Here is a 44,333-nt window from a genome sequence, read left to right as displayed (position 1 = left end):
CCCAGCACCACCCAGCACGGCCACCACGCCCCAGCACCGCCACCACGCCCCAGCACCACCCGGCCGGCCACCAGGCCCGGCTACCCTCGCGCAGGTGAGGACGATCCGGGTGCCGGCCGCCGTCTGCGGCCTGCTCGCACTGCTGCTGGGCCTGCCGTTCGCCGGCGGCACCACCCCCGGCGCGGTCGACGGAGCCGCCGCCCGGGCCGTCGGGCACCTGAGCCCCGGCGTGCTGCGGGCGCTCGTCCTGCCCACCGAGCCGTACGTCGTGCTCGCCCTGGGCCTGCTCGCCGTCTTCCTCTGCCTGCGCGCCGGGCGGCGGCTGGAGGCCGCGCTCTGCCTGGCCGTGCCCGTCCTGGCCATCCTGCTGACCAGCTTCCTGCTCAAACCGCTGTACGACCGGTGGAAGAACGGCACCCTCGTCTACCCGAGCGGCCACACCGTCAGCCTGGTCGCGGTGCTGACCGTGCTCGTGCTGGTCACCCGCCGGGTGGTCGTCGTGGTGCTGGCCGCGGTGGCCCTGGTCGCCGCCGCGGCCGGGCTCGTCGGCATGGGCTACCACTACCTCACCGACGTCGCCGGCGGGACGCTGTTCGCCGTCGCGGTCGTGCTGTTCAGCTGGCCGGTGCGGCGTCGCGAGCCAGCGCCGTCAACCGGCTGACCGCGCGCAGGTACTTCTTGCGGTAGCCGCCGTTCACCATCTCCTCGGTGAACAGCGACGGCAACGGCTCACCCGACACCACCAGCGGGACGGCCCGGTCGTAGAGCCGGTCGGCGAAGGCGACCAGCCGCAGCGCCACGTTCTGGTCCGGCGCCGGGTGGGTGCCGCGCAGGTGCACGCGGGTGACGCCGTCCAGCAGCCGCCCGTAGCGCGACGGGTGCAGCGATGCCAGGTGCTCGCACAACGCGTCGAAATCGTCCACAGTGGACCCTTCGTGCGCGGCGGCCGACGCGTCGAGCTCCGCGGCGGAAACCGGCGGCGGGGCGTCCGGCAGGCCGCGGTGGCGGTAGTCCGGGCCGTCGACGCGGACCACACCGAAGCGGGCCGACAGCGTCTGGATCTCGCGCAGGAAGTCCTCGGCGGCGAACCGGCCCTCCCCCAGCTTCTCGGGCAGCGTGTTCGACGTCGCCGCGACGAACACCCCCGCGTCCATCAGCTCCTGCAGCAGCCGGGTGACCAGCGTGGTGTCGCCCGGGTCGTCCAGCTCGAACTCGTCGATGGCCAGGATCCGGTGCTCCGAGAGCCGCCGCACGGCCTCGGCGAAGCCCAGCGCGCCGACCAGGTGGGTCAGCTCGACGAACGTGCCGTACGCCTTGGGCGACGGCGCCGCGTGCCACGTCGAGGCGAGCAGGTGGGTCTTGCCGACGCCGAACCCGCCGTCGAGGTAGAGCCCCATCGGCCCGGCGGGCTCCGACGCCCCGCCGAAGAGCTTGAACCGCTTCTTCTCCCGCCGCGTCCCCACCTTCTCCGCGAACGCCGAGCACGCCTCCACCGCCGCCGCCTGGCTGGGCTCGTCGGGATTCGGGAGGTACGTCCCGAACCGGACGGCGCCGAACCGCGGCGGCGGCACCAGCGCGCCGATCAGCTCGTCGGCGGACAAATCGGGACGGCGGCCGGTCAGGTGCGCGGGCATGGTCCCAGAGCCTATCCGCGCGCCCGGTGCCGGTGAGCGGGCATATCCCCCGGTAGAGACGTGATTCACGGCCATGCTGGGATGATCGGGTGCAGCTTGTGTGGCCCGAACGGACGGGCGAACTGACCGGTTCGGACCTCGAACGGATCTACGCCTACCCCCCAAACCCGGACCGGCCCTGGGTACAGGTCAACTTCGTCGCTTCCGCGGACGGTGCCGTCGAGATCGACACGACGTCCGCCGGGCTGTCGCACGCCGCCGACCGACGGGTCTTCCTGCTCGGCCGCGACCTCGCCGACGTGATCCTGGTCGGCGCCGGGACCGCCCGCGCCGAGGACTACCGCGGCGTCGTCGCGGGCCCGGAACGCCTGGAGCGCAGGCGCCGGCTCGGGTTCACCGGTGTCCCGCCGATCGCCGTCGTGACGCGCACCGCCGACCTCGACCCGGCTTCCCGGCTGTTCACCGAGACCGTCGTCCCACCGATCGTGGTCACCACCGACAGCGCCGACACGCGCGCCCTGGAAGCCGCCGGGGCCGAGGTTTTGCGCGCGGGCGGCGACGACGTCGACCTGCCCCGCGCCCTCGGCCTCCTCGCCGCCCGCGGCCTGCGCCGGATCGACTGCGAAGGCGGGCCCGGGCTGTTCGCCCGGCTCGTCGCCGCCGACCTCGTCGACCAGCTGTGCCTGACCGTCGCGCCACTCCTGGTGGCCGGGACCGCGGGCCGGATCGCCGCGGGTGCCGCGGCCGCCGTGCCGCGCCGGCTCGCCCTGGCCTCGATCCTGGTCGAGGACGGCTTCACGCTCCTGCGCTACCGCCGGGACGCCGGGTGAGCGACGACGCCGAGCTGCTCGCCCGGGCCGCGGACGGCGACGAAACGGCGTTCGGCGCGCTGGTGCGGCAGCACACGCCGCGGATGTACCGGGTCGCGCTGCGGATCACCGGCAGCGCGGCCGAGGCCGAGGACGTCGTACAGGAGGCGTGGCTCGCCGCCTGGCGGTCGCTGCCCGGGTTCCGGCAGGAGTCGGCCGTGTCGACCTGGCTCTACCGCGTCGTCACCAACGGCGCGCTCGCCGTGCTGCGCCGCCGCCGACCGACGGTCTCGCTCGACGACCCGGACCCGCGGTCCACTGTGGACAGCGCGCTGTTCGCCGCGGCGGTGCCCGGCCCGGAAGGCCGGGTCGTGCGGGCCGAAGAGGTCGACGCGGTGCTGCGGGCGGTCGGCCGGCTGGAGGTGTCCCAGCGGGTGCCGCTCGTGCTGCGCGAACTGGAGGGGCTGAGCTACGAAGAGGTCGCCGACGTGCTCGACGTGAACGTCGGTGCCTTGCGTTCCCGGCTGCACCGGGCCAGGGTGGCGCTGCTCGCCGAGTTGAGGGAGCGGTGATGGCCGAGCCAGAGGATCCCGAGTCCGATCCCCGCTGGGACGCCGTGCGTGCCGCGGCCCGGCGCCGGGTGCCGACCCCGCCCGGCCTGGTCGAACGCGTGCTGCGGGCGGTCGCGCGCGGCCGCCGGACGGCCGTCGACGTGCCCGGCGAGGCGGGCCGGCTGCGCGTCACCGAAGGCGTCGTCACCCGGCTGGCCCGGACGATCGCCGCGGAGCGCGCCCCGGACGGCGTGCGGGTCTCGGCCGTCGCGGTCGAGGACGACGTCGTGGAGGTGCTGGTGTCGGTCCGGTTCGGCGTCGTCGCCGACGAAGCCGCCGAAGGGCTGCGGCGGGACGTCACCGCCGAGCTGGCCCGGCAGCTCGGGACCGCCACGACGGTGAACGTGCACGTCGTGGACGTCCATCCAGGGCGGAATTAGCCCGATCGGGCGACATTGCGTGAGGGTGGTGCCCGCCCGGGCATCGTAAGGGCGAGAACCCGCCGCGAGAGGAGCCCGCACGCATGCACCCGGAACGGACCGAGAGCCCCGGCACGGTCACCCCGCTCAACGAAGAGGGCGCCGCCGGCCGCACCACCATCTCGTCGCTGGTGGTGCAGAAGGTCGCCGGCCTCGCCGCCCGCGAGATCGCCGGCGTGCACACCCTCGGCGGCGGCGGGGTGTCGCGCGCGATCGGCGCGCTGCGCGAGCGGATCCCGGGTTCCGGCACGGTCACCACCACCGGCGTGTCGGTGGAGGTCGGCGAGAAGCAGACGGCGGTCGACCTGGACGTCGTCGTGGAGTACGGCGCGCGCATCACCGACGTCGCCCGCGCGGTGCGGCGCAACGTGATCACCGCGGTCGAGCAGATCACCGGCCTCGAGGTGATCGAGGTGAACATCGCGGTCAACGACATCTTCCTGCCGGGCGAGGAAGAAGCCGAACCGACGCGCGTGGAATGACCGGGCCCGACCGGGCGGCCTTCCGGGCGTTCGTCCGCACGCACCACCCCGACGCCGGCGGCGACCCGGCGGTGTTCGCGGCCGGGCTGGCCCGGTTCCGGGAGCCGGCTTCCCGTTACGACGCACCGGTGACGTTCGTGGCCCGCCGGCGCGGGGTGGCGGGCCTGCGCCGGGCGGCCACCCGGGCCGGCCGGCGCCGGGTGACGACGTCCCGCCCGCGCCACCCCCGCGTGGCGGCCCTGCTCGCCCGCTTCCGCCGCCGTCCGCCCCGCGTGCGGTGACCGTCCCGTCCCAGTCCAAGGAGGACACGTGAACGCAACGCAGACCGGGCTACTGGCCGGGCTGATCCTCGGCCTGGCCGCGACCCAGGGGTTCACCGCGTTCCTGGTGACCCTGGCCGTCGGCATCATCGGCCTGGTCGCCGGCCGGGTCCTCGACGGCGAACTCGACCTCGGCGAGCTCTTCGGCAAGGGCCGCGACAAGTGAGCCCCGCCCTGGACGTGCCGCGGGAGCTCGCCGAGCCCGGCGAGCGCGGCACCCTCACCATCGGGCACACGGTGGTCCGCAAGGTCGCCCAGCACGCCGCGGACGGCGTCCCCGGCACCGCGCGGGACGGCAAGAAGGGCGCGAAGGCGAAGGTCGGCGGCCACGACAACGACGTCGACCTCGCGCTCGACCTCGCCCTGCGCTACCCGGCGGCGGTCCGCGCGGTCGTCGGCGACGTGCGCGAGAAGGTGACCGAAGAGGTCGAGCTGCTCACCGGCTACCGCGTCCGGACGCTGGCGGTGACGGTGTCCGCGCTGCTGCCGGACGCGCCGCCGAGGGTGCGGTAGCCGTGCGCCCGTTCGTCCGCATCCTCGCCACCCTGCTCGGCCTGGCCTTCGCGGCGGCCGGGGCGCTGCTCGCCCTGGAGGTCGGCTGGCACTGGTGGCACCCGGGTTCGGCGCCGCTGCTGGTGCCGTGGCCGCGGTGGCAGGCCGGGCTCGCGTCGCTGGGCTGGGACGCCTACGCGGTGCGCGTCGGCGCCGGGGTGGTCGCCGCGGCGGGCCTGGTGCTCATCGCCTGCGCGCTGGCCGCCGGCAACCGCGCGGTCCGGCTGACCGACCCGGCCGACGGCGTGAGCGTCTCGACGTCGCCGCGCTCGCTGGCCCGGCTGGTCGGCCTCACGGTGCGCGCCCAAGACAACGTCGCCGGCGCGTCGGTCACCGCGAGCGCCCGCCGGATCCGCGTCCGCGCCAAGAGCACCCTCGAGAGCGAAGGCGAGCTGCGGCCGCGGCTGCTGGCCACGGTGTCGGCCCTGCTCGACGAGGTCCCGCTGGTGCGGCGGCCGAAGGTCTCGGTCGTCGTCGACTCGCCGAAGGACCGCCGATGAGCCGCTCGACCGCCGAGAAGGCGCTCGCCCGCTCGTACACCGGCGAACGCACGCTGACGTTCCTGGTCGGGCTGCTCGCCCTGCTCGGCGGGGCTCTGGCCCTGGTGGTCGGCTTCGGCTGGCTCGGCGAGTACCGCGGCCGCCGCCCCCTGCTGGACCCGATCGCGACGGGCTGGCTCGCCGGCCACGCGACCCCGGCCCGCATCGCGGCGATCGTGCTGGGGGTGCTGCTGTGCGTCCTCGGGCTCCGGTGGGCAGCGCGCTCCCTGCGCCCGGAACCACGCCCGGACCTGGACCTCGACCGCACCGAGGGCGCGGAACTGGTGGTCACGGCCTCGGCGATCGCCGCCGCGATCCAGGCCGACGCGGAGCAGCTCGACGGCGTCAGCCGGGCCCGGGTCCGCGCGGTCGGCTCGCGCACTTCTCCGGCGTTGCGCATCACGCTGTGGCTGCACGAAGGCACGGACCTGAAGGGTGTCTGGGCGGACCTCGACACGGGGGTGCTGACCAGGGCCCGGGATTCACTCGGCCTGGCGTCGCTGCCCGCCGCGGTCCGCCTGGAGCTCGACACGAGCCCGGCGAAACGCGTGCGCTGAACCGCGGTTTTCCGCAGAATGCGGGGCATGCCCCTACCGCTGCAGCCGCCGCTGAAGCCGATGCTCGCCAAGCCCGCCAAGGCCATTCCGGACTCCGGGGGCCTGCTGTTCGAACCGAAGTGGGACGGCTTCCGCTGCATCGTCTTCCGCGACGGCGACGAGCTCTACCTGCAGTCGCGCGCGGAAAAGCCGCTCAACCGGTACTTCCCCGAGGCCGTTGCGCGGCTGCTGGAGATCCTGCCGCCGCGGGTGGTGCTCGACGGCGAACTCGTCGTCGCCAAGAACGGGCGGCTGGACTTCGATGCCCTCACCGAACGGATCCACCCCGCCGAAAGCCGGATCACGCTGCTGGCCGGCGAACAGCCCGCCGAGTTCGTCGCCTTCGACGTCCTCGCGCTCGGTGACGACCTGCTGCTCGACGAGCCGACGTCCGTGCGCCGGGAACGCCTCACCGAGCTGGCGGGCGACCGGTTCCCGCTCACCCCGGCGACCACCGACCCGGAAACCGCGCGGCACTGGTTCGAGCTGTTCGAGGGCGCCGGCCTGGACGGCGTCATCGGCAAGCCGCTGGACGAGCCGTACACGCCCGGCAAGCGGGCGATGCTCAAGTACAAGCACCTGCGCACCGCCGACTGCGTGCTTGCCGGGCTGCGGTGGCACGTCGACGGCGGCCCGGGCGACCTCGTCGGGTCGTTCCTGCTCGGCCTGCACGACGACAACGGCGTGCTGCACCACGTCGGCACCGTCGGGTCGTTCCCCAAGGACCGCCGCCGCGAGCTGGCCGAGGAGCTGGCGCCGCTGATCACCGACGGCGAGGACCACCCCTGGGGCGGCCGCGCCACCGGCGAGGCCCAGCGCATCCCCGGCGGGATCACCCGCTGGCGCGCCACCGAACACGAATGGGTGCCGCTGCGGCCCGAGCGCGTCGTCGAGGTCGCCTACGAGAACACCGAAGGCGGGATGCCGTCGCGGTTCCGGCACAACGCGCGGTTCGTGCGGTGGCGGCCCGACCGCGAACCCGCGTCGTGCGACTACGGCCAGCTCGACGAGCCGGCCCGCTACGACCTCGACGCCGTCTTCCGCGGCCAGGTCGTGCGGACCCGCTAACCCGCGTCCCACACCGGCCGTGCGAAGCTCGGCCTGCCTTCTGCTCGACGAGACGTGAGGATCCCGCCCGTGCGCCGCCGCCGTACCCGTCTCCTGGCCGCGCTGCTCGCCCTGGCCGCCGCCGCGGGCTGCGCCGCGGGGCCGTCGGTCCGCCCGGCGCTGGTCGAGAACGACGGGAAGACGACCGGCAGCACGCCCACCCGGACCCCCGGGGTGCCGCTGCCGCCGCTGGGCGAGCCGCAGTCGCCGTCGCTGAAGTGGGCCGACTGCGACGACGACACCCGCCAGCGCATCGGCACCCCCGCCGTGCCGGACAGCCTGCACTTCACCTGCGCCCGCGTCACCGCGCCGCTCGACGCGCCCGGCGAGCCGCGGCGGTCGGTGGTGCGGCTGCTGGCGCTGAAGGCCGGCAGCGGCCCGGTGCCGCTGGTGGTGGTCAACGACGTCGACGGCGAACCGGGCAGCGTCTACGCCGCGCGGCTGGCCGCGACCCTGCCACCGGCGTTCCTGGAGAAGTTCTCGCTGATCGGCCTGGACCGGCGCGGCACCGGGCTCTCCGGCGCCGCGCAGTGCGTCCCGCCCGACATCCGGCACGACCTCATCGACGCCGACCCGGCCCAGGGCGGCCTGGGCGACGTGCTGGACGCCGCGCGCAAGGCCGGCCAGCAGTGCGCCATCGAGCTGGACGACTCCCAGACCGCGCTGGACAGCTGGCGCGCCGCGGGCGACCTCGACGAGCTGCGCAAGCAGCTGGGCTTGGAGCGGCTCGCCGCCCTCGGCCACGGCGACGGCTCGAAGGTGCTGGCCGAGTACGCCGTCCGCTTCCCCGCGCAGGTCGGCCGGATGGTCCTCGACGGCGTGCCCGACCCGGGCGCCGACACCGCCGCCGTCCTCGACGCCGTCGCCGCCGGGGCCCAGTCCACTTTGGACGCATTCGCCGCGGACTGCGCGGCGCGGCACTGCGCGCTGGGCGACCCGAAGGCGGCGCTGGCCGCGCTCACCGACCAGCTGCGGCGCACCCCGGCGTCGACGGCCGACGACGTCGCGTTCGGCCCGGGCGTCGCGATGTTCGCCGTCTACTCGGGACTCACGCAGCGCGCGCGGTGGCCGGAGCTGGCCGACGCGCTCACCGCGGCCCGCACCGGGAACGTCGAGCCGCTCGCCGCGTTCGTCTCGCCGGTGCTGCACGACACGCGCGCACAGCCATCGCGGATCGACGCCACGATCGCGACCCGCTGCAACGACAGCCAGACCCGCCTGTCGGCCGACCAGCTCGAGCAGGTCGCCGCCGGGATGCGCGCGAAGTACCCGCAGTTCGGCACGGTCGTCGCCCAGCAGCTGGCCTGGTGCGGTCCGTGGCCGGTGCGGACCGAGCCGCTGCCGGCGCCGGGCGTGCCGGGCGTCCCGCCGATCCTGGTCGCGGCGACCGCGACGGACCCGGTGACACCCCAGGTCGGCAGCACCCGCGCGGCCGACCAGATGCCGTCCGCGGTGACGATCACCTGGCAGGGCGCGGGCCACGGCGCCCTGGGCGCCTCCCCCTGCGTCACCGACGCGGCCCGCGCCTTCCTGATCGACGGCAAGATCCCCGCCGACGGCACCCTCTGCCCCGCCTGACCCGTGCGGGAACCCGGAACTCGCGTGATCAGACCCGTATCCGGCGTGATCAGAGCCGGAACTCGCGTGATTGAGGCCGGAACTCGCGAGTTCCGGCCTCAATCACGCGAATGACGGGCTCGATCACGTGAGTTCCGGGTTCAGTCACGCGGGATACGGGTGTTGAGGCGGGCCGCTTGGCGGGTGAGGTGGTCGACCTCGGCGAGGCTGGACGCCTTGGCCGCGGCCTCCGCGTAGAGCCGAGCCGCGGCCGGCAGGTCGCCGTCGCGCTCGTGGAGGTAGGCCGACACCGCTGTGTGGCGGGGCAGGGCCGGGTCGAGCTCGGCGAGGGCCGCGAGCCCGGCGCGCGGCCCGTCCGCCTCGCCGACGGCCACCGCGCGGTTGAGCCGCACCACCGGGCTGCCGGTGAGGCGGACCAGCTCGTCGTACCACTCGACAATCTGCACCCAGTCGGTCTCCGCGGCGTCCTGGGCGTCGGCGTGCAGGGCCGCGATGGCGGCCTGGGCCTGGAACTCGCCCAGCCGGTCGCGGGCCAGCGCCGCCTGCAGGATCTCCACGCCGGTGGCGATCAGGGCGGTGTCCCACCGGGACCGGTCCTGATCGGCCAGCGGGACCAGGCTGCCGTCCGGCGCCGTCCGGGCGGCGCGCCGGGCGTGGTGCAGCAGCATCAGCGCGAGCAGCCCCGCCACCTCGGGGTGGTCGATCGACGCCGACAGCTGCCGGGTCAGCCGGATGGCCTCGGCGGCCAGGTCGACGTCCCCCGAGTACCCCTCGTTGAAGACCAGGTAGAGCACGCGCAGCACGGTGGCGACATCGCCGGGCTGGTCGAACCGCACCCCCGACACGGTCCGCTTGGCCCGGCTGATGCGCTGCGCCATGGTCGCCTCGGGCACCAGGTACGCCTGCGCGATCTGCCGGGTGGTCAGCCCGCCGACGGCCCGCAGCGTGAGCGCGACCGCCGACGACGGCGTCAGCGACGGGTGCGCGCACAGGAAGTACAGCTGCAGCGTGTCGTCCACGGCCGCCGCGGGCCCGGGCGCCACCTCGGCGTCGACGACGTCCTCCCGGTGGCGGCGCGCGGCGTCGGCGCGGGTCGCGTCGAGGAACTTGCGCCACGCCACGGTGACCAGCCAGCCCTTGGGGTCCCGGGGCGGGTCGGCCGGCCAGCTGCGGAACGCCTCGACCAGCGCCTCCTGGACGGCGTCTTCGGCCGCCGCGAAGTCGGCTCCGCGGCGGACGAGGATCGCCAGGACGCCCGGGGTGAGGCTCCGGAGCAGGGTTTCGTCCACGGTTCAGCCGATCCCCTCGGGCCCGCGGACGCAGCCGGGATCGAACCGCACCTGCGCCCGCTGCCCGTGGCCGTCCGGTGTCCGCGGCATCGCCGTGCCGGACCCGACGCCGGCCGTCAGCTCCCCCGCCACCCCGACGATGCCCCCGTGCTCCAGCCGCGGCCGGACCACCTCGTCCCCGGTCATTCCGTGATGGTGGGCGGCGCGGTCAGGAACGGCCGCAGTTCGAGCCACTCGTGGATCGGCTCCCCGTTCGGGCCGGGTGCGGCCGACAGCTCCGCGGCCAGTTCGAGGGCGCGTTCGTAGCTGTCGACGTCGATCACCGTCCAGCCGGCGATGAGGTCCTTGGTCTCCGGGAACGGGCCGTCGGTGACCGGCGGCCGTCCCTCGCCGTCGTAGCGGACGAACGTCCCCTCCGGGGCGAGGGCCTGGTGCTCGACGAACTCGCCGGTCGCCTGCAGCTTGGCCCCGAAGTCCTGCATGTACTGCACGTGCGCGGTGATCTCTTCCGGCGTCCACCGGTCGATGGGCGCGTCGCAGTTCGCCGGGGCCGGCGCGCCGCGGTAGTGCTTGAGCAGCAGGTACTTGGCCATCGTGGTACTCCCTAGGTGGGTGGGCGACCCATTCTGGCCGCTCGCACCTCGGGGACGGAGCCGGTTCCGGCGTTTCGACATCGCCGCCGGAACTTTTTTCCGGACCTACTGGCGGTAGGACTCCACCTCGGACACCGGGCGGGCCTCGGCCTCGTCCGGGTTCTCGTGGAACTCGGTCTTGGCGCGCCGCTGGCGCAGCAGGTCCCAGCACTGGTCGAGCTGCTGCTCGACCGCGGTGAGGCGGTCCTTGTCGCCGCCGCTCAGCCCCACGCCGACCGAGCGCGACCGGAGCTCGTGCTCCTCCGCGATCAGCTCGTCGATCCGGCCCAGGATCTCGCCGTCGGCCATCAGGTCCTCCTCTTCGCAGGTGCGGTCGGTGCAGACGCTACCCCGGCCCCGGGAATTCCCGCCGGGCCCGGTTCGTTGACCAGGGCATGAGCACCGTTGAGCTGACCGCCGAGAACTTCGACCAGACGGTAACCGACAACGAGTTCGTCCTGATCGACTTCTGGGCGAGCTGGTGCGGGCCGTGCCGCCAGTTCGCGCCGGTCTACGAGAAGTCGTCCGAGAAGCACGAAGACATCGTCTTCGCGAGCGTCGACACCGAAGCGCAGCAGCAGCTCGCGGCCGCCTTCGACGTCCGCTCGATCCCGACGCTGGCCATCATCCGGGACAAGACCCTGATCTACGCCCAGCCGGGCGCGCTGCCCGAAGCCGCGCTCGAAGACCTCATCAAGCAGGCCCGCGACGTCGACATGGACGAGGTCAAGCGCAAGGCCGCCGAAGCCGAGGCCGAACAGGCCTGACCACCACCACACGCCGAAGGCCGCCCCGGGAGTTTCCGGAGCGGCCTTCGGCGTGTCGTCAGGAGCGCGTCGCGAGCCCGCGCAGGAAGAACGCCAGGTTCGCCGGGCGCTCGGCCAGCCGCCGCATGAAGTAGCCGTACCACTCGTCGCCGTAGGGCACGTAGACGCGCATCCGGGCGCCGGACGCGGCGATCCGCTGCTGCTCCTCCGGCCGGATGCCGTAGAGCATCTGGAACTCGTGGTCGTCGTCCTTGCGGCCGTTCTCCTCGGCCAGCGTGGCCGCGATCGCGATCATCCGCGGGTCGTGCGAGGCCACCATCGGGTAGCCCTGGCCGGCCATCAGGACGCGCAGGCAGCGGACGTAGGACTTGTCCACCTCGGCCTTGTCCGCGAAGGCAACCGACTCGGGCTCGGCGTAGGCGCCCTTGCACAGCCGCACCCGGGACCCGGGCCCGGACAGCTCCCGGCAGTCCTGCTCGGTGCGCCGCAGGTAGGCCTGCAGCACCGCGCCGACCCACGGGTACTCGCCGCGCAGCTCGCGCAGGATGCCGAGCGTCGAGTCCGTGGTCGTGTGGTCCTCCATGTCGAGGGTCACGGTGGCACCGACCGCCTCGGCCGCCGCGCAGATCTTCCGCGCGTTCTCCAAGGCGACGTCCTCGCCGTCCGCCGGCAGGAACTGCCCGACCGCCGACAGCTTCACCGAGACGTCCGTGCCCTCGGCCAGGCCCTCCGCGGCCAGCGCCGACAGCACGGCTTCGTAGGCCGCGACGGTCGCCGCCGCCTGCGCGGCGTCGGTGGTGTCCTCGCCCAGGTGGTCGAGGGTGATCCGGCGGCCGTCCGCGGCCAGTTCCCTGGCCACCCGGACGGCGTCGGCGGTCTCGGACCCGGCGACGAACCGGCGCACCACGGATCGCGTGGCGGGCACGGCTTCGACGAGCCGCCGGATGCCCTTCGACCGGGCGGCGGCGAGCAGCGGGGCACGCAACATGGTCGGTCCTCCAGTCTTGAGAGAGCTCAGCCCTGGTGCGGGTAACGCACGCTGGTCGGCGGCACGAACGTCTCCTTGACCGAGCGGGGGCTCGTCCAGCGGAGCAGGTTGAAGATCGAGCCGGCCTTGTCGTTGGTGCCCGAGGCCCGCGCGCCGCCGAACGGCTGCTGGCCGACGACCGCGCCGGTCGGCTTGTCGTTGACGTAGAAGTTGCCCGCGGAGAACTTCAGCGCGTCGGCCGCCTTCGCCACGGCGGTGCGGTCGTTGGCGATCACCGCGCCGGTCAGCGCGTACGCGGCGGAGGAGTCGATCAGCTTCAGGACGTCGTCGAAGCCACCGTCCTCGTAGACGTGCACCGACAGGATCGGGCCGAAGTACTCGGTCGAGAAGATCTCGTGCTTCGGGTTGTCCGAGACGAGGATCGTCGGCTGCACGAAGTAGCCGACGCTGTCGTCGGCGGTGCCGCCGGTGAGGACCTCGACCGAGGCGTCGTTCTTCACGCGGTCGAACAGGTCGGCGTGCTTGGTGAACGCGCGCCGGTCGATGACCGCGCCGCCGAAGTGCGACAGGTCGGTGACGTCGCCGTAGGAGAGGGCCTCGGTCTCGGCGACCAGGCCGTCCTTCAGCTCGTTCCAGACGCTGCGCGGGATGTACGCGCGCGAAGCGGCGGAGCACTTCTGGCCCTGGTACTCGAAGGCGCCGCGGACCAGGGCGGTGCGCAGGACGTCGACGTCGGCGGAGGCGTGCGCGAGCACGAAGTCCTTGCCGCCGGTCTCGCCGACCAGGCGCGGGTAGCCGCGGTAGCCCGCGATGTTCGCGCCGACCGTGCCCCAGAGGTGCTGGAAGGTCGCGGTCGAGCCGGTGAAGTGGATGCCGGCCAGGTCGCGGTGGGTCAGGGCGACCTCGGAGACGGCCTTGCCGTCGCCGGGCAGCAGGTTGATCACGCCCGGCGGCAGGCCGGCCTCTTCGAGCAGCCGCATGGTCAGGTGCGCGGAGAACGACTGCGTCGGCGACGGCTTCCACAGCACGGTGTTGCCCATCAGCGCGGGCGCGGTCGGCAGGTTGCCGGCGATCGCGGTGAAGTTGAACGGCGTGATCGCGTAGACGAAGCCTTCGAGCGGGCGGTGCTCCATCCGGTTCCACACGCCCGGCGAGCTGATCGGCTGCTCGGCGAGGATGCGGCGGCCGAACTCGACGTTGAAGCGCCAGAAGTCGGCGAGCTCGCAGGCGGAGTCGATCTCGGCCTGGGTCGCGGTCTTGGACTGCCCGAGCATGGTGGCGGCGTTGAGCGTGGCGCGCCACTTGCCGGTGAGCAGGTCGGCGGCGCGCAGCAGGATCGCGGCGCGGTCGTCGTAGGACAGCGCGCGCCACTCCGGCGCGGCCTTCGCGGCGGCCGCGATGGCGTCCGTCGCGTCCTGCTGGGTGGCGCTGTGGATGGTGCCGAGGACGTGCTTGTGGTTGTGCGGCTGGACGACGTCGATCTTCTCGCCGCCGCCGGGGCGCTGCTCGCCGCCGATGGTGACGGTCAGGTCGACCGGTTCCGCCTGGCCCAGCCGCTGGAGCGCGCCCTCGAGTTCCGCGCGCTCGGCGCTGCCCGGTGCGTAGGTCAGCACCGGCTCGTTCGTCGGGGCGGGGGTCTGGGTCACGGCGTCCACGGCGGCTCCTCGGCTTTCGGTCCGGATGCCCCGAACGGTAACTCCGGACACGTGCCGAAGACTTGTCCGAACGGCTAATATCGCCCGTGTGGTCTTGTTCGATCGGATAGCTTGAGAATGACCTCGCTACGCCATGTCCTGGCGACGCTGGGCGAGCCGCTCGTCGAGGTCGTCGTGGCCCCGCACGGCCTCGGCGTCGACGTCACCGACGTCGTGATCCTCGACCCCGAGGACCCGCTGGAGGCGTCCCCCGGCGACCTGGTGCTGGTGATCGGCGCCCGCGGCCGGGCGGCGGCGCCGGCGATCCGGGCGGCCGGGCGCGGCGGCGCGGCCGCGGTGGCGGTCAAGGGCGCGACCGGCGCCGACGTCGCCGCCGACGCGGGCGTCGCCCTGCTGACGGTCGGCGCCGAGGCCCGCTGGGAGCAGGTGGAGGCGCTGGCCCGCGGGGTCGTCGAGGCGGGGCGCGCGGGCGGGGAAGCGGCCAGCGGCGAGGTGCTCGGCGACCTGTTCGCCCTGGCGCAGACGATCGCGACGCTCACCGGCGGCCTGGTCAGCATCGAGGACACGGCGAACCGCGTACTCGCGTACTCGCGGGCCGGCGACGAGGTCGACGAGCTGCGGCGGCTGTCGATCCTCGGCCGCGAAGGCCCGGAGCGCTACCTCGCGATGCTCCGCGAATGGGGCGTCTACCAGCGGCTCCGCGCCGGTGAAGGGATCGTGCGGATCGACGAGCGGCCCGAGCTGGGCATCCGCCGTCGCATCGCGGCGGGCATCCACGCGGGCAACCAGCCGCTCGGCACGATCTGGGTCCAGGAGGGCGCCCAGCCGCTCACCGAACGCGCCGAGACGGCCCTGCTCGGCGCGAGCCGCACCCTGGCCCCCCAGCTGATCCGGGCGCGCACGCTGCCGAGCCCGGAGCTGCGGCTGCGCGAGGACCTCCTGGCCAGCCTGCTGGAAGGGCGCCTGGACGCGGAATCCGTCGCCGACGACATCGGCGCCGACCCGGCGCGCCCGGCGCAGGTGCTCGCCTTCGCCCTGGCCCGGTCGGACAACCGGCAGCTACGGCGCGCCGAGCTCGTCCACCTGATCGCCGTGCACACCGCGGCCTACCGCCGCAGCGCGCTGGTGAGCGTGATCGGCGGCCGCGTCTACGCGCTGCTGCCGGACCTGCCCGAACACTCCGACGCGGCCGTGCTGGCGCTGGCGCGCGAGATCGCCGGCACGGCCCGGCGGCACCTGGACGTCCCGGTCCGCGCGGCCCTCGGCGGCGTCGTCCCCCGGCTGTCGGACGCGGCCGCCTCCCGCGGCGACGCCGACCGCGTCCTGGCCGCGATGACGCGCGGGCGCTGGGCCGCCGACGTCGCTTCGCTGGCCGACGTCCGCGCCGAGGTGCTGCTCTCGGAGGTGCTGGCCTACCTGGGTGACCAGCCGCGGATCCGCGACCCGCGGCTGACGGCGCTGGCCGAGCACGACGCCGGGCACGGCGGGATCCTGGTGCCGGCGGTCCTGGCCTGGCTGAACGCGTTCGGCGACGTCCGCGCGGCGGCCCGGGTGCTGAACATCCACCCGAACACGGTCCGCTACCGCGTCCGGCGCGCGGCCGAGATGTCCGGCGTGGACTTCGACGACCCCGCGCAGCGCGTGTTGACGGAGCTGCAACTGCGGCTGTGATCCTGCTAGCTTCGCGCCCGTGGATCTCTTCTCGCACACGTGGGCGGCGTTGCGCCTCGCGGTCGCCGCAGTTCCCGACGCGGCGTTCGCGAAGCCGTCGGGCTGCCGGGGCTGGCTGGTCCGGGACCTGGTGTGCCACCTGGTGATCGACGCGCAGGACGTGCTGATCACCCTGGCGACGCCGGCTCCTTCGGCGGTCACGCACGACGCGGTCACGTACTGGGCGGTGGCTTCCGAGCCACCTTCGGGCGACGACCCGCTCTCGGCCCTGATCGTCCGCCTCGCGGCGGCGTACGAGGACCCGGCGCTTTTGAAGTTCCACCTCGACGACGTCGGCGCGGCGGCGGGCCGCGCGGCCGACCTGGCCGACCCGGGCATGCGGGTGTCGACGCAGGGGATGGTCCTGACGGCGGGTGACTACCTCTCGGCGTACGTGCTGGAGTGGACGCTGCACCACCTGGACCTGGTCACCCACCTGCCGTCGGCCGCCGGGCCGCCCGCCGAGGGCCTGGCCCGGACGCGGGTGATGCTCGAGAAGATCGCCGGGACGGCGTTCCCTGCGTCCTTCTCGGACACCGACGTCCTGCTGGTGGCGACGGGCCGGCGCGCGCCGACGGAGGCGGAGACGGCGGAGCTGGGCGATCTGGTCGCGCGGCTGCCGTTCGTGCTCGGGTGAGGCAGGGCGCCCTGCCCCACCCGAGCTCACATCACGCCTTCACCAGGCTGCACCGGCGCTGTTCCACGTCGATCTGCTCGATGCGGACCGGCAGCCGCGTCCCGGCCGGCGGCACCTCGTCGCTCACCAGAAAGCCGTGGACGCCGTCCGCGACTTCGACGAACGCGCCGAACGGCAGCACCCGGGCCACGACGCCGTCGAGGACGCCGCCCTCGGCGTGGGCCGCTACGAACTCCTGCCACGGGGTCATGCGAATCACCTCCTTCCCGCGCACGTCCCGATCAGGGCGATACGTGCGAGGAGGCGGCGGCCCACGGGGCCGCCCGGAGGTCACGGCACAGCCGGGTACCCCGTCTGCTCACGGCTCGAGGCCGACCCGGCAGTCACGGGAAAAGCCTACCGCCCGGGCGCGGAAACACGCGAACGGTAATTCTCCGACGCGTTGTCCGGGCATCGGGAAATCAGCTCACACGAACGAGCGAAGATCGGTCAGTTCGGCGAGCGCGGCGAAAGAATCGAAACGCGCGGATTGGTCGTGGGCGGCGGTCGTCGCCAGGACTTCGTCGGCACCGGCGGCCGCGACGAGCGCCCCCAGCCGGTCCGCCACCTCAGCCGGCGTGCCGGCGATCTGGCCGTCGAGCGTCTCGTCGAGCCGCCGGCGTTCGCGCTCGGTCATCGGCCCGGCGAGGATGTCGCCGGGCGGGTCCAGGGGCGGGAAGACGCCGTGCGATCGCGAGTGGACCGTCGCCCAGGCTTCGGAGACGAGCAGGCGCCGCGCGGCCGCCGCCGAGTCCGCCACCGCGATCGCCGTCGACACCACGACATACGGCTCGCGCGCCCACTCGCTCGGCCGGAAGCCGTCCCGGTAGCGCGTCACGGCTTCGGCGAGCGCCCGTTCCCCGCGCACCGGCGCGATCACCAGCGGTAGCCCGAGTTCCGCGGCGAGGTCCGCGCCGGAGCCGGTGGCCAGCAGGAACGGCGGCACGCGCAGGCCCTCGGCCGGATAGGCGTGGACACCCGGGTAGGCGTGGTCGCCGGTGAAGAACCCGAGCAGCTCGCGGACCTGCGCCGCGAAGTCGTCGGCGGCTTCGCTGCCGTGCCCCAGCGCGGCCCGCACCCCGCCGGTGAAGCCGACCGACCGCCCGAGTCCCATGTCGATCCGGCCCGGGTGAAGCGCTTCCAGGACACCGAACTGCTCGGCCACGACCAGCGGCCGGTGGTTGGGCAGCATCACGCCCCCGGTCCCGACGCGGATGCGGGTGGTCGCCCCGGCGACAGCGGCGGCCAGTACGGTCGGCGCGGACCCGGCGATCCCGGGCACGCCGTGGTGTTCGGACACCCAGAACCGGTGGTAGCCCAGCCGTTCGAGGCCGGCGGCGAAGGTCACGGTGTCCCGCAGCGCCTGCGCGGGCCCGCGGCCGCGCCGCACCGGCGAGCGGTCGAGCACGGAAAACCTCACGCCGGGTGCAACGCCCGGCGCGCGACGGGATTCCCGTCAGGGCCGCCAGCGCTCGCTGTACTCCGGGTGGTCGGCGTAGGGCAGGGCCAGCAGGCGCAGCGTGAGGCACCAGTTGGAGCCGGCCTCGTCGGCCGGCACGTGGCAGGTCTCACACCAGTATTCGCTGCCGTAGAGCGGAAAGCCGGGGACCTTCTCCGACACCGTGGTGCGGTGGGCGAGCAGGATCCGCCGGGTCGCCTCGATCTCGTTGATCATCTGGTTGACCACGTCGAGTTCGAGGTCGGTGAGCCCGCGGATCTTCTGCTCCACGGCGACCTTCGTCTCGCCGCGGTTCATCGTCTCGCCGGCCTTCGCCTTGTTGACGGCCTGCATGATCAACGCCTGCCGTGCGCCCACACGCGCGGCGAGGAATGCGATCAGGTCGTCCACGCAGGGCCTCCCTCCTCGAACCCGCCCCCCGATGGTCCCGGGGAGTCGTCGATTCGGAACGGCACGTTACGCCGTCGGAGACCAAGATCGTGACACGGAGATCGGCCGTGCAACATTTGTGACCCGAAAGGCGACAGCGAGCGCTTGCGTGATCACTCCGCGTTCCCATTCGTCCTTTCGGCCGAAAGAAATCTTCTCGCCCGATAGCCGATTCGGTGACGACCACCACTTCTGTGCCCGTGGTTACCACTCGAACCGGATCGAGGCCCCTTCGTGTCGCTGCGCAACACCCGGCTCAGCCGCCGCGTCTGTCACCGCAGTGCACAACCACGGAGGTCACCATGTCCGTTCCGGCGGCACCGGGTCCGCAGCTGCCGTACGTCCCGCCGGCCGCTTCTCCGCCCCGGCGCAGGAAGCGGCCGTGGGTGGCCGGCGGGCTCGCCGTGGTGGCCGCCCTTGCGGCCGGCGTCGTGCTGGCGCTCGCCTTCGGCAAGGCCACCGCCGGCCCGTGCCTCGACAAAGCGCAGCACGCCCCGTGCGCCGGACCGGGCGGCACGTGGATCGCCGCCGACCGGGCTGTCCGGCCGCGTGACGCCGCCGCGCCCGCCACCACCAGTCCGTCGATCCCCGCCTTCGCCATCCCGTCGACGACGGAACCGGTGCTGCCCGAGCCCACGGCGAAGGACTACTCGGTGGATCCGGCCATCCAGTCCAAGCAGTGTTTCGGGTCGGCGGGCTGAAACGTGGTCGTCGAGCCCGAGCTCACCGCGCTCGGCGCGAGCACCCTGCTCCGGGAGTGCGACATCACTTACGGCATCTCGGGCGACGCGTCCGGCGAGCTCCTCGAAACCGCCTACGCCCAGGGCGGCACCTCGTACCGCATTGACCGCACCAGCATGAGCACGAAGAACAGCAAGGTCGTCCCGAAAGCCACGGTCACCGCGGTCAGCTGCCGCAAGCCGTGACCGCTCAGTCGTTGCGCGCCTTGCTCGGCTGCACCCGCTTCGGCTCCCCCGGCATCTTCGGGTAGTCCGGCGGGTACGGCAGCTCACCCTCACCCCGGTCCCGCGCATCCCGCTCGTACCACTCCAGCGCCGTCTCCAGCCCGAACGGCGAGGCGTCCATGGCCGCGTGCAGGTCGCCGTGCTCCTCCAGGAACGCCGGGATCGTCAGCACGTCGAAGTCGTCCGCGTCCACCTCGGCCAGCAGGTCCCACGTCAGGGGGGTCGACACCGTGGCCCGCGGGGTGCCGCGGACCGACCAGCTCGACGCCACCGTGCGGTCGCGGGCCGCCTGGTTGTAGTCCAGGAACACCCGTCCTCCGCGCTCTTCCTTCCACCACGCCACCGTCGCCTTGTCCGGGATGCGGCGGGCCACCTCGCGGCCCAGCGCGATCACCGCGTGGCGGACCGCCACGAAGTCCCACTCCGGGCGGATCCGGACCAGCACGTGCACCCCGCGGCCGCCGGACGTCTTCGGGTAGCCCGTCAGGCCCGCGTCCGCCAGGACGTCGCGGACCACCATGGCCACCTCGACCGCGTCCGCGAAGCCCGCGCGGTCCGGCGGGTCGACGTCGATCCGCAGCTCGTCCGGGTGGTCGACGTCCGCGCTGCGAACCGGCCACGGGTGGAAGTCGAACGTGCCCAGGTTGGCCGCCCACGCGAAGACCGCCGGCTCGGTCGGGCACACCTCGGCCGCCTTGCGGCCCGACGGGAACGTGATCTCGGCCGTCGACACCCACGACGGCGCGCCCTTCGGCACGCGCTTGGCGTAGAACCACTCGCCCTCGACGCCGTCGACGTAGCGCTTCAACGTCGTCGGGCGCTCACCGATCGCGCGCAGCAGCGGGCCGCCGACGGTGATGTAGTGCTCGACGACCTGGCGCTTGGTGATGCCGCGCTGGGGGAAGTACACCTTGTCCGGGCTCGTGACGCGGACCGTGCGGCCGCCCACCTCGTACTCGACCGGGTCACCGTTCTTGGGCATGCGGCCACGCTAGCGGCAAACCGCCGCCCGGTAGGCTGGAGCGGGTGTCCGGCCGCACCAAGCTGATCGTCGCGTTCGCCGTGCTCGCCGTCTTCGCGGCGGCCGCGGTGCTGCTGCCGATCCCCGGGCCGGCCGAACTGCGGGCCTGGGCCGCCACCACCGGCCCCGCGACGCCGCTCGTGCTGTTCGTCGCCTACTCGCTGCTCACCGTCGCCCCCGTCCCGCGGACGGTGTTCAACCTCGCCGCCGGGCTGCTGGTCGGCACCGCCGCCGGGATCGCCATCGGGCTGGCCGCCACCACGATCGCCGCCGCGCTGTCCTTCGGGCTGGCCCGCCTGCTCGGCCGCGACCTGGTCACCCGGCACCTGCACCGGTCGGCCGTGCGGACGGTCAACGACCGGCTCGCCGGCGGCGGCACCCTGGCCGTCACGTCGCTGCGGCTGATCCCGGTGGTGCCGTTCGCGCCGTTCAGCTACCTCTGCGGGGTGTCCTCGGTGCGCCTCGCCCCGTACCTGGCCGGTACGCTGCTGGGCAGCGTGCCCGGTACGGTCGCGGTGGTCGTCCTCGGCGACGCGCTGACCGGCGACACGCCGCCCGCGCTGCTCGCCTGTTACGGCGTGTTCGCGCTGGCCGGGGCGATCGGGCTGGTCAAGGTGTTCAAGAAGCGGGCACCGGGCGAAGCGGGCCTGCCGGACCGGCTGGCTGACGCGAGCAGCACGGGGCCGACCGCTACACTCGATCGGGTGCGCGAAGCGGAAACGCGCTGAGCAGGGCCACCACCACCGGGAATTTCGTCAGGAGCAGCCGCCATCGACACCGGTCAGCTGATCGCGGGGCACTACCGCCTCGTCGAGCACATTGGTAGCGGTGCCATGGGAGTGGTGTGGCGCGCGACGGACGTGCGCCTCGAACGCACCGTCGCGATCAAGCAGATCCTCCCCCAGCCGGGCGTCTCCGAGACCGAACGCGACAACATGCGCCAGCGCGCGATGCGCGAGGCGAAGAACGCCGCCCGGTTCCAGCACCCGAACGCGATCGTGGTGTTCGACATCGCCGAGCACAACGGCGACCCCTGCCTGGTGATGGAGTACCTGAACGGGCCCAGCCTCTCCACCATCCTCGCCGAGGAGGGCACGCTGCCGCTGGGCCGGATCGCCCGGATCGGCGAGCAGGTCGCGTCCGCGCTGGTGGCCGCGCACCGCGCCGGGATCGTGCACCGCGACGTCAAGCCGGGCAACATCCTCATCGACGAGACCGGCACCGCGAAGATCACCGACTTCGGCATCTCGCGCGCGGCCGGCGACATGACGCTGACGGCCACCGGCCTGATCGGCGGCACCCCCGCGTACCTGGCGCCCGAGCTCGCGCGCGGCGCGGACCCGGTGCCCAGCTCCGACGTCTTCGCCCTCGGCGCCACCCTCTACCAGGCCATCGAGGGCACCACGCCGTACGGCAACACGTCCAACCAGCTCGCCCTGCTCTACGCGGCGGCGAACGGCCAGATCAACCCGCCGGTGCAGGCCGGGGCGGCCACCGCGCTGCTGATGAGCCTGCTGCGTAGCGAGCCGGGCGAGCGGCCGAGCATGGCCGAGGCCCGCGAGCGGCTGGCGGCACTGGCCCGGACCGAACCGGGCGGCATGACGGCGTCACCGCCGCTGCTGTCCGGCGGGGCCGGCCGCAAGCCCGCCGCGCCCGCCGACGGCGGCGAGCGACCGCCGTGGCAGCGGACCGAAAACCAGGCGCCGTCCTCGCCGCCGGTCGGCACGCCCGCGCCGGCGGCCGCGAGCAAGGCGCCGTCGAACCCGCCGCGCCCGACCGCGGCGTTCATGCCGATGCGGTCGCCGGCCGCGCCGCCGAACACGCCGCCCAGACCGATGCCCGCGGCCGCGCCGACGGCCAGGGCGCCCCAGTACTCGTCGAACACCCCGAAGCCGGACAACAAGCGCAAGTACGCCCTGTTCGCCGGGGCGGGTGCCGCGGTCGTCGTGGTCGCGGTGATCGTGTTCCTCGTGCTCAACTCCGGCAACGGCGGCTCCGGCGGCACGCAGACCGCCCAGTCGCCGGGCAGCCAGCCCACCGCGGGCCAGAGCACGCCCAAGACCACCGGGTCGAGCAGCAGCTCGAACGTCTCCGCCAAGCTGGGCCAGACCCCCACCGAAAGCCGGGTCGGCAACTACACCGCGGCGGGCAACCTGATCATCGAGTACTTCAGCGACCCCGCGTCCCACTGGGACATGCTGACTCCGGCCGCCCAGCAGGTCTACGGCGACGAGGGCAAGTACGCGGAGTACTGGGCCGAAAACAAGAAGAACATCAACGGGCCGACCACGGCCAGGGCCGATTCGGGCGGCAACGAGAGCGACGGCTCGCTCGTCATGAACGTCAACGTCGGCGGCAGCCGCCCCGGCTACCGGCTGGTCAACGTCGGCGGCCGGACCCTGATCGACGCCAACACGAAGCTCGCCGGCTCGGGTTCTAACAACTGAGAGTTGACGCGCGTTCAGTGGGCTGACGGGCGCCGATGGCCTACCGTGGGTGGCATGGCCGACAACGGAGCTTCGCTGCCGGGCCAGAATCCTCGCTTCCACGAGGACCTGGTCGGCCTGGATCCCTACGACCCGGAGGCGCTCGCGTTCGCCGAGCACCTCGACCGCATCGAACGGTGCGGCCCCAATTTCACCATCGAAGCCGCCCTCGACGGCGTGGCCGACTTCGCCGACTCCAGCAACCGCCTCGGCGGCCTGCGCTACTGGGTGTCCGCCCTGATCGTGATCCTCATCGTGCTCGGCGTGATCGTGGCCGCATGGGACATCGTGGTGCACGCCCTCGCCTGGCTCGCGGCGTAACGTGGATCGGGTGAAAGGTATGAAACCCGTTGTCGGCGCGACCCCGCGCGTCGTGAAGTCCGAGCAGGAATGGCGGGCGCAGCTCAGCCCCGACGAGTACGCCGTGCTCCGCCAGGCGGGGACCGAACGGCCGTTCACCGGCGAGTACACCGACACGAAGACGACCGGCGTCTACGAGTGCCGCGCGTGCGGTGCCGAGCTGTTCCGCAGTGACACGAAGTTCGAAAGCCACTGCGGCTGGCCGTCGTTCTTCGACCCCGCCGACTCCGACGCCGTGCTCCTGCGCGAAGACCGCACCATGGGCATGAAGCGGATCGAGGTGCTCTGCGGCTCCTGCCACAGCCACCTCGGGCACGTCTTCGAAGGCGAGGGCTACCCGACCCCGACCGACCAGCGCTACTGCATCAACTCGATTTCGCTGAAGCTGGTGCCCGAGTCGTGACGGCCCCAGCCTAAATCTCCCTCAAGCGAGCAACCCGCCGCCCTCCCTCGAACGTAGTCTCCGCACACGGACGAGGGAGGGCGGACTCATGACCGATACCTGGGGCATTCCCGGACCGGTGTTTTCGGGGCTTCACCTGGGCTTGCTGCTGGCGGTGGCGCTGTACGGCGCACTGCGCGCCTGGCGGGTCTCGCGGGGGGACGCCGGCGGCGCGCCGGAGCGGCCCGAAGAGTTCGCCCTGCTGGCCGGCGGGCGGGACCGGCTCGGCGAATTCGTCGTCGCGACGCTGCTGGAACGGCAGTTCGCCCGCCTCGACGGCACCGGCAAGCTGCACCGCGTCCGCGGCACCGCCTCGGACGACCTCGGCCGCGCCGCCCTCGCGCGCATCGGCAAGACCGGCAACTCGTTCGGCCGGGTGCGGGACGAGGTCGCGCAGCACGCGTCGGTGGCCGGGCTGGAGAGCGGGCTGGCCGCCCGCGGCCTGCTCACCGACGTCCGGGCGGTCCGGCTGGCCTGGCTGACCACGGCGGTGGCCTACGGGGCGCTGGCCGTGCTCGGCGTGCTCCGGCTGTTCGCCGGGACGGCCGCCGGGCACCCCGTCGGCCACCTGGTCCTGCTGCTGGTGGGGAACGCCGTCGCGCTCATCGTCGCCGCGGTCGGCGCCGCGAACCGGCCGCGGGTCAAGCTCACCGCCGCCGGCCGCGCCGCCCTGGAGAAGGTGCGCCGCGCCGGCACGTTCACCGCCGGGGCGGCGGGCGCCGTCGCGTCCCAGGGCCTGAGCGCGCACCCCGACAAGGAGGTCCGGCTGGCCGTCGGGCGAGCCGTGTCGCGGGCGGCCGCGCAGGTGTACCGCCGTCCGCGGGGCCGCTGGGCGGCCGCCGGCGGGGCGAGCGCCGGCTACTACGGCGGCAGCTCCTGCAGCGGCGGCAGCTCGTGCGGCGGTGGGGGCGGCGGCTGCGGGGGCGGCGGCGGAGGCGGCGGAGGCTGCGGCGGTTGAAACGCCGACGCGGGTGCGTGCGTCTGACAGCTACGGTAACCGCGACACACTGAGGGGAGACGGGCGATGAACGACCCGTGGGGCATTTCCGGACCGGATTTCGTGGTCCTCTACATCGCGTTGCTCGGCGCGGTCCTGCTGGTCAGGGTGATCGTGTCCGGGATCGTGGCCGCCCGTGCGATGCGGTCGGACCAGGCGCACGCCGGCCCGCCGCCGACGGTGTACCAGCTCGCCTTCCTCGCCGGCGGCCCCGACCGGGCGACCGACGCGGCGATCGCGGCGCTGGTCGAACGCGGGCAGCTGCGCGTCAACAGCTACAAGCAGATCAGCAAGACCGGCACGCGGCCGGTGGACCCGCTGGAGCGGGCCGTCTTCGACGTCGCGAAGCTGAAGACGACGGCGATGATCCGGGCGAAGGTCCGCGCCTCCGCCGCGATGCGGGCCCTGGAGGAGGGGCTCGACCAGCGCGGCCTGCTGGCGTCGGCCGCGGCGAAGCGCCAGTCGAGGACGTTCGGGCTGGTGCTGCAGCTGGCCGTGCTGGCCTTCGGCGTGGTGCGGCTGGTGAACGGCATCTCGCTGGGCCGTCCGGTCGGCGTCCTGGTCTTCCTGGTCCTGGTCGCCGCGGTGCTGGCGATCGTGGCCGCGGTCCGGCGGTCGAAGACGGGCGCGCGGCAGCCGTCGGCCGCGGGCCACCGCCTGCTCGGCCAGGCCCGCGCCGCGGCGAGCGGCCCGGTGCCGGCCGGGATGCTGGCCGGCGGCGTGCTCCTCGGCGGGGCGGCGGCCGCGGTCGCGCTGGGCGGCTGGGCGATGTACCCGGACGAGGAGCTGAGCGCGGCCCTCACCCCGCCGATGGGGTCGTTCGGCGGCGGTGGCTCGTCCGGGTCGTCCGGGTCGTCCTGCAGCAGCGGGTCGTCCTGCTCGAGCTCGTCCTCGTGCAGCAGCGGTTCGTCGTGCGGCGGTGGCGGGTGCGGCGGAGGGGGCTGCGGTGGGTGAGCTGGGTATCGGCATCGGCTGGCGGCACGAGCTCGACCTCTCGATCGCCCGGCTGCCGGGCGTCGACTGGGTCGAGGTCGTCGCCGAGAACCTGCGCGCCGACCACCTGCCGGAGACGCTGGTGGCGCTGCGCGAGCGGGGGCTGCCGGTGTTGCCGCACGCGGTCTCGCTGTCCCTCGGCGGGGCCGAGCCCCTGGACACCGGCCGCGTCCAGCACCTGGCGGAGGTGGCGCGGGCCCTGGACGCGCCGCTGGTCAGCGACCACGTCTGTTTCGTGCGCGCGGGCGGGCTGGACTCGGGCCACCTGATGCCGCTCCCCCGCACGCGCGAGGCGCTCGACGTGCTGGTGGCGAACGTGCGGCTGGCCCAGTCCATCGTGGACGTGCCACTGGCGCTGGAGAACATCGCCGCGGTGCTCGATTGGCCGGACGCCGAGCTGACCGAGGAGCAGTTCCTCACCGAGCTGACCGAGCGGACGGGCTGCCGGCTGATCATCGACGTCGCCAACCTGTACGCCAACGCCCGCAACATCGGCACGGATCCGGCGGCGTTCCTGGACGGGATCCCGTGGGAGCGCCTGGCGTACGTGCACATGGCGGGCGGCATCGAGCGCGACGGCGTGTACCACGACACGCACGCGCACCCGGTGCTGCCGGAGGTGTTGTCGCTGTTGACGGAGCTGCGCCGCCGCACGGACCCGCCGGGGGTGTTGCTGGAACGCGACGACGACTACCCGAGCGACGCCGAGCTGGCGGCGGAGCTGTCGGCGTTGCGCGCGGCGGTGACGGGATGACCCGCGCGGAGCTGGCGCGGCGCCAGGCGGAGCTGCTGCAGGCGTTGCTGGCCGACGGCCCGCCACCGCCGGGATTCGACCCGTCCCGGTTGAAGGTGGAGGCAACGGTGCTGCGGCGCAAGCACGGGCGGGTGCTGGCGTACCAGCGGCCGGAGCTGACGGAGGCGCTGGGCGACCGGTACGGGCCGCTGTTCGCGGAGTTCAACGAGGGCCGCCCGAAGAAGGCGACGGAGAGGTCCGGGGCGTACGCGGACGAGTTCGTGACGTGGCTGATCGAGCGCGGCCACCTGCCGAAACCGAAACGGCGGCTGGTGGACCGCCTCCGGCGTCGCTAAGGGGTCCAGGTCGGTTTGTCGACTCCCGGCTGCCGCGTGCCGAACTCCCAGTACGGCTGCGCGCCCGGCAGGCCGCCGGCCATCCGGACCCGCGTCAGCCGTCCGTACCCGCTGTCCGCTTCCTCCAGCAGGTCGCCGAAATCGACGTCCGCGGCCGCCGGATCCTTGCGGCCCAGCGAATCCAGCCACCGGGCCGTGCCGGCCAGTGACAGCCGCGCCCGCCAGGTGCCGCCGTCGGTGACCTGGCGCCGCAGCGCCGTCATGACCGCCGCCGCCGTCAGCCAGCCCGTTGCGTGGTCCAGCGCCTGGACCGGCAGCGGGGCCGGCCCGTCCGGGGAGAACGCCATCCCGTTCGACATCTGCACCAGGCTGTCGAACCCGCGCCGGCGGGCCCACGTACCTTCCCAGCCGTACGCGCTCAAGTCCGCGGTCACCAGGCCCGGCCGCAGCTCCGCCAGCTCCGCCGGCCCGAAGCCGATGCGCTCCAGCGCGCCCGGGCGGAACGACTGGACCAGCACGTCCGCCCGGCTGATCAGCTTCTTCAGCCGCGCGCGGCCGCCCTCGGTGTCCAGCGCGACGAACGCCGACCGCTTGCCCTGGCCCGTGTCCCGGACCAGCGCCTCGACCCGCGGCAGGTGCGCGGCCCCGACGTGCAGCACGTCCGCGCCGTGCGCCGCCAGGACGCGCCCGGCCACCGGGCCGGCCAGCACGTGTGTCAGCTCCAGGACCCGGATGCCACCCAGCGGGCGGTCCGAGTAGAACAACGTCCGCTTCGGCGCGTCGGCGACCGCAGACAGCTCCGCCAACGGCAGCGAAGCCACCGCCGCGCCCTGGGGGTGCGCCGCCCAGTCCTCCGGCGAGCGCAGCTCGGCCGCCGCTCCCCCGGCGCTCACGACGGCGTGCTCGATTTCGCGGGCGCTCCGGCCGGCGACCGCCTTCTCGACCGCGTCACGGGTCCCGGGCACGCCGAGGCCCCAGCACACCGCCGCTTCGTGGCGCGGGTAGTTGCAGTGCAGGCGCACCCAGCCGTCGGCCGCGCGGTAGTTGCCCGACAGCGGCGCCCAGGCCGACTCCGCGCCGACGCCGTCCACGCGCAGGAGCTGCTCGCTGTGGAACGCCGCGGCCGCGTGCCGGGTGTCCGCCGTGACCACGCCGGGCTCGATCCCGCGCAGCCGCAGCAGTTCACCGGCCGCCAGCGTCGCCGCGGCCACGGACGCCGTGGCCGCGGCCGCCACCCGGTACGGGCCGGGCAGCACGTCTTCGGTTCCGGTCAGCTCGAAGGGGCCGGGCTTCGCTCCGGTGAGGGCGTGCCAGACGCCCTCGACGACGTCGCGCACTACGGGAGCGCCGCGACGAGCTCGGCGGGCGGCACGCGGGTGCCGGTGTAGAACGGGATTTCCTCGCGCACGTGCAGCCGCGCCTCGGTGCCGCGCAGGTGCCGCATCAGGTCGACGATCCGGTGCAGCTCGTCGGCCTCGAAGGCGAGGATCCACTCGTAGTCGCCGAGGGCGAAGGACGCGACGGTGTTGGCGCGCACGTCCGGGTAGTCGCGGGCTTCCTTGCCGTGGTCGGCGAGCATCTTGCGGCGGTCGGCGTCCGGCAGCAGGTACCACTCGTAGGACCGCACGAACGGGTAGACGCAGATGTACTTGCGCGCCTCTTCCCCGGCGAGGAAGGCGGGGATGTGGCTCTTGTTGAACTCGGCGGGCCGGTGCAGCGCGGTCTGGCTCCAGACCGGCGTCGACGCGCGCCCCAGCGGCGTCCGCCGGAACCCGGCGTAGGCGGCCTGGACCTGCTCGATCTCCTCGGCGTGCCACCAGATCATGTAGTCGGCGTCGGCACGCAGCGCGGACAGGTCGTAAACCCCGCGGACGACGACGCCCTTGGCCTCGAGCCCGTCGAGGTACTCGGTGGTCTCACGACCGGCGGCCCCGCGGTCCTCACCCAGCCGGCCGGGTTCGATCCGGAAGACCGACCAGGTGGTGTAGCGGATGGTGTCGTTGAGCTCGTTGTAGTTGACCCGCGCCATGAGCCCATCCTGTCACCGCGACCCGGCGCCCGCCGCCACGGGTCGGGTGACCGCACTCACGCGGTCAGGTGAGCCGCGATCCGCTGCGCCGCCGCCTCAGCAGTGGCCACGCAAGCCGGCAACCCCACCCCGTGCAGCGTCGCCCCCGCCACCGCCAGCCCCGGGACCTCCGCGACCGCCTTCTCGATCCGCTCCACCCGCTCCAGGTGCCCGGCGCCGTACTGCGGCAACCCGCCGCCCCAGCGGGTCACCAGTGTCTCCACCGGGGCCGCCGTCACGCCCGTCAAGCGGGCCAGGTCGTCGCGGACCACGCGGACCAGTTCGACGTCGTCCGCCCTCAGTGCGCCCGGCTCGCCGAACCGGCCGACCGATCCGCGGACCAGGACCGGGCCCCGGCCGTAGTGGGCCCACTTGCGCGAAGAGAACGTGAACGCCTTCGACGCGTACGGCACGCCCGAAGCGTCCCGCTCGCCGTGGCCGATCAGGATTCCCGATGCGGCCGGCAGCTCGGTGCCCGGCGGCAGGGCCAGCGCCACCACGGCCATCGACGCCAGCTCGACCTCGCCGAACGCCGCCGAGGCCGCCGGGACCAGGTCCGCGAGCAGCCGGCGGGCCGACGGGGCCGGGACCGCGAGCACCACCGCGTCCGCCTCGGCCGTGTTGTCCGCCGGGGCGTGCGCCGTCGGGGCCGCGCCGATGCGCAGGCGCCAGGCCGGGCCGTGCCGCTCGATCTCGCACACCGGCAGGCCGGTCCGCAGCTCGGCGCCGGACACCTCGGTGAGCCGGTCGATCACCGTGCCCAGGCCGCCCGGGACGGTGCCGAACACCGGTGCCGCCGACGGGTTCGCCGGCAGCTGGGCGGCGGCCGCCGCGGTCAGCGAACCCGCGCCCGCCGCCAACGCCGCGGCCAGGCCCGGCATGGTCGCGCGCAGGCCGAGGCCGTCGGCGCCGCCCGCGTAGACGCCGCCGAGCAGCGGGTCGACCAGCCGGTCCACCAGTTCGTCGCCGAAGCGCTCGCGCAGCAGCGGCCCCAGCGGCACGTCCCCGCCCGGCAGCCGCAGCTCGGGCAGCGACGGCTCGGCCGCGACGGCCTTCCGCCCGGCCTCGGACAGCACCCCGGCCACCGACTCCGCCGACGCCGGCACGCCCATCACCGTGCCCGGCGGCAGCCCGGTCACGCCGCCGCCCGCGTGGATCTTCGCGCGCGCCTTCGTCGGGTGGACGACGTCGAGCCCGAGCTCGCGGACCAGCGCGAGCATCTCGGGGCGGCGGACGAGGAACGCCTCGGCGCCGACGTCGTAGGGCACCCCGGCGAGCTCGGCCGTGCGCAGCTTCCCGCCCGGCGTCGTCGTCTTCTCGTACACCGTGATCACGGCGTCGGGGCCGAGCAGCCGCCGCAGCCGGTACGCCGCGGTCAGCCCGGAAACGCCGCCGCCGACGACCGCGACGCGCTTCACAGCTCGTGCACCAGCCCGACCACGCGGGTCAGCACGTCCGGGTCGACGCCCGGCAGCACGCCGTGACCGAGGTTGAAGATGTGGCCCTCGGCCGCCTTGCCCTCTTCGACGATCCGCCGGACCGCGGCTTCGAGCACCGGCCAGGACGCGTGCAGCAGCGCCGGGTCCAGGTTGCCCTGGACGATCGCGTGACCGCCGAGGCGCCGCACGGCTTCGTCCAGGGGAATCCGCCAGTCGACGCCGACGACGTCCGCGCCCGCGTCGCGCATCGCGGCGAGGAGCTCGCCGGTGCCGACGCCGAAGTGGATCCGCGGCACGCCGTACTCCGCGACCCCCGCGAGGACCTTGGCCGAGTGCGGCAGGACGAATTCGCGGTAGTCCCGCTCCGACAGCGCGCCGGCCCAGGAGTCGAACAGCTGGATCGCGTCGACCCCGGCGTCGAGCTGCGCGCGCAGGAACGTCAGGGCGACGTCGGCCAGCCGCCCGGCCAGCTCGTGCCACACCTCGGGCGAGGAGTGCATCAGCGCCTTGGTGTGCTCGTGGTTGCGGCTCGGGCCCCCCTCGATGAGGTAGCTGGCCAGCGTGAACGGCGCCCCCGCGAAGCCGATCAGCGGGGTCTCGCCGAGCCGCTCGACCAGCAGCCGGACGCCGTCGGCGACCTTCGACACATGCTCGGGTTCGAGGACCGGCAGCGCCTTCACCGCGGCGAGGTCGCGCACCGGCGTGGCGGCCACCGGGCCGGTGCCGGGGACGATGTCGATGTCGACGCCGGCGGCCTTGAGCGGCACCACGATGTCGCTGAACAGGATCGCCGCGTCGACGCCGTGCCGGCGGACCGGCTGCAGCGTGATCTCGGCGAGCATCTCCGGGTCGAAGCAGGCGTCGAGCATGGGCACGCCCTCGCGCAGCGCGCGGTACTCGGGCAGCGAACGCCCCGCCTGGCGCATGAACCAGACGGGCGTGCGGGCCGGGCGTTCGCCGCGCGCGGCGGCCAGGAACGGGGCTTCGGGCAGCTCGCGGCGGCCGGACGAGGCGGCCTGGCGCGGCAGGGGCGTGGTCTGAGACATCGTGGTCAATCGTGCCACGAGGCCGGGCGGGGCCGTTCCTCGGCGCGGCCGCCTCGGCGCGCCTGCGCCCGCAACGGGGCGTGCCCGCCCTAAAGTCGGTGCGTGACCGCGATGACACCAGTGCCCGAACTCTTCCAAGAAGCAGTCGCGGCGCTGCAGTCCGTCCGGCCCCGCCGGGAGGTGCTGCTGGAGCCGATGCGGCCGCCGCAGCGGCTCGCACCGTGGTCGTACGCGGTCAGCTGTGAGGTCGCCGGGCCGGCCGACGTGCTGGCGTCGGGGCGGCTGGTCCTGCTGCACGACCCGGACGGCCAGGACGGCTGGGACGGCGTGCTGCGCCTCGTCATGTACGTGCGCGCGGAGCTGGACCGGGAGCTGGCGACGGACCCGTTCCTGCCGGCGGTCGGCTGGTCGTGGCTGACCGACGCCCTCGACGTGTCGGGCGCGAGCTGGAAGGCCCTCGGCGGCACGGTGACCGAGACGTCGTCGGCCCGCTTCGGCGACATCTCCGGCCCGGCCCGCACCGACGACCTGGAGCTGCGGGCGTCGTGGACGCCGGCGGACGCCTCGCTGGTGGCGCACGGGCAGGCGTTCTGCCAGGTGATGGCCAGCGTCGTGGGCCTGCCGCCGGTCGGCGTGACCATGTTCGGGCAGCGTCAGGGCTCCTGACCCGGCCGTCCGGGCGATCTTCGGCAACGAAACGGCCACGGCGGACCCCGGCGGGCACCGCCGGACGCGGCCCCTTGTACGGATGTGAGCAAAATTCACGTCCGCTGAACGACGTTCACCGGCGCAGCGGCCCCCAGAAGGGCCACCGGACGCCGCAACGGCTCCGGTGATCATCCGGGACGGCCGGCACCCGCCCGTCGCCCCTGAGGCCGTTTCACGTCTCCTCGTTCGTGATCCCGGACGGTCACGCACCGCAACAAGATCAATCCGCCGCCCCGCGCCCCTTCCGGAGCCGCCGGCGGCCACGCACAGTCACAGGCGCCAGCCTCGGCAAGCGCCCCGGGCGCCGCGGCAGGCCGTCGATCACGCCCCGGCCAGAGCCGCGTTCCGGGGGTTGGGGGAGCCCATCCGGCCCCTCGTCACTAGGCGCACCGGCAGCTGCACGCCTCATCTGCACGGCCATTTGGCCGCCGGTAACTTCATAGCATCGTGTTCGCTGGGCTATCCGTTAGCAACCGGCCGTGTACTAGCCCGATCGTGTTACTTCGAACCCACTGAGTGACTGTTCGTTTGAGATAGATACCCATTCGATCCCCCCGCGAAGGGCCCAAGGCGGCTACAGTGCCTTCGACGACACCACTTTCGGTCTAAAGCTGGCGCGGCTGAACGGCCGAAGGTCCCGGTGCCGGTCGGGGGGCACGACCGACTCCAGGGAGGTAGTGACGTGGCTACCGTCGGCATTTCTCAGGCCGTCCGATCCACGCCAGCCGGTGCATTGCCGGCGAGCATGGTTCCGCACCCGCGGGAAGAGCTTTTTTCGGTACTGGTGGTCGATGACCACCCGCTGTTGAGGGAGGCAATCGCAGCAAGACTCGCACAGATGGGTGCGGGCACCGTCCACGAAGCCGCCACGGTGGCCGAAGCGAGGGCGCGAGCACAGGCCACCGGGCCTTGTGACCTGGCGATCCTCGATCTCGGACTGCCGGACGGCAGCGGCATCGAGCTGGTTACGGAACTCCGTAGCCACGGCTGGCCGCGCGTGGTGGTCCTCGCATCCTCGGACGACCCGTACGCGGTCCGCTCGGCCTTCCAGGCCGGGGCCCAGGCGTACCTGCTGAAGTCCGCGTCGCCGGTCGTCGTGACCGATGGCGTGCGGCGTGTGCTCGAGGGCGGCGTATACGCCGACCCGAGCGTGGCTCCGGTGCTGGCCACCGGGACCCGCGTCGCGGGCACCGACAACACCCCGCGCGAGCTGTCCGCTCGCGAGGTGGAGGTGCTCCAGCTGGTCGCCGACGGGCAGTCCAACAAGGAGATCGGCGAAGAGCTTTCGCTCTCCGCTCTCACCGTCAAATCCCACCTCTCCCGGATCGGGCGCAAGCTCGGCACGGGCGACCGGGCCCAGATGGTGGCGCTGGCCATGCGCGCCGGCGTGATCCGCTGACACGAGCGAACAGCCCTGCGGGGCGGGCAGACCAGGCGCGGTATGCCCGTCCCGTAGGGTCGTCGGTTATGGGAAGTGCAGAGGCCGAGGACACCGGGATGGAGATCGAGTCCACGGGCGGCCCTGTGCTGCTACGCGAACCCGCCGAGGGCACGCCCCCGGTGATCACCGAGCCGTCCGCGCTGGCCGAGGCCTGCGCCCGGCTCGCCGCGGGCACCGGCGCGGTCGCCGTCGACACCGAACGCGCGTCCGGCTACCGGTACTGGCCCAAGGCCTACCTCGTGCAGCTGCGCCGCGAAGGTTCCGGCACGGTGCTGATCGACCCGATCGCGCTGGCCGAAGACCTCGAGCCGCTGCGCGAAGTCCTCAACGACCTGGAGTGGGTGCTGCACGCCGCCTCCCAGGACCTCCCCTGCCTCGCCGAGCTGGGCCTGCGCCCGGCGGCGCTGTTCGACACCGAGCTGGCCGGCCGGCTGGCGGGCTACGAACGCGTGGCGCTGGGGACGCTCGTCGAACTGCTGCTCGGCTACACCCTCGAAAAGGGCCACAGCGCGGCCGACTGGTCGAAGCGGCCGCTGCCGGTCGACTGGCTGAACTACGCCGCCCTCGACGTCGAGCTGCTCGTCCAGCTGCGCGAAAAGCTGGAGGCGGAGCTGGGCGCCCAGGGCAAGCTGGAGTGGGCGCAGCAGGAGTTCGAGAACGTCCGGACGGCCCCGCCGCCCGCCCCGCGGGCCGAGCCGTGGCGCCGGACGTCCGGTGTGCACAAGATCCGCAGCCCGCGCGGCCTCGCGGCGGTCCGCGAGCTGTGGCAGGCGCGCGACGAACTCGCCCGCAAACGCGACCGCGCGCCGAGCCGCATCCTGCCGGACAGCGCGATCGTCAACGCCGTCACGGCCGACCCGAAGACGGTCGAAGAGCTGCAGGCGCTGCCGGTGTTCAGCGGCCGCGTCCAGCGCAAGTACACGGCGAGCTGGCTGCGGCACCTGCAGGCGGCCCGCGCGTTGCCCGCGTCGGAACTCCCGTCACCGTCGCAGCCGACGGACGGCCCGCCCCCGGTGAACCGCTGGGCGGACAAGGACCCGGACGCGGCGGCCCGCCTCGCGGCGGCCCGGGCGGCGTTGACGGCGATCGCGGAGGACCGCCGCCTGCCGGTGGAGAACCTGCTGCTGCCGGACCTGGTCCGCCGCACGTGCTGGCGCCCGCCGGCCGAGACGGACGAGGAGTCGGTGGCGGAGGTCCTGCGCGCGGCCGGAGCCCGGCCGTGGCAGGTCGACCTGACGGCGGCGGTGCTCAGCAAGGCCCTGCAGACCACGGCGTCCTGAGGCCCGGCCTGCGCGCCCCAATGTGGCGTTGGTTGCGCTGGACGCACCGAACGCCACATTGGGTGCGTCCAACGCACCGAACGCCACATTGGGTGCGTCCAACGCACCGAACGCCACATTGGGGCGCTCGAGACCGTCAGTCGGCGAGGGGCGCCAGCAAGCGGTGGGCCTGCGCGCGCAACCCGTCCGTCGGGTCCGCCACCCCCACCAGCCGGACCACGCCGTCCGCTCCTTCGCGCACGTGGGCTTCGACGTCCAGCGCCGGATCGTCGCGGCGGATCACCGCGATGCTCTCCACCAAGCCGAACACCAGGTCCGTGCGGATCCCCGCCGACTCCGGGGCGATGCCCGATGCCGCCACGAGCCGACCGTACGCCGCCTTCAGTTCTGCGCGCTCGGTGCGGAAGTGGGCCAGGTTCGGCGATCCGACCTCCGGCAGCAGGTACAACGCGCCGAGGTTGTGCCGGGCGCCGCCGAGGAGACCGATGTCCGCGTACGCCAAGGCCCACAGCCGGACCGCGGCCGGCGCCGCGCCGGCGACCAAGCGCGCCGCCAGGGCCAGTGACGGGCGGACCGTCTCGGCCAGCAGGGCCGCGAGGATGTCTTCCTTCGCCGGGAAGTGGTAGTAGAGCGACGCCTGGCGCAGCCCCGCGCGTTCGGCGATCGCTCTGGTCGTCGTGGCCGCGTACCCGGCTCCGGTGAACAGTTCGCCCGCCGCTTCGAGCACCGCCTGGCGCGCGTCCGGGCGGTTCGCCGCCATTCCGCTCGCCCTCGGCCTGCCGACTCCCGAACCTTTGACCACGGGCGTGATCTTGCCAGGTTTCCCGCCACGGCACGCACACGACAGGCGCGGTTACGCCCGGATGTCGTCATTGACGCCGGGTATATCCCGCAATCAACGCACCGCTAACACGACGGAGATCATCGTGTCGCGGCGAACACCTAATTTCTGTCGTGCGATAGAAACCAGGTCAGGAGCGCGCATGACCCCACCCGACGAACTCGCCGCCTTCGGTTACCGCCAGGAACTCCGCCGTTCGCTGGGCGGTTTTTCCGCTTTCGCCGCCGGTTTTTCCTTCGTTTCCATCCTCACCACCGTCTTCCAGCTCTTCGGTTCCGGGTACACCTTCGGCGGCCCGCTCTTCTTCTGGACGTGGCCGGTCGTCCTGGCCGGCCAGCTGCTCGTCGCGCTCGTGTTCGCCGAACTCGCCGCGCGCTACCCGCTCGCCGGATCCGTGTACCGGTGGGCGAAACAGCTGACGAAGGGCTTCCTCGGCTGGCTCGCCGGCGGCGACCCGTCGGTGACGTCGCCCTCCGGCGCGGCCAACGCCGTCCTGCTCGGCACGCTGCTGCTCGTCTTCACCACCGCGGTCAACACCGGCGGGTCCGGCTGATGGCGCGGATCGACGACGTCGGCGTCGCGGCCGAACTCCTGGGCGTCATCGTGCTCGTCACCGGGCTGATCCTGTTCGCCGTCCGCGGGCCGCAGGTGGTGCTGCACGACGCGCCGGGCACGAGCGCGGGAATCGGCGGCGTGCTCGCTTCGGCGCTCATGGCGGCGTACGTCCTCTACGGCTTCGACACCGCCGCCTCGGTCGCGGAGGAGACGAAGGACGCGCGCAAGGCGGCTCCGCGGGCCGTGCTGCGGGCCGTGCTCGTGTCCGGCGTCGGCGGCCTGGCCGTCGTCCTCCCCGCGCTGATGGCCGCGCCGAGCCTCACCGACGGGCAGCTCGCCGGCAAGGGCCCGCCGTACGTGATCACCGCCGTCTTCGGCGACACCCTCGGCCGGGTCTTCCTCGCCGACGTGGCGATCGCCGTCGTCGTCTGCACCCTGACCATCCATCCATGCCCCCGCCGCCACCCTCAACGGGGACGCTGCGCGCCGCTGTGCCTATTCAACCGGCACCGTCCGGCTGATCTACGCGATGGCCCGCGACGGCGCGCTGCCCGCGCCCGCCCGGCTGTCCGGCGCGCTCGCCATCGGGCTGCTGCTGCTCAACGTCGGCAATCCGACGCTGTTCAGCACGATCACCGCGACGTCGGTGGTCGTCGTTTACCTGGCCTACCTGCTCGTGGCGGGCCCGCTGCTCGTCAACCGGCTGCGTGGGCGGTTCCCCGCCGAATCCGGCCGGTTTTCCCTGGGCCGCTGGGGCGTACCGCTGAACGGCGCAGCGGTCCTCTACGGAATTGCGATGATCGTGAACATCGCCTGGCCACGCGCGGAGATCCACGATCTCGCCGGTTCGGGCGCCCCCTCGATGCTCTTGTTCCCGATAGAGTTCGTCGGCGGCGCACTGGTGATCGGCTGGCTTTGCCGGCTGCGGCTGCGTCCCGCTCCCGCCCTCGAACCCGCGACCTGAGAGAGGACGACCATGAGCACCACCGCGACGACCTACGGAGCGCGCGACCACGCCCGCGCGCAAGCCGGCACCGTGGTCGACACGATGCCGACGATTCCGGCGAACAACTGGCCGGCACCGCCACCCGAGGTCGCCCCCGAGGCGCTGACCTGGGCCGAGACCGTGGCCGGCGGCGGGTACACGCACAAGGTGCTGGCCCGGGGCACGCGGCTGCGGCTGACCGACGTGGACGGCGACGCCTGCGCCCACCTGCTGCTGTTCAACGCCGGGGCGCCGTGGGAGCGGCTCAACGTCGCCGACACGGTCAAGGTGCAGTGGAACGCCTACCTCGGCGAGTCGGTGGCGCTGCTTTCGGACCAGGCGCGGGTGCTGGCCACGATCGTCGCGGATTCCAGCGGGCGGCACGACGCCCTCTGCGGGACGTCCACTGTGGACGGCAACACCGTGCGCTACGGCGACGGTTCCCCGCACGGCCCCTCCCCCGCCGGGCTGGCGCTGTTCACCCTGGCGGCGGCCAAGAACGGGCTGGGACCGCGCGACCTGCCGCCGAGCCTGTCGTTCTTCCAGGGTGTGCGGGTCCAGCCCGAAGGCGGGCTGGAGTTCACCGGGTCCGCGGGCCCGGGGCGCAGCGTCGACCTGCGGATCGAACTCCCGTCGATCGTGCTGCTCGCCAACGTCGCCCACCCCGTCGACCCGCGTCCGGAGCACACCATGTCCCGGCTCGAAGTCCTCGCCTGGCGCGACCGGCCGACCACCCCGGACAGTCCGGAATGGACCCACACGCCGGAGGCGCAGCGCGCGTTCGAGAACACCGCCGACTACCTCACCGCCCGGGGGATCGCATGAGCACGGCGTACGAAACCGAGCTGGAAATCAGCTACGACGTCCCGGCGCGGGCACCGTTCTCCACGGTGCTGAAGCGCGGCCAGGAGCTGACGATCATCGACTTGGGCGGCAACCAGGCCGTCGACTTCCTCTGCTACGACGCGGCCGACACGGCCAAGCGCTACAGCGCGGCGGCGACGATCGCCGCGCAGGGCAACATCTTCCTGACCACCGGCAGCGTCCTGCGCACGCAGGAAGGCGCGCCCCTGCTGACCGTCGTCGCCGACACCTGCGGCCGCCACGACACGCTCGGCGGCGCGTGCAGCAAGGAATCCAACAGCCTCCGCTACGGCCAGCACACGCGCTATCAGCACGCCTGCGTCGAGAACTTCCTCATCGAGGGCGCCAAGTGGGGGCTGGGCAAGCGTGATCTGGTCAGCAACGTCAACTGGTACATGAACGTGCCGGTCGAAGCGGACGGCACCCTCGGCATCGTCGACGGCATTTCCGCGCCGGGCCTGGAAGTCCGGCTGCGCGCGGAGACCGACGTGCTGGTGCTCGTCTCGAACTGCCCGCAGCTCAACAACCCCTGCAACGGGTTCGACCCGACGCCGGTGCGGATGGTCGTCACCTCCCCGGGAGGCGGCGAGTGAGGCTGCTCGTCGCCAACCGCGGCGAGATCGCGGTCCGGATCCTGCGCAGCGCCGGGGAACTGGGTCTCGAAACCGTCGCCGTGTACTCCGACGCCGACCGCCTCGCCCCGCACGTGCGGCTCGCCGGCCGGGCCGTCCGGCTCGGCCCGGCACCCGCGGCGGAAAGCTACCTGCGGGCCGAGGCGATCGTCCAGGCCGCGCTCGACACCAGCTGCGACGCGGTCCACCCCGGCTACGGCTTCCTTTCGGAAGACGCGGCGTTCGCACGAGCCTGCGAAGACGCCGGGATCGCGTTCGCCGGGCCGTCCCCCGCGCACCTCGAGGTGTTCGGCAGCAAGCACACCGCGCGCGAGGCCGCGATCGCGGCGGGCGTTCCGCTGCTGGCCGGCACCGGCCTGCTGTCCGATGTGGACGAAGCACTGGCACGCGCGGAGGACATCGGCTACCCGGTGATGCTCAAGGCGACCGGCGGCGGAGGCGGGATCGGGATGCGCGCCTGCGCGTCGCCGGCCGAGCTGCGCGCCGCCTGGGACACCGTGCGCAGCGTCGCGGCCAAGAGCTTCGCGAGCGCCGGGGTCTTCCTCGAACGCCTGGTGACCCGCGCGCGGCACGTCGAGGTCCAGGTGTTCGGCGACGGCTTCGGCGAGGTACTGGCCCTCGGCACGCGCGACTGCTCGCTGCAGCGGCGCAACCAGAAGGTCGTCGAGGAGTGCCCGGCGCCGGAGCTGCCCGAGGACGTCCGGAAGCACCTGGTCGAGTCCGCCGTCGCGCTCTGCTCGTCGGTCCGGTACCGCTCGGCGGGCACGGTCGAATACGTCTACGACCCCGAACGCGGTGAAGCGGCGTTCCTCGAGGTCAACACCCGCCTGCAGGTCGAGCACCCGGTGACCGAGGCGGTCTACGGTGTCGACCTGGTGGCCTGGATGCTGCGGCTCGCCCAGGGCGACCGCGGGATGTTCCGCGCGGTCCCGGTTCCGCGCGGGCACGCCGTCGAGGCGCGCGTGTACGCCGAGGACCCGGGCGCCGGGCACCGGCCCAGCGCGGGCCTCGTCACCCGGGTCACGCTGCCCCCGGACACCCGGGTCGACACCTGGGTCGAGCCGGGCACGGCCGTCACCACGCACTACGACCCGTTGCTGGCCAAGGTGATCAGCACCGGCGCGGACCGCGCCGAGGCGCTGGAGAACCTGCGGAAGGCTCTCTCCGGGACGCGGTTCGACGGCGTCCAGACCAACCTGGGCCAGCTGCGCGCGGTAGCCGTCGACGCGGCCTTCGGTGCCGCCGGCCACGACACGTCCACGCTGGACACCATCGAAGACGGGGAGCCGCGGGTCGACGTCGTCCGCGGCGGGACCATGACGACCGTGCAGGACTGGCCGGGCCGCACCGGGTTCTGGCACGTCGGGGTGCCGCCGAGCGGCCCGATGGACGAACTTTCGCTGCGGCTGGGCAACCTCGCCCTCGGCAACCCCGAGGGCGCGCCCGGCCTGGAGTGCACTGTGGACGGCGTCGCGCTGCGGTTCTCCCACGCCACCGAGGTGTGCGTCACGGGCGCGCCCACGGCCGTCCTGGTCGACCGCACCGAGGTTCCGTTGTGGACCCCCGTCGAGGTTCCGGCCGGGGCGACGCTCGACGTCCGGGCGTGCACGGCCGGGCTGCGCAGCTACGTGCTGGTCCGCGGCGGCGTCGACGTCCCGGCGTTCCTCGGCAGCGCGGCGACGTTCACGCTGGGCAAGTTCGGCGGGCACGGCGGCCGCGCGCTGGCCGCCGGCGACGTCCTGCGGCCCGGGCCGGCGCCCGCGGACCCGGTCGTCGGGCCGGTCGGCCAGGCCGACCGCCCGGTGTTCGCTCCACACTGGACGATCGGTGCCCTCGAAGGGCCGCACGCGGCCCCGGAGTTCTTCACCCCCGAAGACGTCGACACGTTCTACGCCACGGACTGGCAGGTGCACTTCAACTCGGCGCGCACCGGGGTCCGGCTCGTCGGGCCGCGGCCCGGGTGGGCCCGGCCGGACGGCGGCGAAGCGGGCCTGCACCCGTCGAACATCCACGACACGCCGTACGCGGTCGGCGCCGTCGACTACACCGGCGACCTGCCGATCCTGCTCGGACCGGACGGCCCCAGCCTGGGCGGGTTCGTCTGCCCGGCGACGGTCGCCACCGGCGAGCGCTGGAAGCTCGGGCAGCTGCGGCCGGGCGACACCGTGCGGTTCGTGCCGATCGGCGCCGACCACGCGGCGGCGCTGCGGACGCGGCCGGCGTCGGCGGTCGAGCCGAGCCGGCCCGCGCGCGACGACGGCGGAGTCCTCGCGCGACTGTCCGCTTCGGACAGTGTGAAACCTTCGGGCGAGCCGTCGGTCACCTATCGCCGCAGCGGGGACGACAACCTGCTGATCGAGTACGGCGAGATGAAGCTCGACCTGGCCCTGCGGATGCGGGTGCACGCGCTGGCCGAACGGCTGGCGGCCGAGGGGGTGCCGGGGATCGTGGACCTGACCCCGGGCATCCGGTCGCTGCAGGTGCACGTCGACCCGGACGCGCTGCCGGTCGGCAAGGCGCTCGGGCTGGTGCGCGAGCTGGAGCGGGACCTGCCGCCGACGCACGACCTCGTGGTGCCGAGCCGCCGCGTGCGGCTGCCGCTGTCGTGGGACGACCCGGCCACGCGCGAGGCGATCGAGCGGTACATGACCGGTGTCCGCGACGACGCGCCGTGGTGCCCGTGGAACATCGAGTTCATCCGGCGTGTCAACGGACTGTCCAGTGTGGACGACGTCTACCGGACGGTGTTCGACGCGGAGTACCTCGTGCTCGGCCTCGGCGACGTCTACCTCGGCGCGCCGGTGGCGACGCCGCTGGACCCGCGCCACCGCCTGGTGACGACGAAGTACAACCCGGCGCGGACCTGGACGGCGGAGAACTCCGTCGGCATCGGCGGCGCCTACCTCTGCATCTACGGCATGGAAGGCCCGGGCGGCTACCAGTTCGTCGGGCGGACCACGCAGGTGTGGAACAGCTGGCGCGGCGGCGACCGGCCGTGGAACCTGCGGTTCTTCGACCGGATCTCCTGGTACCCGGTGTCGGCGGAGGAACTCCTGGACCTGCGGGCGCAGAGCGCGTCCGGGCAGCTCGCCCTCGACGCCACGGACGGCTCCTTCGCCTTGGCGGACCACGAGAAGTTCCTCGCGGACAACGCCGAGAGCATCGCCGGGTTCCGGGCGACGCAGGCGGCGGCGTTCGAGGCGGAACGGCGGGCGTGGGCCGCGGCGGGCGAGTTCGACCCGAAACCGGAGCCGGTCACCCGGCCGCCGGCGCGGGTCGAGGCGCCGCCGGGCGGCCACGTCGTGGAGGCGCCGTTCGCGGCGACGGTGTGGCGGATCGACGTCACCGCGGGCGAGCACGTCGAGCACGCGCAGTCGCTCGTGACGCTGGAAGCGATGAAGACGGAGGCGCGGATCCCCGCGCCGGCGAGCGGTGAGGTGGTCGAGGTGCTGGTGTCCCCCGGCGACCAGGTGGCGCCCGGAACCCCGCTCATGGTGCTGGGATGAGCGCCGTCGAAGAGCGGGTGCGGGCCGCGTACCGGCGCATCGAGCGGGTGGACCGGCCGGAGATCTGGATCGGCCTCCGGCCGGAGGCCGACGTCCTGGCCGAGGCGGCGGCCCTGGCGGAACGCGGGCGGCCGCTGTACGGGAAGCTGGTGGCGGTCAAGGGCAATATCGACGTCGCGGGGCTGCCGACGACGGCGGGTTGCCCGGACTACGCGTACAAGCCGGAGGCCGACGCGCCGGTGGTCGCGCGGCTGCGGGCGGCCGGCGCACTGGTGCTCGGCACGACCAACCTGGACCAGTTCGCGACCGGCCTGGTGGGCACGCGCAGCCCGTACGGCGCGGTGCGCAACGCCGTCGATCCGGCGTACGTCTCCGGCGGCTCCAGCTCGGGGTCCGCGGTGGCGGTCGCGCTCGGCCTCGTGGACCTCGCGCTGGGCACGGACACCGCGGGGTCGGGCCGGGTGCCGGCGGCGTTCAACGGGATCGTCGGCCTCAAGCCGACCCCGGGCCTCCTGCCCACCGAGGGTGTCGTCCCGGCGTGCGCCAGCATCGACTGCGTGACGCTGTTCGCGCGGACGGTGGAAGAGGCGTCGTTCGCGCTGACCTGCCTGGCCGAACCGGCGCAGGTCCACACGGGACGGTTCCGCCTCGGCGTGCCTTCCGAGCTGGGTCCCTTGGCTCCGGGCTGGGCCGAAGCGTTCGAAGTGGCCGTCGCGGAATACGCGGCCGCGGGCGCCGAAGTGACCACTGTGGACATCTCGGCGTTCCTGGAGGCGGCGCAGCTGTTGTACGGCGGCGCGTTCGTCGCGGAGCGGTACACCGCGGTCGGCGAGTTCATCGACGCCCACCCGGACGCCGTCGACCCGGTCGTGCGCTCGATCATCGGCCCGGCCCGCGACATCCCCGCGCACCGGCTGTTCGCCGACCAGGCGACCCTGGCGGCCCTGCGGGCGGAGGCGCTCGCCACGCTGGCCGGCGTCGACGCGCTGCTGGTCCCGACGACGACCGAGCACCCCACGCTCGCCGAAGTCGCGGCCGACCCGGTCGCGGTGAACGCGCGGCTGGGCCGGTTCACCAACGCCACCAACCTGTTCGGGCTCTCGGCTTTGGCGGTCCCGGCGGGCTCGGTGGCCGGGCGCCCGTTCGGCGTGATGTTCCTGGGCGCCCCGCACGACGACCTCAAGCTGGCGGCCCTGGCCGGCCTGCGGCGCGAAAACATCCCGATCGTGGTGGTGGGCGCGCACCTGCGAGGTCAGCCGCTCAACCACGAGCTGACCTCCCGCGGCGGCCGGTTCGTGGCGCCGGTGTCGACGGCGGCCGCGTACCGGCTGTACGCGCTGGACACCGTGCCGCCGAAGCCGGGCCTGGTGCGGGTGGCGTCCGGAGGGGTGTCGGTGGCCGCCGAAGTCTGGGAACTGCCGGCGCGCGGTTTCGGCGAATTCGTGGCCGGAGTCCCGGCTCCCCTGGCCATCGGCAAACTGGAACTGGCGGACGGCACGCGAGTGCCGGGTTTCCTGTGCGAGCCGGAGGCGACGGAGGGAGCGGAGGACATCTCGGCCAAGGGCGGCTGGCTGGCCCACCTCGGCGTCGGGTGAATCGGTTGCGGCGCCGGTCGACACCGAGGTGGTGAAAGTTGTTCCGTGCGGCCATCCCGCACCGGCCGCCGGGGCGCGTGTCTGCGCCCACCTCACCACCGGCGACGGACCCGGGTGCTTCCGCGTGCTCACCGGGGTGGCCACCCGCTTCGACCTGCTGTGCGGCCCCTGCGCCGAGCTCCCGGCTCCGGAGCTGATCGACGCCTGTGTCGGCTGCTTCGACTGCACCGAGGTACTGGCGCACCTCGGCTGGCGCGGCGCGCCCGAGATCCTGCTGCGCGACCGGGAACTCGCCGGGGCCTGGGCGACGCGGCCCTGCCCGGTGCGCCCGCTGAACGACCGGTGTCTCGCTCCTCACCCGGAGGGCTGGCTCGCACTCACCGAAGCGGGTTTCGTCCGGATCGACGACGAGGACCAGTGGCTCCTCGGGCCGGTCGTGCTGCCCGAGGAGCGTGACGTCGAGCGGAACGACGGGCCGGACCGGCCACGCGGCCCCGTACTGCACGTCCCGGACGACGGGCGGTTCGCGGCGATCGTCTCGGACTACGGGCAGTACGGCACCGTCGTCGACCTGGCGGAGTGGGTCACCGTGCTCGACCTCGACCGGGACTGGGACGACAACGAATGGACCCGTTTCCCGTTCGCCTTCCTCGACGGGGACAGGTTCGTCGCGGCCACCGACTCGAACCGGCTCGACGTGTTCGAGGCGGCCACCGGTCGCCTGCTGACCGAGCGCTCCACCACCCGCGAGGACAACCCCGAGCACTA

49 protein-coding genes and 1 pseudogene (1 of these 50 only partly in view) are annotated in these 44,333 nt (G+C 73.6%); 34 read left to right on the top strand and 16 right to left on the bottom strand.

Annotated elements, in window-relative coordinates; translation table 11 throughout:
- Nucleotides 1–109 precede the first annotated feature (109 nt).
- Entirely contained in the window at nt 110–661 is a 552-nt protein-coding gene (locus tag C2L59_RS17230) for a phosphatase PAP2 family protein (RefSeq protein ID WP_103350527.1), read from the top strand.
- Here the strand turns inward: C2L59_RS17230 and zapE are convergent.
- On the bottom strand, nt 615–1,634 hold the full coding sequence (zapE, locus tag C2L59_RS17225) for a cell division protein ZapE (RefSeq protein WP_103350526.1): 1,020 nt from the start codon (nt 1,632–1,634) through the stop codon (nt 615–617). The two genes, C2L59_RS17230 and zapE, sit on opposite strands and share 47 nt — an antisense overlap.
- Before the next feature lie 89 nt (nt 1,635–1,723).
- Between zapE and C2L59_RS17220 the strand changes: the two genes are divergently transcribed.
- The 11 genes from C2L59_RS17220 to C2L59_RS17170 all read left to right on the top strand — a co-directional run bounded on the left by C2L59_RS17220 (nt 1,724) and on the right by C2L59_RS17170 (nt 8,647).
- Entirely contained in the window at nt 1,724–2,464 is a 741-nt protein-coding gene (locus C2L59_RS17220) for a pyrimidine reductase family protein (RefSeq protein WP_103350525.1), read from the top strand.
- Nucleotides 2,461–3,015 (top strand): RNA polymerase sigma factor, encoded by a 555-nt coding sequence (locus tag C2L59_RS17215; protein WP_103350524.1) that lies wholly within the window; start codon nt 2,461–2,463, stop codon nt 3,013–3,015. The genes C2L59_RS17220 and C2L59_RS17215 overlap by 4 nt, the downstream gene beginning before the upstream one ends.
- Entirely contained in the window at nt 3,015–3,434 is a 420-nt protein-coding gene (locus C2L59_RS17210) for a hypothetical protein (protein WP_103350523.1), read from the top strand. The genes C2L59_RS17215 and C2L59_RS17210 overlap by 1 nt, the downstream gene beginning before the upstream one ends.
- Nucleotides 3,435–3,517: 83 nt before the next feature.
- Entirely contained in the window at nt 3,518–3,955 is a 438-nt protein-coding gene (locus C2L59_RS17205; RefSeq protein ID WP_103350522.1) for an Asp23/Gls24 family envelope stress response protein, read from the top strand.
- Complete coding sequence (locus tag C2L59_RS17200) at nt 3,952–4,236, top strand: hypothetical protein (RefSeq protein WP_103350521.1); 285 nt, start codon at nt 3,952–3,954, stop codon at nt 4,234–4,236. The genes C2L59_RS17205 and C2L59_RS17200 overlap by 4 nt, the downstream gene beginning before the upstream one ends.
- 28 nt (nt 4,237–4,264) lie before the next feature.
- Nucleotides 4,265–4,441: a hypothetical protein gene (locus C2L59_RS17195; protein ID WP_013224542.1), complete on the top strand. Its 177-nt coding sequence runs from the start codon at nt 4,265–4,267 to the stop codon at nt 4,439–4,441.
- A complete protein-coding gene (locus C2L59_RS17190) occupies nt 4,438–4,788 on the top strand; it encodes an Asp23/Gls24 family envelope stress response protein (RefSeq protein WP_103350520.1) in 351 nt (116 codons plus the stop codon). The genes C2L59_RS17195 and C2L59_RS17190 overlap by 4 nt, the downstream gene beginning before the upstream one ends.
- A 2-nt stretch (nt 4,789–4,790) precedes the next feature.
- Nucleotides 4,791–5,327 carry a DUF6286 domain-containing protein gene (locus C2L59_RS17185; RefSeq protein WP_103350519.1) on the top strand — a complete coding sequence of 179 codons (537 nt, stop codon included), beginning with the start codon at nt 4,791–4,793 and terminating at the stop codon, nt 5,325–5,327.
- Nucleotides 5,324–5,923, top strand: coding sequence for an alkaline shock response membrane anchor protein AmaP (locus tag C2L59_RS17180; RefSeq protein ID WP_103350518.1), 600 nt, complete (start codon nt 5,324–5,326; stop codon nt 5,921–5,923). The genes C2L59_RS17185 and C2L59_RS17180 overlap by 4 nt, the downstream gene beginning before the upstream one ends.
- Nucleotides 5,924–5,950: 27 nt before the next feature.
- Nucleotides 5,951–7,030, top strand: coding sequence for an ATP-dependent DNA ligase (locus C2L59_RS17175; RefSeq protein ID WP_103350532.1), 1,080 nt, complete (start codon nt 5,951–5,953; stop codon nt 7,028–7,030).
- Nucleotides 7,031–7,099: 69 nt separating this feature from the next.
- On the top strand, nt 7,100–8,647 hold the full coding sequence (locus C2L59_RS17170; protein ID WP_103350517.1) for an alpha/beta hydrolase: 1,548 nt from the start codon (nt 7,100–7,102) through the stop codon (nt 8,645–8,647).
- Between the two features lie 140 nt (nt 8,648–8,787).
- Here the strand turns inward: C2L59_RS17170 and C2L59_RS17165 are convergent, their stop codons facing one another.
- From C2L59_RS17165 to C2L59_RS17150, 4 genes are all read right to left on the bottom strand, one after another.
- Nucleotides 8,788–9,936: an RNA polymerase sigma factor gene (locus C2L59_RS17165; RefSeq protein ID WP_103350516.1), complete on the bottom strand. Its 1,149-nt coding sequence runs from the start codon at nt 9,934–9,936 to the stop codon at nt 8,788–8,790.
- Between the two features lie 3 nt (nt 9,937–9,939).
- On the bottom strand, nt 9,940–10,122 hold the full coding sequence (locus C2L59_RS17160; protein ID WP_103350515.1) for a hypothetical protein: 183 nt from the start codon (nt 10,120–10,122) through the stop codon (nt 9,940–9,942).
- Nucleotides 10,119–10,529, bottom strand: coding sequence for a YciI family protein (locus tag C2L59_RS17155; RefSeq protein ID WP_103350514.1), 411 nt, complete (start codon nt 10,527–10,529; stop codon nt 10,119–10,121). The genes C2L59_RS17160 and C2L59_RS17155 overlap by 4 nt, the downstream gene beginning before the upstream one ends.
- A 105-nt stretch (nt 10,530–10,634) precedes the next feature.
- The gene (locus tag C2L59_RS17150; protein WP_103350513.1) at nt 10,635–10,877 is read right to left on the bottom strand and encodes a DUF2630 family protein; all 243 of its coding nucleotides are present in this window, start codon (nt 10,875–10,877) and stop codon (nt 10,635–10,637) included.
- An 86-nt stretch (nt 10,878–10,963) separates the two neighbouring features.
- Between C2L59_RS17150 and trxA the strand changes: the two genes are divergently transcribed.
- Nucleotides 10,964–11,335: a thioredoxin gene (gene trxA, locus C2L59_RS17145; protein ID WP_103350512.1), complete on the top strand. Its 372-nt coding sequence runs from the start codon at nt 10,964–10,966 to the stop codon at nt 11,333–11,335.
- A 58-nt stretch (nt 11,336–11,393) separates the two neighbouring features.
- Here trxA and C2L59_RS17140 read toward each other — a convergent pair whose 3' ends face one another.
- On the bottom strand, nt 11,394–12,323 hold the full coding sequence (locus tag C2L59_RS17140; protein WP_103350511.1) for a proline dehydrogenase family protein: 930 nt from the start codon (nt 12,321–12,323) through the stop codon (nt 11,394–11,396).
- A 26-nt stretch (nt 12,324–12,349) separates the two neighbouring features.
- Nucleotides 12,350–13,978, bottom strand: coding sequence for an L-glutamate gamma-semialdehyde dehydrogenase (gene pruA, locus C2L59_RS17135; RefSeq protein ID WP_103350510.1), 1,629 nt, complete (start codon nt 13,976–13,978; stop codon nt 12,350–12,352).
- Between the two features lie 117 nt (nt 13,979–14,095).
- On the opposite strand from pruA, the gene C2L59_RS17130 reads away from it, so the two are divergent.
- Both C2L59_RS17130 and C2L59_RS17125 read left to right on the top strand, forming a co-directional pair.
- The gene (locus tag C2L59_RS17130; protein ID WP_103350509.1) at nt 14,096–15,649 is read left to right on the top strand and encodes a CdaR family transcriptional regulator; all 1,554 of its coding nucleotides are present in this window, start codon (nt 14,096–14,098) and stop codon (nt 15,647–15,649) included.
- A gap of 19 nt (nt 15,650–15,668) precedes the next feature.
- Nucleotides 15,669–16,325, top strand: coding sequence for a maleylpyruvate isomerase N-terminal domain-containing protein (locus C2L59_RS17125; RefSeq protein WP_199199113.1), 657 nt, complete (start codon nt 15,669–15,671; stop codon nt 16,323–16,325).
- Nucleotides 16,326–16,356: 31 nt separating this feature from the next.
- On the opposite strand, the gene C2L59_RS17120 is transcribed toward C2L59_RS17125, so the two are convergent.
- The 3 genes from C2L59_RS17120 to C2L59_RS17110 all read right to left on the bottom strand — a co-directional run bounded on the left by C2L59_RS17120 (nt 16,357) and on the right by C2L59_RS17110 (nt 18,213).
- Nucleotides 16,357–16,575, bottom strand: coding sequence for a S1 RNA-binding domain-containing protein (locus C2L59_RS17120; protein ID WP_103350508.1), 219 nt, complete (start codon nt 16,573–16,575; stop codon nt 16,357–16,359).
- Between the two features lie 216 nt (nt 16,576–16,791).
- Complete coding sequence (locus C2L59_RS17115) at nt 16,792–17,784, bottom strand: LLM class flavin-dependent oxidoreductase (RefSeq protein ID WP_103350507.1); 993 nt, start codon at nt 17,782–17,784, stop codon at nt 16,792–16,794.
- Between the two features lie 36 nt (nt 17,785–17,820).
- Nucleotides 17,821–18,213 (bottom strand): DUF6221 family protein, encoded by a 393-nt coding sequence (locus C2L59_RS17110; protein ID WP_103350506.1) that lies wholly within the window; start codon nt 18,211–18,213, stop codon nt 17,821–17,823.
- A 341-nt stretch (nt 18,214–18,554) separates the two neighbouring features.
- Between C2L59_RS17110 and C2L59_RS17105 the strand changes: the two genes are divergently transcribed.
- Nucleotides 18,555–18,953, top strand: a complete 399-nt coding sequence (locus tag C2L59_RS17105) for a hypothetical protein (protein ID WP_146060393.1) — start codon at nt 18,555–18,557, stop codon at nt 18,951–18,953.
- 3 nt (nt 18,954–18,956) lie between these two features.
- A complete protein-coding gene (locus C2L59_RS17100; RefSeq protein ID WP_103350504.1) occupies nt 18,957–19,178 on the top strand; it encodes a hypothetical protein in 222 nt (73 codons plus the stop codon).
- A 4-nt stretch (nt 19,179–19,182) separates the two neighbouring features.
- Here the strand turns inward: C2L59_RS17100 and C2L59_RS17095 are convergent, their stop codons facing one another.
- Nucleotides 19,183–20,199, bottom strand: coding sequence for a DNA polymerase domain-containing protein (locus tag C2L59_RS17095; RefSeq protein WP_103350503.1), 1,017 nt, complete (start codon nt 20,197–20,199; stop codon nt 19,183–19,185).
- A gap of 44 nt (nt 20,200–20,243) precedes the next feature.
- Between C2L59_RS17095 and C2L59_RS17090 the strand changes: the two genes are divergently transcribed.
- The 8 genes from C2L59_RS17090 (at nt 20,244) to C2L59_RS17055 (ending at nt 26,605) form a co-directional block, all read left to right on the top strand.
- The gene (locus C2L59_RS17090) at nt 20,244–20,966 is read left to right on the top strand and encodes a TVP38/TMEM64 family protein (RefSeq protein WP_103350502.1); all 723 of its coding nucleotides are present in this window, start codon (nt 20,244–20,246) and stop codon (nt 20,964–20,966) included.
- A gap of 57 nt (nt 20,967–21,023) precedes the next feature.
- Nucleotides 21,024–22,685 carry a serine/threonine-protein kinase gene (locus tag C2L59_RS17085; RefSeq protein WP_199199115.1) on the top strand — a complete coding sequence of 554 codons (1,662 nt, stop codon included), beginning with the start codon at nt 21,024–21,026 and terminating at the stop codon, nt 22,683–22,685.
- Between the two features lie 54 nt (nt 22,686–22,739).
- Nucleotides 22,740–23,045, top strand: a complete 306-nt coding sequence (locus C2L59_RS17080; protein WP_103350500.1) for a hypothetical protein — start codon at nt 22,740–22,742, stop codon at nt 23,043–23,045.
- A gap of 19 nt (nt 23,046–23,064) precedes the next feature.
- Complete coding sequence (msrB, locus tag C2L59_RS17075) at nt 23,065–23,487, top strand: peptide-methionine (R)-S-oxide reductase MsrB (RefSeq protein WP_086849491.1); 423 nt, start codon at nt 23,065–23,067, stop codon at nt 23,485–23,487.
- Between the two features lie 88 nt (nt 23,488–23,575).
- A complete protein-coding gene (locus C2L59_RS17070) occupies nt 23,576–24,484 on the top strand; it encodes a TIGR04222 domain-containing membrane protein (protein WP_103350499.1) in 909 nt (302 codons plus the stop codon).
- Between the two features lie 66 nt (nt 24,485–24,550).
- Nucleotides 24,551–25,477, top strand: a complete 927-nt coding sequence (locus C2L59_RS17065; protein ID WP_103350498.1) for a TIGR04222 domain-containing membrane protein — start codon at nt 24,551–24,553, stop codon at nt 25,475–25,477.
- A complete protein-coding gene (locus C2L59_RS17060; protein ID WP_103350497.1) occupies nt 25,470–26,270 on the top strand; it encodes a DUF692 domain-containing protein in 801 nt (266 codons plus the stop codon). Before C2L59_RS17065 ends, C2L59_RS17060 begins: the two co-directional genes overlap by 8 nt.
- Entirely contained in the window at nt 26,267–26,605 is a 339-nt protein-coding gene (locus tag C2L59_RS17055) for a hypothetical protein (RefSeq protein ID WP_103350496.1), read from the top strand. The genes C2L59_RS17060 and C2L59_RS17055 overlap by 4 nt, the downstream gene beginning before the upstream one ends.
- On the opposite strand, the gene C2L59_RS17050 is transcribed toward C2L59_RS17055, so the two are convergent.
- The 4 genes from C2L59_RS17050 to hemE are packed head-to-tail and all read right to left on the bottom strand — an operon-like array spanning nt 26,602 to nt 31,158.
- The gene (locus C2L59_RS17050) at nt 26,602–27,942 is read right to left on the bottom strand and encodes a CoA transferase (protein WP_103350495.1); all 1,341 of its coding nucleotides are present in this window, start codon (nt 27,940–27,942) and stop codon (nt 26,602–26,604) included. The two genes, C2L59_RS17055 and C2L59_RS17050, sit on opposite strands and share 4 nt — an antisense overlap.
- Nucleotides 27,942–28,634 (bottom strand): hydrogen peroxide-dependent heme synthase, encoded by a 693-nt coding sequence (gene hemQ / locus C2L59_RS17045; RefSeq protein ID WP_103350494.1) that lies wholly within the window; start codon nt 28,632–28,634, stop codon nt 27,942–27,944. Before hemQ ends, C2L59_RS17050 begins: the two co-directional genes overlap by 1 nt.
- 56 nt (nt 28,635–28,690) lie before the next feature.
- Nucleotides 28,691–30,091 (bottom strand): protoporphyrinogen oxidase, encoded by a 1,401-nt coding sequence (gene hemG, locus C2L59_RS17040; protein ID WP_103350493.1) that lies wholly within the window; start codon nt 30,089–30,091, stop codon nt 28,691–28,693.
- Complete coding sequence (hemE, locus tag C2L59_RS17035; RefSeq protein WP_103350530.1) at nt 30,088–31,158, bottom strand: uroporphyrinogen decarboxylase; 1,071 nt, start codon at nt 31,156–31,158, stop codon at nt 30,088–30,090. The genes hemG and hemE overlap by 4 nt, the downstream gene beginning before the upstream one ends.
- Nucleotides 31,159–31,260: 102 nt before the next feature.
- On the opposite strand from hemE, the gene C2L59_RS17030 reads away from it, so the two are divergent.
- From C2L59_RS17030 to C2L59_RS17020, 3 genes are all read left to right on the top strand, one after another.
- A complete protein-coding gene (locus C2L59_RS17030; protein WP_199199112.1) occupies nt 31,261–31,824 on the top strand; it encodes a DUF3000 domain-containing protein in 564 nt (187 codons plus the stop codon).
- A gap of 724 nt (nt 31,825–32,548) precedes the next feature.
- Nucleotides 32,549–33,265 carry a response regulator transcription factor gene (locus C2L59_RS17025; RefSeq protein WP_033261886.1) on the top strand — a complete coding sequence of 239 codons (717 nt, stop codon included), beginning with the start codon at nt 32,549–32,551 and terminating at the stop codon, nt 33,263–33,265.
- A gap of 98 nt (nt 33,266–33,363) precedes the next feature.
- Nucleotides 33,364–34,587, top strand: a complete 1,224-nt coding sequence (locus C2L59_RS17020; protein ID WP_103350491.1) for a ribonuclease D — start codon at nt 33,364–33,366, stop codon at nt 34,585–34,587.
- 136 nt (nt 34,588–34,723) lie between these two features.
- Here C2L59_RS17020 and C2L59_RS17015 read toward each other — a convergent pair whose 3' ends face one another.
- On the bottom strand, nt 34,724–35,347 hold the full coding sequence (locus tag C2L59_RS17015) for a TetR/AcrR family transcriptional regulator (RefSeq protein ID WP_233223533.1): 624 nt from the start codon (nt 35,345–35,347) through the stop codon (nt 34,724–34,726).
- A gap of 223 nt (nt 35,348–35,570) precedes the next feature.
- Between C2L59_RS17015 and C2L59_RS50375 the strand changes: the two are divergent.
- The 6 genes and pseudogenes from C2L59_RS50375 to C2L59_RS48980 all read left to right on the top strand — a co-directional run.
- Nucleotides 35,571–36,947 (top strand): annotated as a pseudogene (locus tag C2L59_RS50375) (APC family permease).
- Nucleotides 36,948–36,959: 12 nt separating this feature from the next.
- A complete protein-coding gene (locus tag C2L59_RS17005; RefSeq protein ID WP_103350489.1) occupies nt 36,960–37,793 on the top strand; it encodes an urea amidolyase associated protein UAAP1 in 834 nt (277 codons plus the stop codon).
- Complete coding sequence (locus C2L59_RS17000) at nt 37,790–38,425, top strand: urea amidolyase associated protein UAAP2 (RefSeq protein WP_103350488.1); 636 nt, start codon at nt 37,790–37,792, stop codon at nt 38,423–38,425. Before C2L59_RS17005 ends, C2L59_RS17000 begins: the two co-directional genes overlap by 4 nt.
- Nucleotides 38,422–41,970, top strand: a complete 3,549-nt coding sequence (gene uca, locus C2L59_RS16995) for an urea carboxylase (RefSeq protein ID WP_103350487.1) — start codon at nt 38,422–38,424, stop codon at nt 41,968–41,970. Before C2L59_RS17000 ends, uca begins: the two co-directional genes overlap by 4 nt.
- Nucleotides 41,967–43,565: an allophanate hydrolase gene (locus C2L59_RS16990; RefSeq protein WP_103350486.1), complete on the top strand. Its 1,599-nt coding sequence runs from the start codon at nt 41,967–41,969 to the stop codon at nt 43,563–43,565. The genes uca and C2L59_RS16990 overlap by 4 nt, the downstream gene beginning before the upstream one ends.
- Nucleotides 43,566–43,689: 124 nt before the next feature.
- Nucleotides 43,690–44,333, top strand: the 5' portion of a protein-coding gene (locus C2L59_RS48980) for a hypothetical protein (protein WP_233223529.1). It continues 490 nt past the right edge of the window; 644 of the gene's 1,134 nt are visible here — the first part of the coding sequence; it begins with the start codon at nt 43,690–43,692; the stop codon falls past the right edge of the window.

The sequence above is a fragment of the Amycolatopsis sp. CA-128772 genome (assembly GCF_002904295.1).
Taxonomy (GTDB): Bacteria; Actinomycetota; Actinomycetes; order Mycobacteriales; family Pseudonocardiaceae; genus Amycolatopsis.
Note: the sequence above shows the minus strand (reverse complement) of the source record. Positions and strands in the feature narration are given on the sequence as shown.

Coding starts and splice junctions, on each gene's coding strand:
- C2L59_RS17200 (WP_103350521.1), top strand. CDS start 3,952: ATGACCGGGCCCGACCGGGCGGCCTTCCGGGCGTTCGTCCGCACGCAC.
- C2L59_RS17070 (WP_103350499.1), top strand. CDS start 23,576: ATGACCGATACCTGGGGCATTCCCGGACCGGTGTTTTCGGGGCTTCAC.
- msrB (WP_086849491.1), top strand. CDS start 23,065: ATGAAACCCGTTGTCGGCGCGACCCCGCGCGTCGTGAAGTCCGAGCAG.
- C2L59_RS17180 (WP_103350518.1), top strand. CDS start 5,324: ATGAGCCGCTCGACCGCCGAGAAGGCGCTCGCCCGCTCGTACACCGGC.
- C2L59_RS17000 (WP_103350488.1), top strand. CDS start 37,790: ATGAGCACGGCGTACGAAACCGAGCTGGAAATCAGCTACGACGTCCCG.
- C2L59_RS17055 (WP_103350496.1), top strand. CDS start 26,267: ATGACCCGCGCGGAGCTGGCGCGGCGCCAGGCGGAGCTGCTGCAGGCG.
- C2L59_RS17155 (WP_103350514.1), bottom strand. CDS start 10,529: ATGGCCAAGTACCTGCTGCTCAAGCACTACCGCGGCGCGCCGGCCCCG.
- C2L59_RS17175 (WP_103350532.1), top strand. CDS start 5,951: ATGCCCCTACCGCTGCAGCCGCCGCTGAAGCCGATGCTCGCCAAGCCC.
- C2L59_RS17150 (WP_103350513.1), bottom strand. CDS start 10,877: ATGGCCGACGGCGAGATCCTGGGCCGGATCGACGAGCTGATCGCGGAG.
- C2L59_RS17005 (WP_103350489.1), top strand. CDS start 36,960: ATGAGCACCACCGCGACGACCTACGGAGCGCGCGACCACGCCCGCGCG.
- C2L59_RS17205 (WP_103350522.1), top strand. CDS start 3,518: ATGCACCCGGAACGGACCGAGAGCCCCGGCACGGTCACCCCGCTCAAC.
- C2L59_RS17160 (WP_103350515.1), bottom strand. CDS start 10,122: ATGACCGGGGACGAGGTGGTCCGGCCGCGGCTGGAGCACGGGGGCATC.
- trxA (WP_103350512.1), top strand. CDS start 10,964: ATGAGCACCGTTGAGCTGACCGCCGAGAACTTCGACCAGACGGTAACC.
- C2L59_RS17210 (WP_103350523.1), top strand. CDS start 3,015: ATGGCCGAGCCAGAGGATCCCGAGTCCGATCCCCGCTGGGACGCCGTG.
- C2L59_RS17020 (WP_103350491.1), top strand. CDS start 33,364: ATGGAGATCGAGTCCACGGGCGGCCCTGTGCTGCTACGCGAACCCGCC.
- C2L59_RS17065 (WP_103350498.1), top strand. CDS start 24,551: ATGAACGACCCGTGGGGCATTTCCGGACCGGATTTCGTGGTCCTCTAC.
- C2L59_RS17140 (WP_103350511.1), bottom strand. CDS start 12,323: ATGTTGCGTGCCCCGCTGCTCGCCGCCGCCCGGTCGAAGGGCATCCGG.
- zapE (WP_103350526.1), bottom strand. CDS start 1,634: ATGCCCGCGCACCTGACCGGCCGCCGTCCCGATTTGTCCGCCGACGAG.
- C2L59_RS16990 (WP_103350486.1), top strand. CDS start 41,967: ATGAGCGCCGTCGAAGAGCGGGTGCGGGCCGCGTACCGGCGCATCGAG.
- C2L59_RS17120 (WP_103350508.1), bottom strand. CDS start 16,575: ATGACCCCGTGGCAGGAGTTCGTAGCGGCCCACGCCGAGGGCGGCGTC.
- hemE (WP_103350530.1), bottom strand. CDS start 31,158: ATGTCTCAGACCACGCCCCTGCCGCGCCAGGCCGCCTCGTCCGGCCGC.
- C2L59_RS17015 (WP_233223533.1), bottom strand. CDS start 35,347: ATGGCGGCGAACCGCCCGGACGCGCGCCAGGCGGTGCTCGAAGCGGCG.
- C2L59_RS17130 (WP_103350509.1), top strand. CDS start 14,096: ATGACCTCGCTACGCCATGTCCTGGCGACGCTGGGCGAGCCGCTCGTC.
- C2L59_RS17080 (WP_103350500.1), top strand. CDS start 22,740: ATGGCCGACAACGGAGCTTCGCTGCCGGGCCAGAATCCTCGCTTCCAC.
- C2L59_RS17105 (WP_146060393.1), top strand. CDS start 18,555: ATGTCCGTTCCGGCGGCACCGGGTCCGCAGCTGCCGTACGTCCCGCCG.
- C2L59_RS17095 (WP_103350503.1), bottom strand. CDS start 20,199: ATGCCCAAGAACGGTGACCCGGTCGAGTACGAGGTGGGCGGCCGCACG.
- hemQ (WP_103350494.1), bottom strand. CDS start 28,634: ATGGCGCGGGTCAACTACAACGAGCTCAACGACACCATCCGCTACACC.